The organism is Adlercreutzia equolifaciens DSM 19450 (assembly GCF_000478885.1).
Classification (GTDB): domain Bacteria; phylum Actinomycetota; class Coriobacteriia; order Coriobacteriales; family Eggerthellaceae; genus Adlercreutzia; species Adlercreutzia equolifaciens.
In genome coordinates, this window is record NC_022567.1 from 403700 (window position 1) to 461370 (window position 57671).

At 63.8% G+C, this 57671-nt stretch carries 43 protein-coding genes, 1 tRNA gene and 3 rRNA genes (2 of these 47 running past the window's edge); 43 read left to right on the forward strand and 4 right to left on the reverse strand.

Translation table 11 applies throughout. The features are described from left to right. The 4 genes from AEQU_RS01295 to AEQU_RS01310 all read left to right on the forward strand — a co-directional run. Positions 1-759, forward strand: the 3' portion of a protein-coding gene (locus tag AEQU_RS01295) for a lysylphosphatidylglycerol synthase transmembrane domain-containing protein (RefSeq protein ID WP_022738827.1). 441 nt of this gene lie to the left of the window's left edge; 759 of the gene's 1200 nt are visible here — the last part of the coding sequence; its start codon lies beyond the left edge, outside the window; it ends in the stop codon at positions 757-759. A 43-nt stretch (positions 760-802) separates the two neighbouring features. Beyond that, positions 803-1285 carry a PaaI family thioesterase gene (locus AEQU_RS01300; RefSeq protein ID WP_022738832.1) on the forward strand — a complete coding sequence of 161 codons (483 nt, stop codon included), beginning with the start codon at positions 803-805 and terminating at the stop codon, positions 1283-1285. Between the two features lie 76 nt (positions 1286-1361). Continuing rightward, positions 1362-1438, forward strand: a tRNA-Pro gene (locus AEQU_RS01305). Between the two features lie 217 nt (positions 1439-1655). Beyond that, positions 1656-2870, forward strand: a complete 1215-nt coding sequence (locus AEQU_RS01310) for an acetate/propionate family kinase (RefSeq protein ID WP_022738839.1) — start codon at positions 1656-1658, stop codon at positions 2868-2870. 302 nt (positions 2871-3172) lie between these two features. Here the strand turns inward: AEQU_RS01310 and AEQU_RS01315 are convergent, their stop codons facing one another. Next, the gene (locus tag AEQU_RS01315) at positions 3173-4972 is read right to left on the reverse strand and encodes an FAD-binding protein (protein ID WP_051353359.1); all 1800 of its coding nucleotides are present in this window, start codon (positions 4970-4972) and stop codon (positions 3173-3175) included. Between the two features lie 340 nt (positions 4973-5312). Between AEQU_RS01315 and AEQU_RS01320 the strand changes: the two genes are divergently transcribed. Continuing rightward, entirely contained in the window at positions 5313-6983 is a 1671-nt protein-coding gene (locus AEQU_RS01320) for a helix-turn-helix transcriptional regulator (protein WP_022738847.1), read from the forward strand. Continuing rightward, complete coding sequence (locus AEQU_RS01325) at positions 6910-8433, forward strand: vWA domain-containing protein (RefSeq protein WP_280508369.1); 1524 nt, start codon at positions 6910-6912, stop codon at positions 8431-8433. The genes AEQU_RS01320 and AEQU_RS01325 overlap by 74 nt, the downstream gene beginning before the upstream one ends. A gap of 75 nt (positions 8434-8508) precedes the next feature. Here the strand turns inward: AEQU_RS01325 and AEQU_RS01330 are convergent, their stop codons facing one another. Beyond that, entirely contained in the window at positions 8509-8919 is a 411-nt protein-coding gene (locus AEQU_RS01330; protein WP_022738857.1) for a metallopeptidase family protein, read from the reverse strand. Between the two features lie 649 nt (positions 8920-9568). On the opposite strand from AEQU_RS01330, the gene tatA reads away from it, so the two are divergent. The 14 genes from tatA (at position 9569) to cysS (ending at position 23273) form a co-directional block, all read left to right on the forward strand. Further along, entirely contained in the window at positions 9569-9838 is a 270-nt protein-coding gene (gene tatA / locus AEQU_RS01335; protein ID WP_022738862.1) for a twin-arginine translocase TatA/TatE family subunit, read from the forward strand. A gap of 96 nt (positions 9839-9934) precedes the next feature. Then, positions 9935-10405 (forward strand): transcription elongation factor GreA, encoded by a 471-nt coding sequence (greA, locus tag AEQU_RS01340; protein WP_022738867.1) that lies wholly within the window; start codon positions 9935-9937, stop codon positions 10403-10405. A 9-nt stretch (positions 10406-10414) separates the two neighbouring features. After that, complete coding sequence (gene lysS, locus AEQU_RS01345) at positions 10415-12424, forward strand: lysine--tRNA ligase (RefSeq protein WP_022738872.1); 2010 nt, start codon at positions 10415-10417, stop codon at positions 12422-12424. Positions 12425-12571: 147 nt separating this feature from the next. Further along, entirely contained in the window at positions 12572-13591 is a 1020-nt protein-coding gene (locus AEQU_RS01350) for an ion transporter (RefSeq protein WP_022738876.1), read from the forward strand. A gap of 140 nt (positions 13592-13731) precedes the next feature. Continuing rightward, positions 13732-16317 carry an ATP-dependent Clp protease ATP-binding subunit gene (locus AEQU_RS01355; protein ID WP_022738881.1) on the forward strand — a complete coding sequence of 862 codons (2586 nt, stop codon included), beginning with the start codon at positions 13732-13734 and terminating at the stop codon, positions 16315-16317. 497 nt (positions 16318-16814) lie between these two features. Beyond that, complete coding sequence (gene ispD, locus AEQU_RS01360) at positions 16815-17657, forward strand: 2-C-methyl-D-erythritol 4-phosphate cytidylyltransferase (protein ID WP_022738886.1); 843 nt, start codon at positions 16815-16817, stop codon at positions 17655-17657. Between the two features lie 261 nt (positions 17658-17918). Continuing rightward, positions 17919-18410, forward strand: coding sequence for a 2-C-methyl-D-erythritol 2,4-cyclodiphosphate synthase (gene ispF / locus AEQU_RS01365; protein WP_022738891.1), 492 nt, complete (start codon positions 17919-17921; stop codon positions 18408-18410). A 76-nt stretch (positions 18411-18486) separates the two neighbouring features. Next, entirely contained in the window at positions 18487-18771 is a 285-nt protein-coding gene (locus AEQU_RS01370; protein ID WP_022738896.1) for a helix-turn-helix domain-containing protein, read from the forward strand. Positions 18772-18928: 157 nt separating this feature from the next. Next, complete coding sequence (locus AEQU_RS01375; RefSeq protein WP_022738900.1) at positions 18929-19537, forward strand: RNA polymerase sigma factor; 609 nt, start codon at positions 18929-18931, stop codon at positions 19535-19537. A gap of 28 nt (positions 19538-19565) precedes the next feature. Next, on the forward strand, positions 19566-20153 hold the full coding sequence (locus tag AEQU_RS01380; RefSeq protein WP_022738905.1) for a hypothetical protein: 588 nt from the start codon (positions 19566-19568) through the stop codon (positions 20151-20153). A gap of 109 nt (positions 20154-20262) precedes the next feature. Next, positions 20263-21048 (forward strand): GTP pyrophosphokinase, encoded by a 786-nt coding sequence (locus AEQU_RS01385; RefSeq protein ID WP_022738909.1) that lies wholly within the window; start codon positions 20263-20265, stop codon positions 21046-21048. A gap of 157 nt (positions 21049-21205) precedes the next feature. Next, the gene (locus AEQU_RS01390) at positions 21206-21427 is read left to right on the forward strand and encodes a helix-turn-helix transcriptional regulator (RefSeq protein ID WP_022738915.1); all 222 of its coding nucleotides are present in this window, start codon (positions 21206-21208) and stop codon (positions 21425-21427) included. A 49-nt stretch (positions 21428-21476) separates the two neighbouring features. Further along, positions 21477-21620, forward strand: a complete 144-nt coding sequence (locus AEQU_RS12570) for a hypothetical protein (protein ID WP_022738917.1) — start codon at positions 21477-21479, stop codon at positions 21618-21620. A 93-nt stretch (positions 21621-21713) separates the two neighbouring features. Beyond that, the gene (gene cysS / locus AEQU_RS01395) at positions 21714-23273 is read left to right on the forward strand and encodes a cysteine--tRNA ligase (RefSeq protein ID WP_022738918.1); all 1560 of its coding nucleotides are present in this window, start codon (positions 21714-21716) and stop codon (positions 23271-23273) included. A 175-nt stretch (positions 23274-23448) separates the two neighbouring features. Here cysS and AEQU_RS01400 read toward each other — a convergent pair whose 3' ends face one another. Continuing rightward, positions 23449-25191 carry an FAD-binding protein gene (locus tag AEQU_RS01400; protein WP_022738921.1) on the reverse strand — a complete coding sequence of 581 codons (1743 nt, stop codon included), beginning with the start codon at positions 25189-25191 and terminating at the stop codon, positions 23449-23451. A gap of 235 nt (positions 25192-25426) precedes the next feature. Between AEQU_RS01400 and AEQU_RS01405 the strand changes: the two genes are divergently transcribed. From AEQU_RS01405 to AEQU_RS01420, 4 genes are all read left to right on the forward strand, one after another. Next, a complete protein-coding gene (locus AEQU_RS01405; protein WP_022738925.1) occupies positions 25427-26992 on the forward strand; it encodes a helix-turn-helix transcriptional regulator in 1566 nt (521 codons plus the stop codon). A 78-nt stretch (positions 26993-27070) separates the two neighbouring features. After that, positions 27071-28432: a U32 family peptidase gene (locus AEQU_RS01410; RefSeq protein WP_084280304.1), complete on the forward strand. Its 1362-nt coding sequence runs from the start codon at positions 27071-27073 to the stop codon at positions 28430-28432. Positions 28433-28441: 9 nt separating this feature from the next. Continuing rightward, positions 28442-29590, forward strand: a complete 1149-nt coding sequence (locus AEQU_RS01415; protein ID WP_022738930.1) for a helix-turn-helix domain-containing protein — start codon at positions 28442-28444, stop codon at positions 29588-29590. Positions 29591-29782: 192 nt separating this feature from the next. After that, the gene (locus AEQU_RS01420; RefSeq protein WP_022738933.1) at positions 29783-30064 is read left to right on the forward strand and encodes a hypothetical protein; all 282 of its coding nucleotides are present in this window, start codon (positions 29783-29785) and stop codon (positions 30062-30064) included. Positions 30065-30442: 378 nt separating this feature from the next. Here the strand turns inward: AEQU_RS01420 and AEQU_RS01425 are convergent, their stop codons facing one another. Further along, positions 30443-30871 (reverse strand): FKBP-type peptidyl-prolyl cis-trans isomerase, encoded by a 429-nt coding sequence (locus AEQU_RS01425; RefSeq protein ID WP_022738937.1) that lies wholly within the window; start codon positions 30869-30871, stop codon positions 30443-30445. A gap of 221 nt (positions 30872-31092) precedes the next feature. Here AEQU_RS01425 and argC point away from each other — a divergent pair, with 221 nt between their 5' ends. The 19 genes from argC to aspS all read left to right on the forward strand — a co-directional run. Beyond that, on the forward strand, positions 31093-32151 hold the full coding sequence (argC, locus tag AEQU_RS01430) for an N-acetyl-gamma-glutamyl-phosphate reductase (RefSeq protein WP_022738940.1): 1059 nt from the start codon (positions 31093-31095) through the stop codon (positions 32149-32151). Between the two features lie 54 nt (positions 32152-32205). Then, positions 32206-33504 carry a bifunctional glutamate N-acetyltransferase/amino-acid acetyltransferase ArgJ gene (gene argJ, locus AEQU_RS01435; protein ID WP_041714313.1) on the forward strand — a complete coding sequence of 433 codons (1299 nt, stop codon included), beginning with the start codon at positions 32206-32208 and terminating at the stop codon, positions 33502-33504. Further along, positions 33501-34448 (forward strand): acetylglutamate kinase, encoded by a 948-nt coding sequence (gene argB / locus AEQU_RS01440; protein ID WP_022738946.1) that lies wholly within the window; start codon positions 33501-33503, stop codon positions 34446-34448. The genes argJ and argB overlap by 4 nt, the downstream gene beginning before the upstream one ends. A gap of 9 nt (positions 34449-34457) precedes the next feature. Then, positions 34458-35693, forward strand: a complete 1236-nt coding sequence (locus tag AEQU_RS01445; protein ID WP_022738949.1) for an aminotransferase class III-fold pyridoxal phosphate-dependent enzyme — start codon at positions 34458-34460, stop codon at positions 35691-35693. Between the two features lie 639 nt (positions 35694-36332). Next, complete coding sequence (locus tag AEQU_RS01450; protein WP_022738953.1) at positions 36333-37715, forward strand: argininosuccinate synthase; 1383 nt, start codon at positions 36333-36335, stop codon at positions 37713-37715. Between the two features lie 84 nt (positions 37716-37799). Further along, entirely contained in the window at positions 37800-39170 is a 1371-nt protein-coding gene (gene argH, locus AEQU_RS01455) for an argininosuccinate lyase (protein ID WP_022738957.1), read from the forward strand. Positions 39171-39385: 215 nt separating this feature from the next. Next, positions 39386-41578: a transglycosylase domain-containing protein gene (locus AEQU_RS01460; RefSeq protein WP_022738961.1), complete on the forward strand. Its 2193-nt coding sequence runs from the start codon at positions 39386-39388 to the stop codon at positions 41576-41578. 159 nt (positions 41579-41737) lie between these two features. Next, positions 41738-42247, forward strand: a complete 510-nt coding sequence (locus AEQU_RS01465) for a bacterioferritin-associated ferredoxin (RefSeq protein ID WP_051353360.1) — start codon at positions 41738-41740, stop codon at positions 42245-42247. Next, complete coding sequence (locus AEQU_RS01470) at positions 42237-44744, forward strand: U32 family peptidase (RefSeq protein ID WP_022738969.1); 2508 nt, start codon at positions 42237-42239, stop codon at positions 44742-44744. Before AEQU_RS01465 ends, AEQU_RS01470 begins: the two co-directional genes overlap by 11 nt. 66 nt (positions 44745-44810) lie before the next feature. Next, entirely contained in the window at positions 44811-46022 is a 1212-nt protein-coding gene (gene tyrS, locus AEQU_RS01475) for a tyrosine--tRNA ligase (RefSeq protein ID WP_022738973.1), read from the forward strand. A gap of 163 nt (positions 46023-46185) precedes the next feature. Beyond that, positions 46186-46614 (forward strand): hypothetical protein, encoded by a 429-nt coding sequence (locus tag AEQU_RS01480; protein ID WP_022738977.1) that lies wholly within the window; start codon positions 46186-46188, stop codon positions 46612-46614. 47 nt (positions 46615-46661) lie between these two features. Beyond that, on the forward strand, positions 46662-47120 hold the full coding sequence (locus AEQU_RS01485) for an RNA polymerase sigma factor (RefSeq protein WP_022738980.1): 459 nt from the start codon (positions 46662-46664) through the stop codon (positions 47118-47120). After that, positions 47117-47914, forward strand: coding sequence for an anti-sigma-I factor RsgI family protein (locus AEQU_RS01490; protein ID WP_022738983.1), 798 nt, complete (start codon positions 47117-47119; stop codon positions 47912-47914). Before AEQU_RS01485 ends, AEQU_RS01490 begins: the two co-directional genes overlap by 4 nt. A gap of 476 nt (positions 47915-48390) precedes the next feature. Beyond that, positions 48391-49898, forward strand: a 16S ribosomal RNA gene (locus AEQU_RS01495). 292 nt (positions 49899-50190) lie between these two features. Next, positions 50191-53155: ribosomal RNA gene (locus AEQU_RS01500) — 23S ribosomal RNA — on the forward strand. Positions 53156-53277: 122 nt separating this feature from the next. After that, positions 53278-53392 (forward strand): 5S ribosomal RNA (rrf, locus tag AEQU_RS01505). The 16S, 23S and 5S rRNA genes sit together here, the layout of an rRNA operon. A gap of 367 nt (positions 53393-53759) precedes the next feature. Continuing rightward, positions 53760-54362 (forward strand): HEAT repeat domain-containing protein, encoded by a 603-nt coding sequence (locus AEQU_RS01510; RefSeq protein WP_022738987.1) that lies wholly within the window; start codon positions 53760-53762, stop codon positions 54360-54362. An 18-nt stretch (positions 54363-54380) separates the two neighbouring features. Next, the gene (gene acnA, locus AEQU_RS01515; RefSeq protein ID WP_022738990.1) at positions 54381-57041 is read left to right on the forward strand and encodes an aconitate hydratase AcnA; all 2661 of its coding nucleotides are present in this window, start codon (positions 54381-54383) and stop codon (positions 57039-57041) included. A gap of 172 nt (positions 57042-57213) precedes the next feature. After that, positions 57214-57671, forward strand: the 5' end (the start) of a protein-coding gene (gene aspS / locus AEQU_RS01520; RefSeq protein WP_041714318.1) for an aspartate--tRNA ligase. Its footprint extends 1324 nt past the window's final position; 458 of the gene's 1782 nt are visible here — the first part of the coding sequence; it begins with the start codon at positions 57214-57216; its stop codon lies beyond the right edge, outside the window.

Below are 57671 nucleotides of genomic sequence, written 5' to 3' on the forward strand. Positions count from 1 at the left end.
CTGCAACCGGGCTGGCTGGCGCTCGGGCTGGTGGCCGTGGCGCTCGTGGGCGGCCTCGTGTTCGTCATCGCCGTGGGCGGTCTGAAGCCCCAGCTGGTGCTGAAGGTGCTGCGGCCCTTCGTGAAGCTGGCGGACAAGATCCTCGCGAAGTTCAAGAAGCCGGCCATCGACGAGTCCGTGGAGCGCACCATCCACAACTTCTCGAGCGCCGCGCACCTCATCACGAAGAATCCGCGCAAGACGGTGCAGTCGTTTTTGTGGACGACCCTTTCCAGCATCTGCGAGATGAGCTGCTTCGTGCTCGTCGGCTTCGCGTTCGGCGTGCACCACCCAGAAGCGCTCATTTGCGGGTATGTTGTGGCCACGCTGTTCGCTATGATTTCCTTTGTGCCCCAGGGCGTCGGCGTTGTGGAGGCGGCGGTGACCGTGGCCTTCGCGCTCTTCGGCATCGATTCGGCCACGGGCCTTGCGGTGGTCATCGTCTACCGCGGCATTGTGTTCTGGCTGCCGTTCCTCGTGGGCGCGGTGGTCATCCAGCGCATCAAGGCGTTTATGCCGCTGGGAAAGCGCGATCTGAAAGGCAAGGCCGAAGCCATGGAGAACGAGCTGCCCGACAAGGTGGAGGCCGTGAAGCAGGTTGAATCCAGCGGGGCCGCCAAGTGGGAGACTACCGAGGCGCGGCCTGAGCTTGAGAAGGTGCCGGCAGGGGCCTCGGGAACCGCGACCGGGCCAGGGACGGTCCCAAAGGAAACGAAGTAGGCGGGAGCCGGGAAGACGCCTGGCGCGAAAGGATGCAAACGCGATGACGGAGACGAATCTGACGGGCGCGGCCCTGGAAGTGGCGCAGAAGCGCGAGACGCAGGGGCTCAACCACACGCTGGGCGTTCACTTCACCAAGGTGGAGCCGGGCCTCGTCGAGGCGGAGATGCCCATCACTCCGGCGCTTTTGCAGCCTTTTGGTTTTCTGCACGGAGGCGCCACTATCGCGCTTCTGGAATCGGTCGCTTCGGCCGGCGGCGAGCTGGCGTGCGACTTGGAGACCGAGCAGCCCTTCGGCGTGGAGGTGACCATCCGTCACAAGAAGAGCGGTCGGGAAGGAGACGTGGCTCGCGGCGTGGCGAAACTCGCCGAGCGCAAACCGTCGTCGAAGGCCGGCTACAAGCTGTATTGGGAGGTGGCCGCCTACGACGGGGACGGCGACGTCATCAGCGACGGCGTCATCGTGGTGAAGGTGGTGCCGAAAGACTACCTCGCCCAAAAGCTCGCCGAACGCGGGCAGGCGTAAAATTCCGCCGACTTTTCTCTTGCGCTGGGCGGGCTCTGTGGTATCATAGCGTTCGCTGTCCGCAAGGACGCACTTTCGGGTTGTGGCTCAGTTTGGTAGAGCGCTGCGTTCGGGACGCAGAGGCCGCAGGTTCAAATCCTGTCAACCCGACCATCGAATTCAAGAGCCGGCCTCGCGCCGGCTCTTCTTGTGTCTGCCTGCGGGTGGGCTCCAAGGGTCGGTGAGGCTTTGGCTCGCGCCTTCGCGTGCCGTGTCTAAAACAGCTGTCTTAGGCCCTGCGGTCTAGCGGGGAAGACACGGTATAATGCCAGGTTGACGTTGTGCGCTCTCGGTGCCCCGAAGGGCCGTTTTAGTGCAAGGAGGAGATCTCATGCGCATACTGGTAGTGAATGCGGGCTCGTCGTCGCTGAAGAGCCAGCTCATCGAGACCGACGGCAAGGTGTCGCTCATGAAGTGCCTGGCCGAGAAGGTGGGCACGCCCGACGCCTATATGAACGTGTCCTTCGCGCCGGATTTCCAGAAGGCCACCTATCGCGTGGCGGACATGACTGTGGCCGAGTGCTTGAAGAAGCTTTTGGAAGTGCTCGTCGACGATCCGGAGAGCCCCATCAGCGATCTCTCGCAGATCGACGCCATCGGCAACCGCATCGTGGCCGGCGGCGAGTACTTCACCAAATCCGTGATCATTGACGAGCCGGCCCGCGAGAAGCTTGAGCTGTGCGAGGAGCTGGCACCGCTGCACAACCCGCCGGCCGACGCCTGCATCGACATGATGGCCGCGCTCATGCCGAACACGCCCCAAGTCGCCGTCTTCGACACCGCCTTCCACGCCACGATGCCGCCCAAGGCCTACATGTACCCGTTGCCGGCCCGCTACTACGACGACTACCGCATCCGCCGCTACGGCGCCCACGGCACGAGCCACCGCTACGCGGCTCAGCAGGCGGCGAACCTGCTCGGCCGTCCGCTGCGCGATCTGGGACTCATCACGTGCCATTTGGGCAACGGCGGCTCCATCACGGCGGTCAACCACGGGAAGTCCATCGACACCACCATGGGCTTCACGCCGCTGGAGGGCCTCATGATGGGCACGCGCTCCGGCTCCATCGATCCGGCCATCCTCACCTACATCATGCGCCGCGAGGGCATCTCCTTCGACGAGATGGATGCCGTGCTAAACCGCGAGAGCGGCGTGCTCGGCGTGTCGGGGCTGTCGGCCGACATGCGCGACGTGCTGGCGGCGGCCGATGCGGGCAACGAGCAGGCGCGGCTGGCCATCGACATGTACGTGTACCGGGTGCAGAAGGCCATCGGCGGCTTCTACGCGGCCATGACCCGCACCGACGCCGTGGTGATGACCGCCGGCATCGGCGAGAACTCCGCCGAGCTGCGCGAGCTCATCTTCGAGGGGCTGGCGCACATGGGTATGATCCTCGACCACGAGCGCAACCACGTGGTGGGCCAGATCGGCGTGAACCGCATCATCTCCATCGACGACAGTCCCATCAAGATCTGCGTGGTCACCACCGACGAGGAAATGCGTATCGCCCGCGAAACCGACAACCTGGTGAGCCAGCTGGGATAAAGCCCTGCTTGTCGGCAGGTGGCAAGCCGCCGACCCGTAGCCTGGAGCGGCATTTTGACGGATGCGGGAGCGCTGCGTGGCAAAATGGTGCCTCGGGCTGCGGTGTTTATGTGGGATAACTTTCTAGAAAGTAAAGAAATACCAGGTCATAAGCTTGGACGTATTTGTTATATTCAGCTTACACCGCAGCCCGAGGCGCGAAAATGTCGGAGACGACGACTGGTGCTGACAAAAAGACGGCCCGTGCTACGGGTGCCAGGCGGCGGCACTCGCGGCACGGGCCAGATGTTGCTTGGGGCTTCTTACTTCCCGGCGGCGGCGTTCTCGCCGGCGATCTTGCCGTACACCATGCACATGCCGCAGGAGAGACCCTTCAGCGAGATGGGGTACTGCACCGCGAAGCGGCCGCCCTGGGTGGCGCCGGCCGCGTACAGGCCGGGGATGAGCTCGCGGTCGGTGTTGTACACGTGGCACTCCTCGTCGGACTCCAGGCCGCCCAGGTTGCCCAGGGTGAGGGCGCATCCGCACTCGGCGGCGTAGAAGGGGCCGTTTTCCAGGGCGAACAGGCGCTGGGAGCTCTTGAAGAAATCGGTGTCCTCGCCGGCGCGGGCCAGCTCGTTGTAGCGCTCGATGGAGGCCTTGGCGGTCTCGACGTCCATGCCCTCGATCATGCCGAGCAGTTCGTCGATGGTGTCGGCCTTAAGGCAGCGGCCCTCTTCCACGGCCGCATCGATGTCGGCGGGGGTGCGCACGTTGATGCGCAGGCCGGAGGCGGTGTACTCGGGCAGAGGCTCGTCGCGGTAGATGCAGGCCACGCCGTGGGCGGCGGGGAAGTACGCCAGCTGCTCGGGCCAGGACGCGTCGAAGAACTGGTAGGCCTTGCGCTGAGGCTGCAGCTCCACCTGGTTCTCCAGCTGCTGGCCGGGCAGGTCCTCGTTCATGAAGCGCTTGCCGCGCAGGTTCAGCCAGAGGTAGCCGTTGTTGCCGATGACGCCGCGGCCGTCGGCGCCTGCGCCGCCGCCCATGTGGTGGATCATCGGGGCGTGCCACTGCTCGATGGCCGCGCCGGCCCAGGCTCCCATCTTGTGGCCCTCGCCGACGTTGGTGTAGTTGCCTTCGTCATCAAGGTCGATGCTCAGGATGTTGATGCCGTTTTCCACGCATTCCGGCGCGTAGAACTTCATCATGTCTTCGTTGCCCAGGTAATCGCCCGTGGCTAGAATGACGCTGGGCGCGGTGATCTTGAGGTAGCCGTCGGAGCCGGCGGCCTGGGCGTAGATGCCCGCGACGGCGCCGGTGTCGTCCAGGATCAGCTCGACGCCCTTGGTGGAGTAGCGCACCTCGGCGCCGGCGTCCACGGCGGCCTGCAGGTTGTCGGCCATGACGGTGGCCAGGCTGGAAAAGCCGACGGACGTGGGATAGCAGGGCAGATCCTCTTTGGTGTAGTCGTAGGTCTCCGGCATCGGGTACATGTAGGGGTACAGGTAGTTGGCCTGGGCGTCCGCCGGAATCTCGGCGTAGCTTTCAGGCGCCATGTACAGGTTCTTGCTGGCGCCGACGAACCAGTCGAGCGCAGCGCCGGACTCATCGTAGTAACGGCTGATGATGCTCTGGCTCACGTGGTGGCTGCACTCCTCCATGTGCATGTTCACGACCATCTTCTTATCGAGGAAGCCGTCGCCGCGGCCCCACTGGGCCTGGGTCTGGCCGCCAAAGATGGCCATGTCGCTGGCCACGCTGTTGAGGTGCGAGGAAGACTCCAGGCACACCACCTTCGCGCCAGCCTCGGCCGCGGCGCGGGCCGCCGGCACGCCGGCTGCGCCCAGGCCCACCACGACTACATCGGCCGTCAGCTCTTCTTCCACCTGATCGTCGCTGATTGCGGGCGCCTCGCCGAGCCAGGGCAGCGTGCCCGTGCCGTCGAAGCCGACGGTGGAATTGGCTGCGCCCGTGGCGCCAAGCGTCTCGTCCGCGCTGCTCGAAGAGGCGGCCGGCGCGGCCGATTGCGGCGCGCAGCCGGCGAGTCCGGCCCCCGCGATGGCGGCGCTGACGAGCGCGGCTCCGGAGAGGAAATTGCGGCGAGTGACGTTCATTTCAGACATGAGAACCTCCCTGTTTCCCGTGGGGCGCTTCCGCTGCCCCGTGGCGTCCCCGGCGGTTCCGGGGGCGTTTCTTCGTCGGCGCCGTGGCCGACCTGTTGGGGCTATCATGGCCCGTGCGGCGGCGGTGCGCATCAACCGCCGGGGTCGAATCGGGGTTGAATGCGAGCCGCAACGGCGCTTCTTCGACGGGTGGAAAAGGCGAAATCACGGTTGAATGAGCGGCAAAACCCCAGGTGGGGTATCGTCCGTTAGGGTTGAATGGCCGTTTGTGCCCGGTATTTCGACGGGGCCGCGCCCAGGCGGTCTTTCTTGTGCCATAATGCCCCTGGAAGGGAGGATCGTGACCAAACGCAACGCCATAGGGATACGTCCGGAGCATATCCGCTTTGCGGTGGGCTACGGAAGCGTCAGCGCCTGGGGCGTTATGATGCTCTATGTGCCGTGGGCCGCGTCGCCCGGCTTCTCGTTGCAGGCGCTTCTGTCCATGGTGCCCGGGCTCGTTGTGTGCCTGGCATGCCTGCTTCTCTTCCGGCAGCACCTGTCGCTTTCGGGACGCACGCCGCTTGTGGCCGGGGCGGCTCTTCTTACGAGCTTGGGGACCCTTGCGTGTACCTATCCGACCCTGGCCGCCATACCGGGCGCTTTTGTGACAGGCATGGCACTTTCGGGTGGGTTCGCCATCTTGCTCATCATGGCGTGGTTCGACGCCTTCGCGCATATTGGCCCGCGCGGCATCATCGTTCTCTCCGGCTGCAGCATCGTCGTGACGGCACCGGGAAGCTGGTTCTTCGTCCAATGCGACGACGCCTTGGCCAGTGTGCTCACCTCGCTTCTGCCCATGCTGTCCTTCGTGCTTCTGCCTTTGGCGTCTGCGAAGGCGCCAAATAGCGGGGAAGGGGAGGAGACGCCAGGGGCCTTGCAAGGTAGCGCGACGGCCGTTGATCGGGAAGAAGAGCGCGGGGAGCGTGCCCCCGAGCGCTTGCTGGTGCGAACGCCGGGACTTGCCGATGTGCTGTCGGCGGCGGTGCCCCTGCGCACGCTGGCCGGCTTCGCTATCACCTTCTTCGTGCTCAGCTCCATCACCACTATTGTTGTCGGTCGCGACGATCTCTCGCAACTCGGCGCGCCTTCGCTCGTCATTCCGCTGGCAGCGGCGCTCTTCTTCGTGGCCAGCGGCTTTTTCGCCCGCGGGAAGATCGATCCCTCCATTCTCTACAAAGTGCTGCTGTGCGCGTCTGCGGCCTTCGTTTTCTTTTCGTTCTACCTGGGGGATGTCAACGGCGCGCTCACGCTGCACGCCCACAACATCATCGAGGCCATGGCCTGGGTCGTGCTGGCCTTGGGTGCGAAGAAGACGCCGGTGGCGCCGCATCTGGTCTTTGCCGTGGGCTGGATTGCCGAATGCGTCGGCAAGACGCTGGGCCAGCTGGTGGCGCCTTTGCTCGCCGGCGACCCGCTCGTGCTTATGGCCGTTGTCGTCATGCTGGTGCTTTTGGGCGTCGGCTTCGCCTTCAGCGAGGGCTACAACCTGCTTGACATCGATGACGAAGAGGGGAAGGCCGAAGCCCTCGCAGCCGAGCGTGTCGAGGCTGCCGAAGGCGCGAGTGCGAACGCTCGCCGCGAGGCCCTTCCCGTCGCGGTCGGGGAGGACGGAGCTCCTGCGGCTGTATCCGAAACAGCAGCTTCTCTCCCGTGTCGTTCCGAGCGCAGCGTCGCAGGCGCGGAGTCGAAGGATCGTCCCGCTGACGGCGAGAGCACCGGCGAGCATTCTTGCGGTGAGCGCCCGGATCTCTACGCCGCCTTCTGCGCCGAGTACGACCTCTCGCCCCGCGAAAGCGAGGTCTTCCGCCTGTGGGTCACGGGCCACGGTCTGAAGTACATCCAGAACGCGCTGTTCGTCTCGGAGTCCACGGTGAAGTCGCATCTGCGCAGCATCTATCGCAAATGCGACACCCACAACCGCGACGAGATCATCGCCCTCTTCGAACGCGAGGCCCCGGAGCTCGGTTGACGCGTCCGGCGCGGCTGGTTGCGAGCCTGCGGCCGGCTTCTGCGGCGAGGGCTACACCGACGCCGGCGAGCCCGATTTCGTGAGCGCTGCCGAGCAGCCGCTTTCCACGCTTTCTGCCGATGCGGACACGGCCTCCTATGCCAACCTGCGCCGTCTCGTGAGATCGGGAGCGGGCTTGGGGACGATTGATCCGGGTGCCGTGCGCATCGAGGAGATGCTGAACTACTTCGACTACGACTACGCCACGCCCGCAGAGGGCGACGATTTCGCGCTGACCGCCCGCGCCGGGGCGTGCCCCTGGAACGCCGAAAGCGAGCTGGTCGTGCTCGGGCTTACGGTAGGGCAGACGGCCACGGAGGCACCGCCGACGAATCTCGTGCTGCTGGTGGATGTGTCGGGTTCCATGGGGGACGCCGAGAAGCTTCCGCTTCTGAAGGAGTCCATGGCGCGTATCGTGAAAGGGCTGCGGGCGGAGGATCGGGTCTCGATCGTCACCTACTCCGGCGTGGAAGAGGTGGTGCTCAAGGGGGCTTCCGGCGATGATGCCGAAGCCATCCTCGGCGCTATCAACGGTCTTGAGGCGGCTGGTTCCACCAACGGCGAGGCGGGGCTTTCCATGGCCTACCGCGTGGCCGAGGAGACGCACATCGAGGGGGGCGTGAACCGCATCGTCATGGCCTCGGACGGCGATTTGAACGTGGGTATCTCCTCCGAGGACGAGCTGAACGCCTTCGTCAGTGAGAAGCGCGGCCAGGGTACCTATCTCTCGGTGCTGGGCTTCGGCTCGGGTAACTACCAGGATGCCAAGATGGAAACGCTGGCCGATCACGGCAATGGCTCGTACCATTACATCGATTCCGCCGACGAGGCAGCCCGCGTCTACGAGCGTTTTCTGGCCGCCGGGGCGGTTCCTGTGGCCGACGATGTGAAGCTGCAAGTGGAATTCGATCCGCGGATGGTGGAGAGCTACCGGCTCATCGGCTACGCGAACCGCACCATGGCCGATGAGGACTTCCGCAACGACGGGGCCGACGCGGGAGAATTGTGCGCTGGTGCCGAGCTGACCGTCGCCTACGAGGTAGTGCTCACCGACGAGGGACGGCGTCGCGAAGGGGATGAGCCGTGGCTCACGTGCGCGGTGCGCTACCAGCCGGCCGGCGAGCGAGCGGGGGAGGCGCCGGCAGAGCAGCGGTTCGCTGTGGGCCGCGAGAGCTGGTTTGCCGAGCCCGGCGACGACTGGTCGTTGGCCGCGGCGGTCGTCGAGTTCGGCATGCTCGCCCGGGACTCCGAGTTCGTCGGCACGGCCACGGCCGATGACGCGGCCGCGCTAGCCGAAAGCTCCGCGAGCTCACTGGATACCACCGACCGCGCCGGCCGCCGCGAGCTGGCCGACCTCATCCGCCAAGCATCGCGCAATGCCGCCTTCGATGGCGTCGTTGCTGCTAGCTGAGGGCCCTCGTTGGAGGATTCCTGCTAAATTATGCTTCTGCCTCGAGGGAGCTACTTGTCCGCTGCCAAGGCGTACCTACTCGTAGCCCATGGCGGCCAGTTGATCCTCATTGAGGCCGAAGTAGTGGCCCAGCTCGTGGATGATGGTCTTGCCGACCTCCTCTACGATTTCCTCGCGGCTGTCGAAGCAGCGCTCGTGAGGACCTTTGAAGACGGTAATGACGTCGGGGATATCGTCGTCGTAGCCGTTGGCCCGCTCCACGATGGAAAGCCCGTCGAACAGCCCGAGGAGGTCGTCGAATTCATCTTCGCCTTCCGCATTCCGCATCTCCGCGCCCCATTCTTCGTCGTGTCCCAAATGGTAGGCGCTCGGCTCCTCTTCCCATACGATGGCCACGTTCCGCAATGCTTCCATGAACTGCTCGGGCATCGCATCGAGCGCCTCGGCGATGGCGACTTCGAATTCCTCATCGGTCATGCGATACATGGGAACCTCCACGTGGTTGGACACTGTTCGCGTCAAATGGTGACAGTGTGCGCGATTGCAATTATTGTAGTGTAGCAGCTGTCACTTCCTTGGCTTACGCTGCGTCTTAGCTCTATGGGGAATTCGGCATATCTCGGCACTCCTATGCCAGGATCACAGGTTTGGTATTGCGCGGGGCGCAGCGCTGGCGAGATCGGAGGTTTGGTACCGCGCTGCGGGAAAATACTGGCGAAATCGTGCGTTTGGTATCTTTTCGTGGCAAAATCTTAAGTTTGGTACCCGCTCTTGGGCGAATCTCGAGGTTTGGTACCTGCGAAAGCCGCGCGAGAGAATCGCGACCAGGCATTTCTTCGGGTGCAGGGAACCAAATCGCCGAAGTCGGCAGAAATCAGGGAACCAAACTTCGATTTCTGCCAGGGCCACGCCTCCAGAGGAGCCAAACGGCCTGATTTGCCAAAGTTGCCGTCATCGTCGGGCGTCGTTGAAGTATTTGTGCGAAACACGGCGCGGTGAGGGGGTTTGTGTTACCATTGCCCGCGCATTCAAAGGCGCGCGGAGGGTCCGGGCGCACTGCTCGTCGGAAGTGACGCGCCGACGGCAATTATCGACAGGCAAGGCGACCCCTTGCCCGACCTTATGGAGGAATTGCATGAAGATTCTGGGCATGGGAGTTCCCGAGCTCCTCATCATCCTGGTCGTTATCCTGCTCATCTTCGGCCCGAAGAACCTGCCCAAACTCGGCAGCGCGCTCGGCAAGACGGTGAAGAACCTGCGCGAGGGCATGGGCGCCGGCGAAAAGGACATCGAGGAGGCCGCCGACGACGAGGAAGTCGTCGAAGTGGTGGAAGAGGTCGTGGAAGAGCCTGCTGCCGCTCCGAAGAAGACGGTGAAGAAGGTCGTCAAGAAGAAGGCCGAGTAACCTCGCTCCTTCGACAACATCAGGTAAGAACGGTGGTGCGCCCGCTGCGTTAGGCGGGCGCACCACCGATGTATAAGAGAGAAAACAGGAATCATCATGGCTAACGACAACTACGTGCTGACCGAAGAAGGCAAGAAGAAGCTCGAGGAGGAGCTGCACTACCTCGAGAACGAGAAGCGCGCCGAAATCGGCGAGCGCATCAAGGTCGCTCGCGAGTTCGGCGACATCTCCGAGAACTCCGAGTACGACGACGCCAAAAACGAGCAGGGCATGATGGAGGCGCGCATCGCCGAGATCAGCCGCATCCTCTCCGAGGCCACCGTCGTGAACGCGCCGAAGCGCTCGAGCAAGGTGAACATCGGCTCCACGGTGACCGTGGACATGAACGGCCGCGAGCGCGTGTTCACCATCGTGGGCGGCGCCGAGTCCGACGCCCACGAGGGCAAGATCTCCAACGAATCGCCGGTGGGTCAGGCGCTGCTCGGCTGCAAGAAGGGCGACGAAGTGACGACGACCGGCCCCACCGGCCGCGACATCAAGCTGACCGTTATCAAGATCGAGCACTAGGAGACCGGAATGGCCGAAGCGGTAGAAATCATCGAAGACGATCCCATCGAGGTGCGCCGCGCCAAGCGCGAGGCGCTGATTGCCGCGGGCATCGATCCCTATGGGCACTCGGTCAAGCGCAGCCATTCGGTAGGCGAGCTGAACGAGAAGTACGCGCACTTGGAGGACGGCGAGTCCACCGAGGATGAGGTGCTCATCGCCGGCCGCGTCATGGCCAAGCGCGTCCAGGGCAAGATCGCGTTTCTGGAGCTGCGCGAGTCCGGCTGCGACATTCAGCTGTTCTGCCGCATCAATGCGCTTGGCGAGGAGGCCTTCGCGGCGCTGTGCGATTTGGACGTGGGCGACTGGATTGCCGTGCATGGCACCATGATGCGCACGAAGCGCGGGCAGCTGTCCGTGGCGGTGGATTCCTTCGAGCTGATGAGCAAGTCGCTGCGACCTCTGCCTGAGAAGTTCCACGGCCTGACGGATAAGGAGACCCGCTATCGCCAGCGCTACGTGGATCTCGTCATGAACCCCGAGGTGCGCACCACCTTCGAGCGCCGCTTCAAGATCGTCTCGGCTATCCGCCGCTATATGGAGAGCCAGGGCTACTACGAGGTGGAAACGCCGTTTCTGCATGCCATCATCGGCGGCGCGAACGCGAAGCCCTTTATCACGCACTTCAACGCGCTCGACCGCGACTACTATCTGCGCATCGCCACGGAGCTGCCGCTGAAGCGTCTGCTCGTGGGCGGTTTCGAGAAGGTGTTCGAGATCGGCCGTCAGTTCCGCAACGAGGGCATGGATCCGTACCACAACCCCGAGTTCACCACCATGGAGGCCTACGAGGCCTTCGGCGACCTCGACTCCATGATGGATCTCACCGAGGGCTGCATCAAGGCCGCGGCCGAGGCGGCCTGCGGCACCCTTAAGATCGAGTACCAGGGAACGCCGGTAGACTTGTCCGGCGACTGGCGCCGCGCCTCCATGATGGAGCTGGCCAGCGAGCACGCCGGCGAGGAGGTGTCCTTCGACCGCACTCGCGACGAGCTGGTGGCCATTCTGGAAAAAAACGGCGGCCATGCCGAGGCGGCCTGGGGCAAGGGCAAGCTCATCTCCGAGATCTTCGAGGCCGTGGCGGAGGAGAAGCTCATCCAGCCCACCTTCGTCGTCGACCACCCGCTGGAGATCTCGCCTCTGGCGAAGAAGCATCCGGAGAACCCCGAACTCACCCAGCGCTTCGAGCTGTTCATCCTGGGCCACGAGTACGGCAACGCCTTCACCGAGCTGAACGACCCGGTGGATCAGGCCGAGCGTTTCCGCGCCCAGGTGGCGGCCAAGGACATGGGCGACGACGAGGCCATGGGCTTCGACGCCGACTACATCCGCGCGCTGGAGTACGGCATGCCGCCGGCCGGTGGCGTGGGCATCGGCATCGACCGCTTGGTCATGCTGCTCACCGATGCGCCGTCCATTCGCGACGTGCTGCTGTTCCCCCACATGAAGGACGAGGTGCTCGGGGACGGGAAGCCGGTGGGTGCGACTGAGAAGGCGCCCGCCGAGGGTGCGCCGGCCGAGGGTGCGCCGGCTGCAACTTGCGCGGCTGAGGCCGCCATTGCTGAGACGGCCGAGCCCTCCAAGCCCATCGACTTCTCCAGCGTCGTCATCGAGCCCCTCTTCGAGGACGAGGTGGACTTCGACACCTTCAGCAAGTCGGACTTCCGCGCCGTGAAGGTGAAGGAGTGCATCGCGGTGCCGAAGTCGAAGAAGCTGCTGCAGTTCACCCTGGACGACGGCACGGGTACCGACCGCACCATCCTGTCGGGCATCCACGCCTACTACGAGCCCGAAGAGCTCGTGGGTAAGACGCTCATCGCCATCACCAACTTGCCGCCGCGCAAGATGATGGGCGTGGCCTCCGAGGGCATGCTCATGTCCGCGATTCACGAGGTGCCCGGCGACGACGGCGAGCCCGAGGAGCGCCTGAACCTCCTCATGGTAGACGACCGCATCCCCGCCGGCGCCAAGCTGTACTAGGCGCTCGCGCTGACGACTCCAGGACGGCCCCCTTCGCAACTGCGGCGAAGGGGGCCGTCCTTTGTATCCAGCTTCTTGACGGCTGGTGAATGACGACGCGTTGTGGGGCGCCCTCTGCTTAGAATGGGAGGGGAGAGGAGGTGCCCCATGAGCGCCACAGATGACGAACAGCAACGCGACGAAGACGACGAGCGCGCCGCCCGCGAGCGGCGAGAGCGCCGCGAGGAGCGCCGGCGGCGCAAGGAGCGCACGCGCCGCGAGGGCCTGCGTCGGCGCTTGGGCGACTCCTCCGCGTTCAAACGCGAGACCTTCTACGCTCTGGAGAACCTGAATCGGGCGAACTGGCCGGCGAAGATCGTCGGAGGTGCGCTGTTCGCGCTCATCCTCCTGAATGCTGTGGTGGTGTTCGTCTCCGCTCAGCCGGGGCTCGATCCCGTGGCGGCCAATATCATCCAGGGCTTCTACCGGTTCTCGACTGTGTGCTTCTTCGTGGAGTATATCGCTCGCATCTGGATTGCCGATTTGGCCTACGGCAACTGCACGCCGGCTCGCGCGCGGCTGCGCTATATCTTCTCGCCGTGGGGCATCATCGACTTCTTGTCCTTCGGGCCGAATATGGCGGCGTGGTTCCTGCCTGTCACGCCCGCGCTGCAGAACATCATCAGCGTGGTGCGGTTGGTGCGCCTGATAAAGATCTCCCGCTACATGCGGGGTCTGCGCACCATCGGCCGCGTCATTTCGAAACACTATCACGAGATCGTAGCATCGTTTCTGGTCATCGCCATGCTCGTGGTAGTGGCCAGTGTCGTGATGTACGAGATCGAGCACCCGGCCCAGCCCGACAAGTTCAACAACCTTTTGTCCGGCATCTATTGGGCCGTGACCACGGTGACCGGCACCGGCTACGGCGATTTGGTGCCCATTACACCGGCCGGCCGCATCGTGGGCTCGGTCATCATGTTCCTCTCGGTGGCACTCGTGGCCATTCCCGGCGGCATCTTCTCGGCCGGTTTCGTGGCCGAGTTCCAAAACGCCAATCTGCGCAAGATCGAGCGCGACGTCCGCCGCGAGGACGCCCGTCAAGACAACCGCGACGAGGAGGAGCGCGCCGCCGACGAAGAAACCGAGCATGACACGCCTCCTCCCTCACAACGTGCCCACAAATGACGGCTTCTCGGGGTGGAGGTTTAGCAATTCAAGATAGAGAGTGCTAAACTGCACGGGAACTATTTACCGTGCCCGACGTGCCAGTTTCACCAGAGAGAAAGCATTCGCAGAAGGGCACCAACCCAAGGAACGAGGCAACCATGTCATTCGAGAAATTCACGGACAAGGCGCGTAAAGTGCTTGTCCTGGCTCAGGATGAGGCGCGCTCGCTTCACCAGCCCTACGTGGGCACCGAGCATATCCTGCTCGGCCTCATCCAGGAGAAGGACGGTCTTGCCGCCCAGGCGCTCGACCGCTTGAACGTCAGCTACGACGGCGTCGTTCAGGCCATCCGCCAGGTGGTCACCATCGACGAGGACACCGACGTCTCCGGACATCTCTCCTTCACGCCGCGCGTCAAGCGCGTGCTGGAGAACTCGCTGCGCGAGGCCATGCAGATGGGGCAGTCCTACATCTCCACGGAGCACTTGCTGCTCGGCATCGTGCGCGAGGGCGAGGGCACGGCGCTCGAGGTGCTGGGCCGCCTGAACGTCTCCGGCGACGACGTGCGCGGGGCGCTGAACGATCTCGTGGGCCAATCGCCGGTCTACGCCGGGCGCGCGGGCTTCGATGGCCCGGCGAGCTCGTCGGATTCCATGCTCACCGAGTTCGGCACCGATCTCACCAAGAAGGCCCGCGAGGGCAAGCTGGATCCGGTCATCGGCCGCGCGTCGGAAATCGAGCGCGTCATGCAGATCCTCTCGCGCCGCCAGAAGAACAACCCGCTCATTCTGGGCGAGCCCGGCGTGGGCAAAACCGCCATCGCCGAGGGCTTAGCCCAGCTCATCGTGGCCAACCAGGTGCCCGACATCCTGCGCAACAAGCGCCTTATCACGCTGGACGTGTCCGCGCTCGTGGCCGGCTCGAAGTACCGCGGCGAGTTCGAGGAGCGTCTGAAGAAGGTCATCAAGGAGGTCATGGACGCCGGCGACGTGCTGCTGTTCATCGACGAGATCCATACCATCATCGGTGCCGGTTCTGCGGAAGGCTCCATCGATGCGGCCGCTATTCTGAAGCCCCCGCTGTCCCGCGGCGAGATTCAGATCATCGGCGCCACCACCCTGGAGGAGTTCCGCAAGCACCTGGAGAAGGACTCCGCGCTGGAGCGCCGTTTCCAGCCGCTCACCATCAACGAGCCCAACGAGGAGCAGGCCGTGCGCATCATGGAGGGCCTGCGCGACAAGTACGAGGCGCACCACGGCGTGCACTTCACCGACGAGGCGCTGACCGCTGCCGTGCAGCTGGCCAACCGCTACATCCAGGATCGCTACCTGCCCGACAAGGCCATCGACGTCATGGACGAGGCCGGCGCCCGCATGCGCATCCGCAACATGACGCTGCCCAAGGAGCTGCGCGATTTGGACGAGAAGCTGCGGAAGGTGCGCGCCGACAAGGATCGCGCCATCGGCGAGCAGCAGTTCGAGCGCGCCGCCGAGCTGCGCGACGAGGAAGAGGCCCTGAAGCAGGAGCGCGAAGAGGCCGAGAAGAAGTGGGAGGAGGACACCTCCAAGACCGTGCAGAACGTCACGGTCGAGGACATCGCCGACGTGGTGTCCATGTCCACTGGCGTGCCCGTGAGCAACCTCACCGAGGCCGAGACCGAAAAGCTGCTGCGCATGGAAGGCGTCCTGCACGAGCGCATCATCGGCCAGGACGAGGCCGTCACGGCGCTTTCCAAGGCCATCCGCCGCTCCCGCTCGGGCTTGAAGGATCCGAAGCGCCCCGCTGGTTCGTTCATCTTCCTGGGCCCGTCGGGCGTGGGCAAGACCGAGCTTTCCAAGGCGCTGGCCGAGTTCCTGTTCAACTCCGAGGACGCGCTTCTGTCCTTCGACATGTCCGAGTACATGGAGAAGCACACGGTGAGCCGCCTGGTGGGTTCGCCTCCGGGCTACGTGGGCTTCGACGAGGGCGGCCAGCTCACCAAGGCCGTGCGCCAGCGCCCGTACTCGGTGGTGCTCTTCGACGAGATTGAGAAGGCGCATCCGGATGTGTTCAACATCCTGCTGCAAATTCTGGAGGAGGGGCGCCTGACCGACGCCCAGGGGCGCACTGTGGACTTCCGCAACACCGTCATCATCATGACCTCGAACGTGGGCGCCCGCGACATCACCACCACGACCACGCTGGGCTTCTCGAACTCGGGGCAGAACGGGCTTTCCGACAAGGAAATCAAGAGCCGCGTCATGCACGAGCTGAAGAACGCCTTCAGGCCGGAGTTTTTGAACCGCATCGACGAGATCATCGTGTTCAAGAGCCTGACCGAGGACGAGATCGTGCAGATCGTCGACCTCATGGTGGCCGAGCTGCGCGAGCGCATGATCGCCCAGAACATGACCATCAACCTGGACGACGCCGCCAAACGCCTCGTGGCCAAAGAGGGCACTGACACCGCCTTCGGTGCGCGCCCCTTGCGTCGCGCCATCCAGCGCATGCTGGAGGATCCGCTGTCCGAGCAGATTCTCGAGGGCCGCTGGACGAGCGGTTCGGTGGTGGACGTCACCGTGTCCGAGGACGGCGAGGAGCTGGTGTTCTCCGAGGGAACCGGTTCCATCCCGGCGCCCCGCAAGCGCGACTCCATCGCCCGTGACGCCGAGCTTTTGCTGACGAACTACGACCTGGGCCACGCCGGCGTGGGAAGTGGCCGCGGCGCCGGCACCCCCGCCGGTTCCCTGGCGGGAGGGGAATAGGGTCGTTTTCGGCTACCGGCGCTTGCCCGAGCGTATTGCCGGGCGGCCGCGATTTGCTCGGTGCACTTGTGGCTCGCCTCGCAGGCTGGGTCTTGACGAGCGCACTGCGCTCCGGTTGCGCAGCATGTGCGGATTTTGCTGTATGGCAGGAGGCTCTCCGGAGCCTCCTTTTTACGTGCTGGCGTTGCCGTCCCAGCGTTGCCGTCCCAGCATTGCCGCCTCGGCGTTGTCTCGGCGCGCTGTTTCCGGAAACGCTGCGGTAAATGCCAGTTCGACCCCGAAATGGCCGACACTTCGCTTCAGAAAAGGGCCCCAATTCGGCCATTTCGCCCTTCAACTGGCATTTTTGCTCATGGTTGAAGGCCATTTCGCCCTTCAACTGGCATTCAGGTGAGAAAATTCGAAAATCCCTCTGATGGCTTATACTATAAGCAAGTATCAGAGCGTGCCCTCGTGGTCTTGCGCTCGAACGCCACGCTATCGCCATGGGAGGATTTATGCCGAACATCATCGATCCCGTCACCGAGCCCTCGGTTCTTCGCGAGCCGTCCTTTTGCATGGATGAGCTCGATTTCGATGCCCTGAGCTCGCCGCTTCTGCAGCTGCAGGGCAAAGTGGACAAAAAGCCCCAGACGGCGGCCATCATTCTGGCCGGTGGCACAGGGGAGCGCTTCGGCAAAGAAGGTGGCAAGCAGCTGGTGGAGATTGCCGGCAAGCCCATCCTCACGTGGTCGGCCGAGGCCTTCGACGCGGTAGGCGATGTGGGGCTCATCGTCATCGTGTGCCCCGAGGAGCGCATGCACGAGTACTTGTCCCGCGCCATCGACCCGTTTCCCTTCGTCACGCCCGTGGTGCTCGCGCCCTCGGGGGCCATTCGTCAGGAGTCGGCGTTCTCGGGGCTCGAGATGGTGGGCGACGAGTACGAGTACGTGGTGCTGCACGACGGTGCCCGGCCGCTCGTGTCGCCAGACCTCATCGAGCACACCATCAACATGGTCAAGGGCAACTTCGATGCCGACGGCGCCATTGTGGCGCATCCGGCGGTGGATACGCTGAAGGTCGTGGAAGACGGCGTGGTGGTGGGCACCCCCGACCGGTCGGTGTTCTGGAATGCTCAGACGCCCCAGGTCTTCCGTGCGGGCATCTACCGTCGCGCCCATGCAAGTGCGCTGTCTGACGGGTTCGTGGGAACTGACGACTCTTCGCTCATCGAGCGGCTTGGCGGTAAAGTGCTGATCGTGGAAGGGAAGCGCGACAACATTAAGCTTACGGTGCCCGAGGACTATGTGCTTCTCGCCAGTGCCGTCCGCACTATGCTTTTGAACTCCGAGCATAGGTAACGGTCGACGAAGACGGCATTTTCTGCAGCAAATCGCGAGTTATAAGCGTCTGGAGCTTGCTTCGTTCGAGACATTCAAAAGCTGCGAATTTCTGACCTGGGGTTTTGCTGGGCGGAAAACCTGGAATGCGGCGAAGCGCATCGCGCAGACGCTTATAACTCGCGATTTGCTGCAAAATCGGACCCTTCCAATGACCGAGAGGGAAATGAGAAGGGTTCTCAACGGCGACATACATGATGGAGGAAGGCGGAAGGAGCCGGTATGAACGACCTGCGAAATCTTCGGACGGGGCTGGGGATGGATGTGCATGCCTTTGCTCCGGGCCGCAAGCTCATCTTGGGCGGGGTGGACATCCCGCACCATCAGGGGCTCGACGGGCACTCCGATGCCGACGTGCTGGCCCATGCCATCTCCGACGCGCTGCTCGGTGCTGTGCGCGGGGGCGACATCGGGAAGCTGTTCCCCGACACCGACCCGGCCTACAAGGATGCCGATTCGCTCAAGCTGCTCGCCGAGGTGGCTCGCTTTGTGCGCGAGCGTGGTTTCGAGATCATCGACGTGGACAGCGTCATCGCCGCCCAGGCCCCGAAGCTCTCGCCCTACCGCGAGGCTATGCGCGAGAACCTGGCAGCGGCCATGGGAGTGCCCGTGGAAAACGTCGGCGTAAAGGCCACCACCACCGAGCACTTGGGCCACGAGGGTCGCGAAGAAGGCATCACCGCCTATGCCACCTGCCTCGTGTGCCGCATTTAACGACCATCAGAACCTAACCTGAACCTTCGACTACGCACCGGAGAAGGCGGCCTTCTACGTCCTGCGCGTCCGCTGGGTGAGCGACGTCGGCGAGGTGAGCCCCGCGAGCGTCTTCGCTGAGCTGCAGGCGGGCGAGTGGGAAGACGCTCGCTCGGCCGCCTCGTTGCCGACACGACTGAAGCGCCAGCGCGAGCTGTGCAGCTTGACCCAGGAGGAGTTGGCTGAGCGATCGGGGATAAGCTTGCGCTCCATCCAAATGTACGAGCAGCGGCAGAAGAACACCAATCGCGCCTCCGCTGAGGCGGTCTACCGCCTCGCCTGCGCCTTGCGCTGCTCCATGGAAGGGCTGCTGCAGTTTTAGGTTGATTCTCGCAATCCCAAAATCTCTCCCAAGCGTCGCACATTTCTCCGCTCTCAAGCGTATTGTCTGTGAAAGGCCTTTTGTGGAAGGCGGTGACGGGGCGGCAAGCTAGCGGCTGCGGCGTTGGCGCCTTCCCTTTCGGACGAGAAGGAAACCTGTGGACAACCGCCAGTACCGACAGATCGTCGATGCCCACGCCGACATGGTGTACCGCATCGCGCTCAATCAGACGCGACGGGTACCCGATGCTGAGGACGTGGTGCAGGTGGTGTTCCTGAAGCTCTACGAGAAGCCGCCGATGTGGCTTGATGACGGGGCCGAGCGTGGCGGTCGAGCCATGGCGGCCGGAACCGAGCGCGAACCCGCCCGCGACGAGCGTCTGCGCGCCTGGCTCATCCGCGTCACGGTGAACGAGTGCAAAAGCCTCTGGCGCAGCCTGTGGCGCCAGCGAGTGGAGCTGCGGGAGATCCGCGACGGCGACGCGCCTCCCTTCGAGGAGCCCGCGTTCGCCGAGCCGGCTCACGAGGCGCTGTACGCGGCTTTGGGCACGCTGCCCGAAAAGTGCCGCATTGTCGTGCACCTGTTCTACTTCGAGGACATGGGCACCCGCGAGATCGCCGAGGTGCTGGGCATTAAGGAGCCCACGGTTCGCACCCGGCTCGTCCGAGCAAGGAAACTACTGAAACAGTCACTGAAGGAGGCGTGGGAAGATGAGCAACCAGAGCCAATACAAAGCCATGATGGGCGAGGTCCATGCCTCTGCTGACCTGATAGGAAAGGTTAAGGGCATTCCCATGGAGAAGACGAAGAAGCGTACGACGGCCCTGAAATTCGCGACCGCCACCTGCGCGGCATTGCTCGGGGTATTCGTGGTTACCAACGGCGTCTGCTATGCTGCCACGGGCGAGACCTGGGTGGAGAAGGCCACGGTCTACATCAACGGCGAGCCAGTGGAGATGGACGTGCAGATGAGCCAGAACGGCGACACTACCGTCGGCGAGATCAACTACACGGTGGAAGGCGCCGATGGCGAAGGCGGCGAGGTGCAGATGACCATGATCTCGGAGGGCGGCGACTTCGACGACACCACCTACGAGATTCACGACTACACGGTGGAAGGCGCCGAAGACGGATCGCCGAACGCCGACGACATGGTGCTCGAGTCCACTGATGGCCACGTGGTTTTAGCCCCCGAGGGCGTCGAGCCCATCGACCTGACCGACCAGCTGGCCACTAACGGCGCCGCCATGGGCACTTATGACAAAGACGGTGCCACCTACGTGTACCAGGTAAGCGGCGAGCCCGGCAACTGGCACGCCTCCGTGCATCTTGAGGGCGTCGATGCCGAAGCTTCCCCGTCCGCCGCTGCCGAGGCGCGATAGAGTTCCGATAGAACGGTTGTAGAATTCCGCCGCGCATCGTGCGCGTCCCCTATAATCTCCCGCGCGGGCGCAGTCCCTGCGGGAGATTTTTGTGTGGAAGGAAGCGGTTATGGCGAGGTTGACGGAGCGGGCCTTCGAGAACGCAGTGGTGCGACTGCGCGACGGTCAGGGCGCGCTGGGTCAAAGCGCGTTGGATGTGTTGCACGAGCAGCGGGAGGAACTGGCGAACCAGATGCTGGCGCGACTGGCCGGCAGCGATGAGTTCGCCGCTATGCTGGAACGCAACTTCGGACCTTACCGACGCCTCATGACCTATTACGAGTGCGCCATGATGGAGGTGGAGACGAAATTCCGCGTACTGGACGCCGAGTTCGGGCTGCAGCACGATCGCAACCCCATCGAGTCCATCAAATCGCGCTTGAAAAGCACCGACAGCCTGGCGAAGAAGCTCGCCCGCAAAGGCTTCCCCATGTCGGTGGATTCCATCGAGGAGAACATCTTCGATGTGGCGGGCGTGCGCGTGGTCTGCACCTTTCCCGAAGATATGTTCTCTCTGGCCGAGTCGCTGCTTTCCCAGGATGACGTGATCCTTATCGAACGGCGCGACTACGTGGCTTCCCCGAAGCCGAGCGGGTACCGCAGCCTGCACCTTATCATCGAGGTGCCCATTTTCCTCGAACGTGAGAAGCGCTCGGTGAAAGTGGAAGTGCAGCTGCGCACCATCTCCATGAACTTCTGGGCCTCGTTGGAGCACCAGCTGCGCTACAAGAAGAACCTTCCCGACGAAGAGGCCGCGGCGGTGGCCGCCGAGCTGGCCGATCTGGCCGAGACCGCCGCCGATCTAGATCGCCGCATGCAGGCGCTGCGCAACTACTTGGACGACGGGGAAGAGTAGGGGCAGACAGTGCTCGTGCTCACCTTGTAGCCTGAAAGTCTCGCACTCCATATCATTCCCGATCGGTAATAGAACCGCCCAAATTTCCTTTTCATTCCCGATCGGTAATGATATAGTTCTCGATCGGCAGATATTCCCGATAGGTAATGAGAGCGTCATGCGCATTAACTCGATGAAAGTCCTGGGGCAAGCCATTCGTGCGCGTCGCAAAGAGCTCGGCTATTCGCAGCAAGAGATGGCCGAGTATTGTGGGTGCGGCACGCGCTTCATTTCCGATTTGGAGAACGGCAAGGAGACCATTCAGTTTGGCAAGGCCCTCGACGTAGCTTCTATGCTCGGGCTCGACCTGAGCATAGACGTGAGAGGGGCCGCGCGGTGAGTGACCTGCTCGAGTAGCTGCGACGATTCTTGAGGAATTGGCCGGCTCGATGGAAGCGGCATTTGAGACGGCTGCTATCGAATTGGCAAAGGTTGGCGCGGGCGACGACGCCTACGCCATGGCGCAACGCATCGTAGCGGGCGCAGCCAAGCGTAAAGACGTCATGCTAAAAGCCGTTGGCTTGTTGAGCTGATGTTCGTGCTTTAATCGCCTGTGTCGCAAAGGTGAGGGTGCTTTCTTGCGCTACAATGGCTCTCATTCTGAATGAACGCCCGAAGGAGCTTTTATGATCAAGCTGTACGATACGCGCCGCCGCCAGAAGGTGGATTTCGAACCCGTCGAGCCCGGGAAGGTGTCCATGTACGTGTGCGGTCCCACGGTGTACAACCGCATCCACATCGGCAACGCGCGCACGTTCATCTCCTTCGATATGATTCGCCGTTACCTCAGCTGGCGCGGCTTCGATGTCACCTTTGTGCAGAACGTGACCGACGTGGACGACAAGATCATCCGCCGGGCCGCCGAGGAAGGGCGCACCGCTGCCGAAGTGGCCGAGGAGTACACGCGCCTGTTCATCGAGGACATGCGTGCAGCCGGCGTGCAGGATCCCGATATCCGCCCGAAGGCCACCGAAGAGATCGACACCATGATCGCCCTCATCGAGCGCCTCATCGAGCGCGGCCACGCCTACGTGTCGGAGGGCGACGTGTACTTCGACGTGCGTTCCTATCCGGGTTACGGCCAGCTGTCCGGACGCGATATCGACGAGGCGGAAAGCGGCCACCGCGAGCTTCGCGCCGACGGCCAGGGCCTGGAGGAGCGCAAGCGCGACGAGCTGGACTTCGCCCTGTGGAAGGCCGCCAAGCCCGGCGAGCCGGCGTGGGCGTCGCCCTGGGGCGAGGGCCGTCCGGGGTGGCACATCGAGTGCTCGGCCATGTCCGAGAAGTACCTGGGGCTGCCCTTCGACATTCACGGCGGCGGGGCCGACTTGGTGTTCCCGCACCACGAGAACGAGCGCGCCCAATCCGAGTGCGCCTGCGACAGCACGTTTGCCAACTACTGGATGCACTCCGGCATGCTGCAGATCGCCAATGCCGAGACGGGCGAGACCGAGAAGATGTCGAAGTCGCTGAACAACTTTTTGCTTCTGCACGAGGTACTCGAGCAGGTGCGGCCGGCCGCCCTGCGCATGCTCATGCTGCAGAGCCATTACCGCAGCCCGCTCGTATTCGGCGAGCAGCGCGTGGCAGAGGCCGACGCGGCCTTGACACGCATCGAGAACGCCGTGAGGGCCCTGGACTGGCTGCTGGAGACCGGCGCGCCCCGCGGCGAGGCGGCCCTCGAGCCGGAGACGGCGGCGGAGGCGCTCGCGGCCACGTTGGATGCCGCGGCCCTTTCCGATCGCGTGGCCGTTCTGCGCGACGGTTTCACCGAGGCCATGGACGACGACTTCAATGCGCCGGCGGCCCTGGGCGAGATCTTCTCCTTCGTGAGCGACGTGAACGCGCTCGTGGCCGATGCGAAGACCCTTGCGGCCGAAGAGGCCGCCGCCGTGCGCGCGGCGCGCGACGCCATTGTCGAGCTCATGGACGTGCTCGGCATCGACGTGGCGGCCGCCGAGGTAGGGGAGGCCTATCCGGTGGAAGTGGTTGCGCTGGCCGCCGATCTGGCCGGCTATGACGGCAACGATCCGGAGATCGCCGTGGCGCGCCTTCTGGAGGCTCGTGCGACGGCCCGCAAGGAGAAGAGGTGGGCCGTGGCCGACGGCGTCCGCGACGGCCTGGCCGGCTTGGGCTTCATCATCGAGGACACCCCGCAAGGCGCCCGCGTTACCTACGAGGGGTAGCGCTCCCTCGCCGTCCGGCGGGAGTCGCCCGGCGTTTTGGCTTGCGGGCCGCCGTCGCAGCCTCTCGCCTTTCAGGAGGAATTGCAAAGAAACGCCCCGGCGCAGGGAGGGAAGGCGCCGGGGCGTTTTGAATTGGTCGGCGCTTGCGAGGGCGCCGTCGGAGTAGGCGGTAAGGTTAGGCCATCTGCTTCACGACATGCATGGCCTCGGTCATGGTGCGACCGCAGGCGAAGCCGTGGAGCTGGTCGGGGTAGCAGCCGGAGAACACCGAGCCGGAGCAGTCGCCCGCCGCGTACAGACCCTCGATGGGGTTGCCGTCGGCATCGAGCGCCTGGCAGTCCTTGTTGATGCGGATGCCGTCGATGGTGGTCAGCAGCGTGCCGCCCAGGGTCGCGCCGTAGAACGGGGGCGTGCGCAGCTCGGAGAGGCGATAGGCCTCCTTGCCGAAGTCCGGATCCTCCTGAGCGTCGAACAGCTCGTTGTAGCGCTCGCACTCGGCAAGGAAGTTCTCCTTGGCCTGACCGGCGAATCCGAGCTTGTCGGCCAGCTCGTCCAAAGTGTCGGCTTTCTGCAAACGACCGTCCTCAATCTCCTTCTCGAAGAACTTGTCCAGGTCGTAGGAGCCGTCCTCCCGCTTTACGCCCAAAACGCGGTTGCGGGTTCCAGCCGAGCATCCGAGGGTGTGGAAGCGCTGCACGTCATCGCCGAAGTTGCTGTCCCAAATCGACACGTACACACCTCCGGGCTGCTGAGCCGCTGCATGGGGCAGGTAGTCGTAGTCGGCAGACTCATTGGCGAAGCGCTCGCCGTTCATGTTCACTTTCAGGAAGGGCTGGGTTCCCGGCCCGAATTGCCCGTTGCCGGGAAACTGGGGCATGCCCGCCTCGATGGACTCCTCGGTGTAGCCGGCTACGGTGCCGGGAGCCACCAGGCCGCGGTCGAAGATCATGGTGGCGGAGGTGAGGTCCTTGACCGCGCCGGCCCACAAGGCGGCCTTGATGCCGCCGCCGGTGTTGTTCTGGTTGTAGCCGAGGGCGGTCACCGAGGCGGTCGTGATGGGGGAAAGCGCCGTGAGCATGTCGGGATTGGCGGCATATCCGCCCGTGGTGAGCAGCACTCCCTTTGCGGCGTTGATCTGCACATAGCCGTCTTTGGTGTTGAAGATGGCGCCAGTCACGCGGCCGCCGTCCTCGCGAACGAGCTTGGCAAGCTCGTGGCCGAACGTCACTTCCTTGCCGGCCTCATGAAGGTGCTTTTCGAACAGCACGTTTCTCTCGTCGAAATCACGGCCGCCGTTGTCATCTTCGTAGTGGTGCTCGAACGGGGGAGTGTAGAAGGGAGTGCCGCCCATGCCGTCGGGCATTTCGAACTCGTCTGCGACGACGTGCGCCCCGGCGCCCTCCATGATGCCGTTGACGAACTCGAACATGTCGTTGGATTCGTCCATCCACATACGGATGAGACGCTGGTCGCAGTTGCCCTGGGAGTAGCGGATGATTTCGCCAAGCAGGCGCTGGCGGTCGACTTCGATGCCCTGCTCCTTGAAGGGGCGGGTGCCCAGAGCGGCGAACCAGTGGCGCGTGGCGCCCACGGTCTCGCCCTTCTCGCAGATGATGAAGTTGACGTCCTGGTCGGTGGCGTAGGCGGCCGCGGCCATGCCGCCGTTGCCCGCGCCCACGATGAGCAGGTCGCATTCGCGGGTCTCTGCGATATCGCCCTCGGCGATTTCTGGAGCGCTTCCCAGCCAGTCGCCTGCGGGCTGCGCGTTCGCCTCCTCGGTGCCGGTGGCGGCCATTGCCTCGGTCTCCGAGACGCTTTTGGGCGCACAGCCGGCGAGTCCCATCGCCGCAAGGGCGCTGACGGCAGCGGCGCCGCCAAGGAAGTTGCGTCGCGAGATGGTCGATGAACTTTTCTGCATGGTTCCCTCCTGAACGTAAGTTGGGTCGCGGCGTGTTTCGTCTGCTGTAAGCGCCGCATTGACGATGGGCATCTTAGGAGGCCCCGCCAGCGAACGCACCACCCCAACAGGGGGCTTGAGGCCGGTAGAAGCCGTTTTGCTGGGCGAATCACCCCATTGGGGGGAGCGCTCACCCCTGCAGGACAACGGCTGAGGCGCTACAATGGAGCCCGCATGAGCGAAGGAGGGCGCAGGGATGAGTTGGTCGGCGAAGAATGCGAAGTCCATGTTGGTGGTTTGCGTGGCAGCGGCGCTGTTTCCCTTTGGCGCCCACTTTCAAATGGCGGGGGTGTATGCCGCCGTGGCAGACTACGGAGCGGGATTGCGCGAGGCGAGCACGGGGCTTCGCGTCATACTGTTTCTCCTGCTGGTCCTCGTGGCCTCGTGGCGGCCTCGGATTCTCGATCAACGTACGCTGGGCGTGGCCTCCATCGGGTGTGCGCTGACGTCGTTCGTCGCGCTGGAATTGGCCATTCCTTCGGTCAACGTGGGCTTCAGCGCCGTGGGTCTGGCCTGCTCCGGCGTGGCGACCGTGTGGGCTGGTGCGCAGCTGGCTCTAGCATTTATCAGGCTCGACTCATTAAGAGAGGCCGTTGTGGCGGTGAGCGTCGGTTCCCTTGCGGGTCGGGCGGCGGCCGGCGTGATACCGGCTTTCGACCCCCACGTGGCTGTGGCACTCTGTCCGATTATCCAAGTTGTCATCATCGCTCTGCTGTACAAGGGCAATAGCGGCACGCTGACCGCCATTGCGCATCAGGATGCGCCGGTGGATGTGGAGCTGGCGAACCCCGCCTCATTTCTGCCTCCCGTCAGCGGCCTTTTCCTATGCGCGCTTCTGTTCCATATCGCCTCGGGTTACGGGCTTGCCCTTGGGGAAGGCATCGCCTTGGAAGGGCCGCAGGTGTTTCCCGTATTCGTCCTGGCGGGCATAACCGTATGGCTGCTCTTCGGCCGGGCCGACGAGAAGGCCGACTCTTTGTTCTCGATTTCTTTCTTGCTGGTCACGGCAGGTTACCTGAGTGCCCCTTTTGCGGTGTTGGTGGGCGCGAATACAGCCCACGCCCTCATCAACGCGGGTACGTTCTGCTTCGATGTGCTGGCATGGATCGCCGTGATTGCCATAGGCCGACGCAACGTGCTCGCGCTGCTGCCGACGTTCGGGCTTTTGCGCTGCATGATGAGCCTCGGCACCTTGCTTGGCGCTACGATCGGCCATATGTCGAGCAGTCTGGTGGGCACGAGTCCTATGCTGATGCAGGCGATTGCCGCAGGGATGCTGTTCTTGTTCGTTGCGGTTACCTGGGTATGGCTCAGGGACTTTAGTTTTTCCCAGACGATTCGGGGAATTGAGCTGCTGCCGGAAGGCGGAAGGCTTCAGGTGGCCCCCTCGGGCGATTTCGCTGATGGCGCGGCAGGGGCGGTTGTGTGCCGTGGCTTGGCGGGGAATCCCGAGATGCCTGAGGGACGTGACGGCGTTGCGGCGGATACTCGCGACGAGAGTCTCTCGAAGGATTCCGTTATCCCCGATGAGAGGGAGAGCCGTTTCGATGCCCGCTGCGCGGAGCTTGCCTGCGCGGCCGGTCTCACCGAGCGGGAAAGCGAGATCCTGGCTTTTTTGGCCCGCGGTCGCAACGGCCGTTACCTCATGGACCACTACGTAGTGTCCCGCAACACGGTGAAGAGCCACATCAAGCACATTTATGCCAAGCTTGGCGTTCATTCCCAGCAGGAACTCATCGACCGCGTGGAACATGGGGAGTAGGACGGGTCGTGCCGTGCGTTCGTCGGGATGACGGAAGGATGGGTGCACGGGATAGGGCCTATCGCGTAGAATGGCGGCATGACTAATTCTTCGAAGATAACCATGGAGCTTCTCGCGCCGGCTGGCGGGATGGAGCAGCTGCGGGCCGCGGTGCTGTTCGGGGCCGATGCGGTGTACCTGGCGGCCGACAAGTTCGGCATGCGCGCCCGGGCGGCGAACTTCCGCATGGAAGAGATTCCCGCGGCAGTGGCCTTCGCCCATGCCCATGGCGTGAAGGTGCACGTCACCTGCAACATTCTCATGCACCCCGACGATATTGACGGGCTGCCGGAGTACTTTCGCGCGCTCGATGCGGCCGGGGTCGACGCTCTCATCATCGGCGACTTGGGCGCCTTCGCTGTGGCCGGCGAGGTTGCGCCGCGCATCGAGCGCCATGTGAGCACCCAGGCTTCCGTGGCCAATGCCGCGGCGGCGCGGGTGTGGCATTCCCTGGGCGCCAAGCGCGTGGTATGCGCTCGCGAGATGTCGCTTGCCGACATTGCCCGCCTGCGCCAGGACGCGCCACCTGATCTGGAGATCGAGGCCTTCGTTCACGGCGCCATGTGCATGGCCGTCTCGGGTCGCTGCCTTATCAGCAGCTACCTCACGGGCCGCTCCGGCAACAAGGGTCACTGCACCCAGCCCTGCCGCTGGAGCTACCAGCTGGGTGCTGCCGCGCCTACGGAGTTCGCAGCGGAAAAGCGCCCCACAGAATTCCTCCTAGAAGAGGAGAAGCGCCCCGGCGAGTTCTTCCCCATCGAACAGGACGATCGCGGCACCTTCATCATGAACGCCAAGGACATGAACATGCTCGCCCACCTGCGCGAGCTGGCCGATGCGGGCGTCGATTCCATCAAAATCGAGGGCCGCAACAAGAAGGCCTTCTACGTGGCGAGCGTCGTGGGTGCCTATCGCCGCGTGCTTGATGGCGAGTTGCCCGATGGGGTAGCCGACGAGCTTCTGGCCGTGTCGCACCGCCCCTATGGCACCGGCTTCTACTTCGAAGAAGCCGAGCAGGCCCCAGCCTACGACGGCTACGAGCAAGAGACCATGCACATGGCCGACATCGTCGCCTGCGAGGGCGGCTACCTGTACCTGTTGTGCCGCAACCGTTTCGCGGAAGGCGATGAGCTGGAAACCCTCGCGCCTTACGAGCCGGCCCGCACGATCACCGTGCGCGACCTGCACTGGCTCAACACCTTCGGGCCCGATGTTCACGATGAGGACGCTCCCACCACGGTGGAAGAGGCCCTGGCTCGTGCTACCGCCGTCGACTGGGAGGCTGCCGCGGCGGCCAACCGCTCCTGCAACCTGTACCGTATGCGCGCAGATGCCCCTGTGGTTCCGGGCGCGTTCCTGCGCAAGCGCACCTTCCGCCGCTCCGCCCGCCATGGCAGTTAGGGGAACGCTATGATCATCGTCGGCGATGTCATGAATATGAGGGCCTTCGACAGCATTTGGCTTGCGGCGCCCTGCGAGGGCGCGGCCGCGCGTGAGGTTACGGGCGTGGGCACGCTCGACCACGAGCCGTTCACGGGCGGCTACGAGGTGTTCACCCAGGGCGAATTCGTGTTCACCACGCTGGGTTTCGCCGACGTGCACCCCGATTTGGCCGAGGAGGCGCTGCTTGCCCTCGTCGAGCGCGAGGTGGCGGCGGTGGCCGTGAAGCCCGTGGTCTTAAAGGAACTGCCGCCGTCGGTGGCAGCGGCCTCGGCAGAGCGTGGCGTGCCCGTGTTCTTCTACGAGGGGCGCTACATGGAGCGGGTCATCGCTGACCTGATGAACCTGCTCGACGACGACGCCGCCGAATGGGAGCGCAATCACCTGATCGATCTTATCTTGGCGCCCTCCGACGAGCATGCCGTGCGCTCCACGTTCTTCACGATTGCAGGAGTGACCGGTGCCACGATCCAGTGCATGGCCATACGCGCCGTCACCGACGACGGTGCGTCGCTGCGCGCGTTGCAGAAGGTGGTGGAGGGCGTGCTTGCCGGTTATGGTGAGCGTTGGGACGATGTCGAGCGCACCTTCGTATGCCGCTACCGGGGGATGCTTCTGGGGTTCGTCTCCTTCAAGAGGCCCCCGCTCAAGGCTATTGCCATATCCGATGCCGACCTGGCAAAGTGCATCGCCACGGCGGGTCCTTTGGTGTGCGGCATCAGCCAGGAAGTGAGCCTGGGGGAGGGCGATCTGGCGGTGCGGCAGGCCATGGCGGCCCTGCGCACCGCCGAGCGGGAGGACGCCGGCATCGTGCGGTGGACGACCCTGCGCTTCGACGCCTTCCGCGCGGCGGCCCGAAGCGACCGCTTGTACGCGCGTGCTGCCGACCTTCTGCGCTCGCTTCTGTTCGATTACGATGCTGAGCACGATGCCGACTTGGGTGCGACGGCCGAGGCGTTCGCTGCCGCCTATGGCGAGGTGAGCCGCACGGCCGAGGCGCTGTTCCAGCACCCGAACACCGTGCGCTACCGCCTGAAGAAGATAAAGGAGGTCCTCTCCGTGCAGGACGCGACCGACCGCGAACTGGCGGCGTTGCTCGCGCTGGCGTACCTGACATAGCTCGGCTCCCGCATCATTGGGGCTATCGGCGCGAGGGAGGGGGCATGCTGTTTCTTTCATCGTCGCGAAGCCGATCTTGCAGACGATAATCTTGTGCAACTGCACAAATAGAAGCGCATGGGTTCATCCGATCGACCAAACGATGACCTTTATCGTGGGCCTAAACTAGGCGCCGTCGAAAGGAGAACCATCATGAAACTGTTCAACGACCAGGCCGTAGCCGCCGTTGCTTCCCTTGATTCCGCCGACGCCGCCTACTGCGCCAAGCTGGAGCAGCGCTTTGCCCATATGGGCATCAGCTCAAAGGCAGCCTCCAGCGCTGTGCAGTCGCTCGTCGAGGCCGATGCCGTGCCCCAGGTTGGCGTCTGGGCCGCCCTGCCCTCCGCGTTCAAGGGCCTTTTCCAGAAGAAAACCGAGGTGAAGCCTGTCGCCTCCGAGGCGTTCGAGGCTTCTCTGTCCGAAGCGCTCGCCTAGGTTCGTCGCAGCAGACGCCTCCGCTTCGCCGCATGGTGCCACCTCTTCGTCGGCCCCGTGCTGCCGCGCTTGCATCTGCTGCGTGCCCCTTGGCGTGTCGAGTCACCGACTCTCAAGCCTTGCCGGCTGCCAATTTCCCATCCAGGGCAGCCTCGGTTTTCCCAAACGCAAAGCGACCCCGCCAAAGTCGGCGGGGTCGCTTCAGGTAAGTTCAAGTAAGTTCAGGTAAGTAAGAGTAGGTCGGGAGTTGGCGGAGGGGGTGCCGCGCGCAGTTCATTGAAGTGCATTAGGAAATGCCGGAACCCCCGACGAGCCCTGCACTTCAATGCTGTTTGAGCACGGCACCCCCTCCGCCAACTCCCGACCGGACAACCAGGGTTAGTCCTCAACCTCCACGAGCTCGATGTCGAAGTTCAGGTCTTTTCCCGCCAGCTCATGGTTCATGTCGAAGGTGACAATGCCGTCTTCGATGGACTGCACGAACACGGGGAAGGGCTGGCCGCCCGGGCCCATCATGTAGACGGTCTGGCCGACGGGCAGCTGGTCGGCGTTGGGGATCTGATCCACGGGCACCTTCTGCACCATGGCGTCATCGCGCTCGCCATAGGCCTCGGCGGCGGGGATGTGCACGGTCTTCTTCTCGCCCACGGCCATGTCCTCCACGGCGGCGTCGAAGCCGGGGATCATCTGGCCGGCCATGCAGACAAACTCGATGGGCTCGCCGCGGTCCACGGACGAATCGAACTTGGTGCCGTCGTCCAGCGTGCCGGTGTAGTGAACCTTGACCTTCTTACCTTTGTTGCTCATGAGAGCTCCTTTCCAAAAGATGTGCGCCTAAGTCTAGCGGAAGGGGGCGTGCGGGGCGGGGAAGGGGCGCAACCTGCTCCAAGTTGTCATAAACGGAGCTTTTTGCCTTTGGGATGGCCCCAGTGGGGGTATGATGAAAACAATAACGAAAACGCTCATCTTTGTGCGCATGCTCAAGAAAGAGCTGATTATATAAACGGGCAGAGAGGAAGGAAGATTCTATGGGCTATCGAGCGGGAGTTGTGGGAGCGGCCGGTTTCGCCGGCATCGAGCTGGTGCGCCTGCTGTCGCGCCATCCTGAGTTCGATCTGGCGGCGGCAACCTCCGACGCGCTGGCGGGAACTCCTATCGCGAAGGCCTATCCCGCCTTCACCGGGGTAACCGATCTCGCGTTCTCCACCCACGAGGATACTGATTTCTCTGCCTTCGACGTGGTGTTTCTGGCGGTGCCCCACAAGGCGGCCATGGGCATGGCGCCCGACCTTATGGCCGCCGGCGTCACGGTCGTCGACCTGTCGGCCGATTTCCGCCTGAAGGATCCGGCCATTTACGAGAAGTGGTACGCGCCTCATACGGCCACCGATCTTCTGGCCCAAGCCGCCTTCGGACTGCCCGAGCTTACGGGCGATGAGTTGGCCGCCGCGGCCGAGCGCCGCGCTGCCGGCGAGGCCGTGCTCGTGGGCTGCGCCGGCTGCTATCCGACGGCCACCTCGCTCGCTGCGGCGCCCGCTATCCGCGCGGGGCTCGTGGACGCGGTGGCGCCGGTGGTGGCCGATGCCGTCTCGGGCGTGACCGGCGCGGGCAAGAAGGCCACGGAGCGCACCCATTACTGCTTCGCCAACGAGAACCTGGAGGCCTACGGCGTGGGCACCCATCGCCACACTCCCGAGATCGAGCAGATCTTAGGGCTGGAGGGCCGGCTCGTGTTCACGCCGCATCTCGCCCCGCTCAACCGCGGACTGCTGTCCACGGTGACGCTGCCGCTGGCTTCGGGGGCTGCCCCCACCACCGAGGAGCTCGTGGAGTTGTATCGCGACTTCTACGCGGCAAGCCCGCTCGTCTCCGTCATGGACGCCGGCGTGCAGCCCCGCACGGCGTCGGTGGCGGGAACCTGCCGCGCCCAAGTGGGCGTGGCGGTACACCCCGCCGGCATGATTGTGGCCACCGGCGCCATCGACAACCTGGGGAAGGGTGCGGCCGGCCAGGGCGTGCAGTGCGCCAACATCGTGTTCGGCCTGCCCGAGACCTGCGGTTTGGAAGAGATCGCCAACCCCGTGTAAAGCTGGAAGGGGACGAGAGTCGCAAGGCGCCGTCCCGTGGGAAAGAGAGGACCTATGACCGAGAACGACACTTTCGCTTTCGATCCTGAGGGCAATGCGGCCAGCGCGCTCGGCTTTTCCGCCGTGGGCGTGCACGCGGGCTTTAGGGCCGACCCGGAGCGTCTCGACATGGCGCTCGTCGTTGCCGACGAGCCCTGTGCGGCGGCGGCCACCTTCACGACCAATGTGTTCTGCGCGGCGCCCGTGCGCGTGTCCCGCGAGCATTTGGACGAGGGGGGCGCCGGATCTCCCGCCTACGGGTGCGCCCGGGCCGTCGTCGTCAACTCTGGCATCGCGAACGCCGCCACGGGCGAGATCGGTTTGGAAAACGCCCGCAAGACCGCCGAGCTCGTCGGTGAGGCCGTGGGCTGCCCGGCCGACGAGGTGCTCGTGGCCTCTACGGGCGTCATCGGCCAGCACCTGCGTCTTGAGCCCTTCGCGGAGGGCGTGCCGGCGGCGCTTGCGGCCATGGCGAAAGTGGCCGACGATCTCGTCGGCCGCACATCCCAGGGCCTGACGGCGGCCCGCGCCATCATGACCACCGACACCTGCCCCAAGCACGGCTCGGTCAGCTTCTCCGGCGACGGCATCGGATACCCGGGCGTCACCTTCACGGTGGGCGGTATGTGCAAGGGCGCGGGCATGATCATGCCGAATATGGCCACCATGATCGCCGTCATCACCACCGACGCGCCTCTCGCCGCGCCCGATCTGTCGCAGGCCCTCACGGCGGCGGTGAGCAAGAGCTTCAACAAAGTCACGGTGGACTCCGACACCTCCACCAACGACACCTGCTTCGCCCTGGCATCCGGCGCTGCCGCGCCCGACGGCCCCGCTTTCACGCCCGGCACGCCGGCCTTCGACGCCTTCCAGCGCGCCCTCGACCAGCTTGCGACGACGCTCGCCCGCAAGATGGCCGCCGACGGCGAGGGGGCCACGCGCCTCATCACCGTCACCGTGCGTGGGGCCGCTACGGCTGACGACGCCGATGCGGCTGCTCGTACGGTGGCCAATTCGCCGCTCGTGAAGACCGCCGTCTACGGACACGATGCCAACTGGGGCCGTGTTGCCGCCGCCCTCGGACGGTCCGGTGCTCGTTTCAATCAGGAGGACGTGGATATCGATATACTGGGCCTGCCCGTGTGCCGTGCCGGTCTGGTGGTCGATTTCGACGAAGAAGAGGCCCTGCGTCGCTTCGAAGAACCCGAAGTGGCCATCGAGGTGGATCTGCACGCGGGGGAGGAGTCGGCCACGATGTGGACCTGCGACTTCTCGCACGAGTACGTGACGATCAATGGAGACTACCGCTCATGAAATACGCTAACGAAGCCCGTGCCGAGGGCGTGCCCGTACGCACCGGCGAGATCCTCTACGAGGCCATGCCATGGCTCAAGCAGGTGACGGGCAAGACCATCGTCATCAAGTACGGCGGCTCGGCCATGGAGAACCCCCAGCTGGCTGCCGAGGTCATGGCCGACATCGTGCTTTTGAAGATCTTGGGCGTGAACCCGGTGCTCGTCCATGGGGGCGGCAAGGCCATCAACCGCGCCTTCGCCAAGTTCGATCTGCCGGTGGAGTTTGTCGACGGCCAGCGCGTCACCACCGACGACGCCATGGATCTTGTGCGCATGGTGCTCACGGGCGAAGTGAACCAGCAGCTGGTGGAGGCCATGAACGCCCATGGCAACATGGGAGTGGGCGTGTCGGGCACCGACGCGGGCATCATCGTGGCCGAGCAGGCCGATCCGCGGCTGGGGCGTGTGGGCAAGATCACGCGCATCAACACGCCGCTCATCGAGGACTTGGTGGCCGACGACTACATTCCCATCATCGCCTCCATCGCCATTGGCGAGGACGGTGGCTGCTACAACGTGAACGCCGACGTTGCTGCCGGCTACATCGCCGCGGCCATCGGCGCCCACAAGATCATCTTCCTCACCGATGTGGACGGCCTCTACGAGAACTACCCCGACCCCGACTCGCTTATCGCCGAGATGTCGCTGGGGGAGGCCGAGGCCATGGTGCGCGGCGACAAGCTGGCCTCGGGCATGATTCCGAAGCTGGCGAGCTGCGTGCGCGCCCTCGATTCCGGCGTCAGCGCGGCCCATATCATCAACGGCACGGTGCCCCATGCGCTTCTGCTGGAAATGCTCACCGACTCCGGCATGGGAACCATGGTGGGCGGCCTCGCTTCCGCCCAGTTCCTGAACGTCTCGCCGGTGAGCAAATTCGCCGCCAAACTCATTGAAAACCGTTAGGAGCATCCCATGACTCTCGCCCGCGAAATGGCTTTGGAATCCGAATACGTGATGGGCACCTTCGCCCGCAAGCCCGTGGAATTCGTCGAAGGCCACGGCATGACGCTCATCGACGATGCCGGCAACGAGTACCTCGATTTCCTCTCCGGCATCGGTGTCTGCAGCCTCGGCCACTGCCACCCCTCCATCGTGCAGGCCGTGAGCGATCAGGCGGCCAAGCTCATCCACGTGAGCAACTACTACTACATCGAGCACCGCGGGGAAGTGGCCCAGCTGCTGTCGAACATGCTGAACGCCTACGTCGATGAGCCGAGCCCCGAGACGTGGAAGACCTTCTTCGCGAACTCCGGCGCCGAGGCCAACGAGTGCGCCATCAAGCTGGCGCGCCTGTACGCCCGTCGCCGCACGGAAGCCGCCGGCAAAGATGCCGAGCTGGCCCCGCGCCTCATCGTCACGCTGGCCAAGAGCTTTCACGGCCGCACCTTGGCGACGCTTGCGGCCACGGCCCAGCCGGCCAAGCAGGAGGCCTTCCAGCCGCTGCCGGCCGGGTTCACGGCCACGCCCATCAACGATGTGGAAGCGCTCGAGCGCCTGTTCGAGACCCAGGGCGACCGCATCTGCGCCGTCATGATCGAGTGCATCCAGGGCGAGAGCGGCGTACATCCCTGCACCGAGGAGTTCGTCGGCGCCATCCGCCGCCTCACCGAAGAGCACGGTGCGCTCATGATCTGCGACGAGGTGCAGAGCGGCATCTTCCGCACGGGGCTGCCCTACGGGTTCCAGAACTTCGGGGTGCTGCCCGACATCGTCACCATGGCCAAGGGCATCGCCTCTGGTGTGGTGGCCGGCGCCTGCGCGGCCAAAAGCTCCATCGCGGCGGCGTTCGCGCCGGGCGATCACGGCACCACCTTCGGCGGCTCGAACATCGCCATGGCCGCGGCCCACGTGACGCTGTCCACGCTGCTCGCCCCGGGTATGGGGGCGCAGATCGAGTCGGTCGGCGCCTACATGCGCGAGCGGCTGGCCCGACTGCCCCACGTGCAGGAGGTGCGCGGCTTCGGTCTCATGAACGGTATCGACCTCACCCATGAGGCGCCGTCGGCTCCCGATGTGGTGGCCGCCGGCCTGGAAGCGGGCCTCGTCCTGAACGCCACCGGCCCCCATACGCTGCGTTTCCTGCCCCCGCTCATCTGCACGGAAGCCGACGTGGACGTGCTGGTTCAGAAGCTGGAGCAGTTGCTGTAAAACGCCATCACATCGAGCCATCATCGAGCGACCCTTGCACAAAAAGCTTGGGTCGCTCTTGTATATAAGTGCACAATTTCCCAGGTAAAATAAGCAAATTTTTGTGCAACTGCACAGCACAGTGCACAATTAAATTGCGCCGTTTCCGCAAAAATTTTGAAATTCGGGGTTGACGACTCATAAATTAGGGCATAATGCCGTCAACCGCACAGCCGAGGGCTTACGGCGCAAGGCGCCAGGGCCCCATAACTCGGACGGCTGCGCGTACTTGAAAGGAATTGTCACGATGCAGGCAGCAGCTCTCATAGCTTCCAAGCACAGCGGAATCGCTGCTGCTGCCCCGTGCCCCCAGTTCCTCGCCACGGCTTACGTCGACCGACGCCGACGTACCTCTTCTCTGCGACGCCGACGCGCGTAGCAGATCTTTTCGCGCGCTCAGCGCACCGCCGCGCGGCCCCGCCCGGGTCCGCCAAAGGCCGTGGCCTCCCGAAGTTCCTCTTCGAAACCTCAAGCACCATCGCGCAGGAACCCTGCGCATCGTCCCAGACGCGACTTCACGCCACGCCTTTCCATCGCAAAGCGAGCCGGGCACCCCATAAGGAAACCCAAAAGCAGCTCCCGACACGAAAGGCAACTCCCATGACCACGACGAACTCATCCCTTCACGACGCCCCGCAGATCTCCGCCAAGCCGGCCCCCGGGGAGAAGGAACGGTGCGTGCTCGCCTACTCCGGCGGCCTCGACACCTCCGTGTGCATCAAATGGCTGCAAGAGGAATACGATCTCGACGTCATCGCCGTCGTGGGCGACCTCGGCCAGGAGCACGAGGGCCTCGAGGCCATCAAGGCCAAGGCGCTCGCCACCGGTGCCATCGGCTGCGCGGTCATCGACATGCGGGAGACCTTCGCCAACGAGTACCTCGCCTGTGCCATGGCCGCCAACGCCATGTACGAAAACAAGTACCCGCTCGTGAGCGCGCTCTCGCGGCCGCTCATCGCCAAGCACCTCGTGGCGGTGGCCCACCAGTTCGGCGCCAAGTACGTGGCCCACGGCTGCACGGGCAAGGGCAACGACCAGGTGCGCTTCGAGTCCTCGGTGCTCATGCTGGATCCGGCGCTCACCATCATCGCGCCGGTGCGCAACTGGGATCTCGGCTGCCGGGCCGACGAGATCGAATGGGCGGCGGCCCACGGCGTGCCGGTTAAGGCCACCACCGACAAGCCCTACTCCATCGACGACAACCTGTGGGGCCGGGCCATCGAGTGCGGCGTGCTGGAGGATCCCTGGTGCGAGCCGCCGGCGGATATTTGGACCATGACGTGCGATCCGGCCTGCGCGCCCGACGAGCCCACCTACGTGGAAATCGAGTTCGATCAGGGCGTTCCCTGTGCGCTTGACGGCACTCCGATGAGCTTCCTCGACATCATCTACGCCATGAACGATATCGCCGGCACCAACGGCTACGGCCGCATCGATATGGTGGAGAACCGGCTCGTGGGCGTGAAGAGCCGCGAGTGCTACGAGGTGCCGGGCGGTCTGGCCCTCATCCAGGCTCACAAGGCCCTGGAGGATCTGTGCCTGGAGCGGGGCGTGCTGCACCACAAACTCGCCATCGAGCAGACCTGGGCCGAGCAGGTGTACAACGGCCTGTGGTTCTCGCCGCTGAAGGAGGCCTTCGACGCCTTCCTCGCCCACACCCAGCAATGCGTGTCCGGCACGGTGAAGCTGAAGTTCTTCAAGGGTTCCTGCACCGTGGTGGGACGCAAGAGCACCTACTCGCTGTATGATTTCGGCCTGGCCACCTACGATGCCGACGACGCTTTCGACCATCAGGCCGCCAAGGGCTTCATCGACATCCACGGCCTGTCCTGCAAGGTGTGGGCGAAAAACCGGCTCGCCACGGGCGCGCGCATGCCCTCCTACGACGACGTGAACCTCGCGAACACTGCTTACGGCAAGATGAGCGCCGTGGTGGAGGAAGCCGAGGAGATTCTGGAAGGCGCCGACGCCGTCACGGCCTAGGGACGCTCAACGAGCACGACAACGAGGGGAGCGGGCGGTCTTGAGGGGCGCCCGCCTGGCTTACCGATTTACCGAGGAGACACTATGGCACTGTGGTCTGGAAGATTCACCGAAGGCGCCGATGCCTTTACCCAGCGCTTCGGGGCGTCGCTGCCCGTGGATCAGCGACTCTACGTCGAGGACATCGCCGGCTCTATCGCCCATGCTAACATGCTGGCCGCCCAGGGCATCATCGCGACCGCCGATGCCGAAGCCATTGCAGAAGGGCTCCAGGGCATTCTGGCTGACATCGAGTCCGGCGCGCTCACGTTCGACGTGATGGAAAGCGAGGACATCCACATGGCCATTGAGGCGGAGCTGACCCGCCGCGTGGGGGATGCCGGGGCTCGGCTGCACACGGGCCGCTCGCGCAACGACCAGGTGGCCACGGACACGCGCCTGTACGCCAAGCGTCGCGCCGGCGAGCTCATGGCCGCCAACGTCGCCCTGCGCGAGGCGCTCATCGCCCAGGCCGAAGCGAACTTCGACGTCATCCTGCCGGGCTACACGCACCTGCAGCATGCCCAGCCGGTGCTGTTCTCGCACCATATGCTTGCCTACGTGCAGATGCTCGCGCGCGATTACGAGCGCCTCGCCGCCGCCCGCGACGCCGCCGACGCGTGCCCCTTGGGAGCCGCGGCCTTGGCCGGAACCACCTACCCGCTCGACCGCTTCGCCACCGCAGAGGCGCTCGGCTTCGACCATCCCATCCCGAACTCGCTCGATGCTGTGTCCGACCGCGACTTTCTGCTCGACCTCATCTACGCCTGTAGCGTGTCGTGTTTGCACCTGTCGCGTTTGTGCGAGGAGATCGTGCTGTGGTCGTCGGCGGAGTTCGGGTTCATCACGCTGTCGGATGCCTACTCCACCGGCTCCTCCATCATGCCCCAGAAGAAGAATCCCGATTTCGCGGAGCTCATCCGCGGCAAGTCGGGCCGGGTCGTGGGCGATCTGGTGGCCCTCATGATGACGTTGAAGTCGCTGCCGCTTGCCTACAACAAGGATCTGCAGGAGGACAAGGAAGGCGCCATGGACGCCGCCGACACCTTGGAGGACTGCTACACCTGCGCTGCCGGCATGATCGCCACCATGACGGTGAACGCCGACGCCATGGCCGCCCAGGCGAAGAAGGGATATCTGGCCGCGACGGATGTGGCCGACTACCTGGCCAAGAAGGGCCTGCCCTTCCGCCGGGCCCACGAGATCGTGGGGCATCTGGTGCTTCTGTGCGACCAGCGCGGCTGCGATTTGGAAGACCTCACGCTGGACGATTTCAAGGCGGAGAGCGATCTCTTCGAATCCGATATCGTGGAGTGCCTGAACCTGCCCGCCATCGTTGCCGCCCGCACCACCTTCGGCGGCACGGCCCCCGAAGCGGTGCGCGTGCAGCTGGCGGCCGCCAAGGCGCAGCTGTAAGGTGCTTGCGCATAGCTCGCTTTCAAAGGGCTGAGGCTCAGTCTGTTCCCTAGCTGGAAATAAGATACTCGTGATTATAATAATCACGAGTATCTTACGTTCCGGGCAGACTGCTGCGCTGTCCTCTGTGCATTTCCTGGTGGCGGCTCCATCTTATGAACCCTCCATAACTCATTGGTAAAATGGCCAGACCTATAACTGATGGAGGTTAATTCGTGGGTTCTCGCGCAATGAAGGGCCGTAAGGGCACGAAAGTAAAGAATAAGAAGGTCATCGTTTTGTCGGTGCTGGGCGTGTTCGTCGCCTTTCTCGCGGCGGGCGTGTTCGGCGTGGTGACGCTGTGCAACTCCTGGCTGGAGGATCTGCCCGACTACCAGAACGCCGACGCTTACAACACGGCGCAGCCAACCATGGTTTACGCATCGGACGGCACGACGCTGCTCGCCGAGTTCCAGCTGGAGAATCGCGACCCGGTGGCTCTCGACCAGATTAGCGAGTACGTGCTGAAGGGCACCGTCGCCACCGAGGACGAGCGCTTCTACACCCACTCCGGCGTCGATTACCTCGGTGTGGCCCGCGCGCTCGTGAACAACCTCATGGGCGGCGAGCTGGAGGGCGCCTCCACCATCACTCAGCAGTTCGTGCGCAACACGATTCTTTCCGACGAGATGCGCGACATCTCCTTCAAGCGCAAGATCCGCGAGATGTACATTTCCCAGAAGCTGGAAGAGCAGTACTCCAAAGACGAGATCCTGCTCATGTACCTGAACACTATCAACTACGGTTCCGGTGCCTACGGTATCGAGGCCGCCGCCGAGCGCTACTTCTCCAAGGACGCGAAGGACCTCACGTTGAACGAGGCGGCCACGCTCGTGGGCATTCCCCAGTCGCCCACCTACAATAACCCCATCGATTATCCGGACAACTGCCTGAAGCGCCGCAACACCGTGCTCGACCGCATGGTGTCCAACGGGGTTATCACGGCGGAGGAGGCCGACGCGGTGAAGGCCGAGCCCATCGAGCTGAACCCCTCCGAGCCCTCCATGACGGGCATTCTGGCCTACCCCTACTTCACGAGCTACGTGCGCAACCAGCTGACCAACCCCGAGGGCAAGTACGCCTATTCCACCTCCGAGCTGTTCAAGGGCGGGTTGAAGGTGATCACGACGCTGGATATCGAGGCCCAGACCGCCGCCGAAGAGGCTGCGGCCGAAAAGGAAGAGGAGGCCGGCGATCCCTTCGAGGTGGCCATGGCCGTTGTGAACCCCGAGAACGGCTACATCGACGCGCTGGTGGGCGGTCGCGATTACGAGAGCTCCCAGGTGAACATGGCCACGGGCGAGGGCGGCGCGGGCCGTCAGGCCGGATCGTCGTTCAAGCTGTTCACGCTTTTGGCGGCTATCAACGAGGGCATCGACCCGGAAACGCTCATCGATGCTGGCTACAAGGTTGATTTGGAGGGCGGCGAGCCTGTCTACAACAACGATAAGGCCGATTACGGCACGCGCACCATCAAGAGCGCTTTCGGCGTGTCGTCGAACACGGCGTTTATTCGCTTGCTTCTCTCCGTGGGCGTCGATAAGGTGATCGAGATGGCCCACGCCATGGGTATCACCTCCGATTTGCCGGCGGTGGCGGGCCTTACCCTGGGCATCGGTTCGGTCACGCCGCTCGAAATGGCTGACGCCTATGCCACGGTGGCCAACGGCGGCGTCCACTACGATCCGGAGTGCATCATCTCCATCGAGGACAAGAACGGCAACGTCATCGTGGACAACACCGACCCCACGGGCGAGCGGGTGTTCTCTCGCGAAGTGGCTCGGGCGGCGCTCGACTGCATGGAAGTGGTCATCGACAACGGCACTGGCAAGGCGGCTCGTCCCGATAACGGCCAGGAGGCCGGAGGCAAGACCGGTACCACCGACGACAAGAAGGACAGCTGGTTCTGCGGTGTGACCCCGCAGTACGCCGTGGCCATCTGGCTGGGTGACCGCTCCGACTATTCCGAGGCCCAGGCGACGACTACGACGGCGGCCAGCGTCTTCGGCGATTTCATCGACAAGATGATCTCCCCGACGCAGACGGTGAAGTTCTTCGAGGCAGATAAGCCCGAGTACAAGAAGGATTACCGCGACGAGGACAACCATATCGGCGGCTACTACTCTTCCAAGAAAAAGAAAGACGACACCGAGGTGACCACGAAGCAGGATGATGGGGAGACGCCCGAGGGCGACGGCGACGAGAACGGCGGCAACGAAGGCGGAGAGGGCAACGAGGGCGGCGGCAACGCCGAGCCGACACCGACACCGACGCCGGAGCCTACCCCGGAGCCCGAGCCAACGCCGGAGCCGACGCCGGAGCCGACGCCCGACCCAGCCCCGGACGACGGTGGCGGCGAGGGTGCCTAAAGCAGCGTAGCCGCGACATAATTGTTGCGATACCGTGACGGCGGTACGGGCCCGGGGGTGCGGACTGCTATCATAGCGAATGAGAAACCAAAGCCTCGCTCGACGAGGCTGCCCTGAGCAAGCAACCGGTGCCTCAAGGCACCGAAGACGGGAGAAATCATGAGGAAACGTACCATCGTGCGGGTTTTGGCTGTGGCCCTTGGCGCGGCTTTGGCCCTCGGCGCTCTTGCCGGTTGCCAGTCGCCGGCCACCGGAGCCACCGACCAGCAGCAGGCCAATCGCACCTACATGACTAAGGTCAACCAGGCGGTGGAGGAGCTGAACACGCGCCTCGGCGAATTCGACGAGGCGGTGGCTCAGGAGAGCGTCGTCAATATGCGCAACAAGGCCAACAGCGCCTTCGAGGCCATTGACGCTCTGGCGGCCATCGATACGCCGGACGCCATGAAAGATCTGCAGACGAACTACGTCGACGGCTGCAACAAGCTGAAGGATGCCCTGAACAGCTACATCGATTTGTACACGGAGATCAGCAGCGCAACCGAGGAGGCGCCCTTCGACTTCAGCGCCTACGACGGGCGCGTGAAGGAAATCCAAGACGCCTACAACGAGGGCATCGACAAACTGAAGGCCGCCGACGAAGAGGCTTTGAAGCTGAATGAAGACTAATCAAGTAGAACTGCTGGCGCCGGCCGGCAATATGGCGGCGCTGCATGCGGCGGTGGCTGGCGGGGCCGATGCGGTGTATCTGGGGCTTGAGACCTTCAATGCACGGCGCGGGGCCGACAACTTCACCCTGGAGACGCTGCGGGAGGCCTGCGACTTCGCGCATCTGCGCGGGGTTTCCGTCTACGTCACCATGAACACCATCATCTTGCCCGACGAGGTAGGGGAGGCCTTGGAATGCGTGCGCCAGGCTTACCGCGCCGGAGCCGACGGCTTCATCGTACAGGACATCGGCCTGGCTGCGGAGATCTCCCGCACGCTCCCCGAAGCGTCGCTGCACCTTTCCACGCAGATGAACACCCACAACCTCGCCGGCGTGCGCGTGGCGGCCCGCTTAGGGGCCGAGCGCATTACGCTCGCCCGCGAGGTGTCGCTGGACGAGATCGCCCTTCTGTGCGCGGCGGCGGCCGAAGAGGGGATGGAAGTGGAGGTGTTCGCCCACGGCGCATTGTGCGTGTGCTACTCGGGCCAGTGCTTCATGTCCTCCATGATCGGCGGCCGCTCGGCCAACCGGGGGATGTGCGCTCAAGCGTGCCGGCTTCCCTATGAGCTGCAGAACAAGGCTCTGCAGAAGAGCCTTCCCTCGCCGGGCGATCACTTGCTTTCGCCCCAGGATCTGTGCACGGTGGATCGCGTGGATGACCTCGTGGCCGCCGGCGTGGCGTCGCTTAAAATCGAGGGCCGCATGAAGTCGCCCGAGTACGTCTTCGCCGTGACCTCCGTCTATCGTAAAGCTCTCGATGCTGCTTTGGCGAAGGAGAACGCGGCTATCACCGATGCCGATCGCGACCGCCTCACCGATGCCTTCTCCCGCGGTTTCACCACGGCCTATCTGGACGGCAAACGCGGCAACGATATCATGAGTTACCAGCGTCCCAACAACCGCGGCCTGTTCCTCGGCCGCGTCGACGAGGTGCGCGATGGCGCCGCCTATTTGAAGAGCGCCCATGCTCTGACAGAAGGCGACGTCCTGGAGTTCTGGACGCGCAAGGGCAACGGCACGCTGACGCTGGGGCCGGTGCGCACCGACAAGAAGGGCCGCTACCATTTGCCGCTGGAAGGCAAGACGCGCACGGTGAAGGCCGGCGACCGCGTTTTCCGCGTCCGCAGTGCCGAGGCCGCCTTCGAAGACGACGCCCGTGAGCCCCGCGTGCCCCTCGTCGGCACCGCCACCCTCCACATCGGCGAGCCTCTTCGCATGGAATTCCGCCCCGCATCCGAGGCCGATATCGAAGGCGCTCCCCGCACTTCTCTTGCCGTTGCCCGTCGCCTGCAAGCTGCCTTCCCCGATGGGGTTTCCGGTGTCGCCGAAGGCGCGCCCGTAGAGGCGGCTCGCACCCGCGCCGTCTCCTTCGACGACGTTGCCGCCCACATCGACCGCCTTGGCAACACGCCCTACCAGCTGGTGAACCTTACTATCGATATGGACGACGGCGTCGGCATCGGCTTCTCGGCCCTGCATGGCGTGCGCGCGGCGGCGCTGGACGTCCTCACCGAAGCGCTTACCGCCGAGGGCCACGGGCGCACCCTGCCCCGCACTACTCCGCGCGAGCCTCTGCCCGCAGCGCGTCCCACCGGCTGCCGCGTGGCCGTCACGGTCACGAACCCCGCTTGCGCTCGCGCCGCCAAGCGCGCCGGCGCGCACATCATCTATGTGCCGGCTCTGAACTACCGGCGCGGCGAGGCGGTTATCGCCGGCCAGAAGAACGCCGCTGCCGAGCAGGCCGGTTACCCCAAGGGCTGCATTCCCATCATGCCTGTGGCCGATCACGAGGCCGTTGGCGGCGCGCGCGAAGCGGTCGTCGATGCCGACGTGTGGAAGTATGCTGCTGAGGGCAAGCCGCTTTTGGCCGAAAGCCTCGGTGCTATGGAACGGGCTTCCGAAGAGGGGGCGCTGCTCGATGTCGGCTCCCATGTGCCCATTACCAACCAGCTCTCCCTGGCCGTCGCCAGCGAGTTCGGTGCCGCGCGCGTGTGGCTCTCGCCGGAGCTCACGCTGCGGCAAATCGAAGAGGTTGCCAAAGATGCCCCGGTGGAACTGGGCGTGCTGCTCATCGGCGCCCAGGAACTCATGGTCACCGAGCACTGCATGCTCATGAGCCAGGGCCCCTGCGACGAGAACTGCGCCGAATGCCCGCGTCGCAAGAGCCCCCATGTGCTGAAGGATCGCAAGGGCTACGAGTTCCCGGTCGTCACCGACGCCATGGGCCGCAGCCACCTCTACAACGCGGTGGAGCTGGATATCGCCTCGTCGATGCCCGAGTTGCTCGCGGCTGGTATCTCCTCCTATATGGTGGACGCCACCCTCATGAACGCCGAGGAGACGGCCCACGCCGTGGGACGCGCCATTCGTGCCCTGCATGTGGCCCAAAACGACGGCAACGCCATCGCGAAGATGCCCAACACCACCTCCGGCCACCTCTACCGCGGCGTCTCGTAGCGGCTGTGCTAGAATTTCCAGCACTTGTATAAAGGTATCGCGATATTAAAGAAAAGCGGAGGCATCATGCTTACTCCTGAGGAACAACTGCACATTATCAAATCCGGTACGGCGCAGATCGTGCCCGAATCGGCGCTCCTGGAGAAGCTCAAGCGCGGCGTGCCGCTGAACGTGAAGCTCGGCGTCGATCCGACAGCCCCCGATATCCATCTGGGCCATGCGGTGCCCCTGCGCAAGCTGCGCCAGTTCCAGGATCTGGGGCATCAGGTGACACTCATCATCGGCGACGGCACGGCGCTCATCGGGGACCCGTCCGGGCGCAACACCACGCGCCCGCAGCTCTCGCGCGAGAAGATTCAGGAGAACGCGCAGACCTACGTTGACCAGGCGTTCAAGATCCTCGATCCCGAGAAGACCGTGCTGCGCTACAACTCCGAGTGGATTCTCGATTTGAACATGGAGTCGCTGCTGAAGCTTCTCGCGAACTTCACGGTGGCCCGCATCTTGGAGCGCGACGACTTCCACAACCGTTACACGTCGGGCCAGTCCATCAGCTTGCACGAGTTCCTCTACCCGGTCATGCAGGCCTACGACTCCGTGGTCATCAAGGCCGATGTGGAGCTCGGCGGCACCGACCAGCTGTTCAACCTGCTCGCCGGTCGCGAGCTCATGGAGAAGATGGGCATGGAGCCCCAGGTCTGCCTCACGCTGCCCTTGCTCGAGGGCACCGATGGCGTGAAGAAGATGTCGAAGAGCTACGGCAACTACATCGGGCTCACTGACGAGGCGGCCGACATGTTCGGTAAGGTCATGTCCATTCCCGACGAGCTCATGGTGAAGTACTACCGCCTCGCCTCCACCGAGGCTGTGGACGAAATCGACCGTATCGAGGCAGGGCTGGCTGCTGACGAGCTGCATCCCAACAAGGTGAAGCGCGCGCTCGCCCGCAACATCGTGGCCGCCTACTACGACGACGTGGCCGCCGAGGCCGCCGAGGCCGACTTCGACCTCAAGTTCAAGGAGCACGGCTTCCCGGCCGACGCCCCCATCTTCGCGCCCGATCTGACGCCGGATGAGAACGGCCTGGTATATGTGGCGAAGATTCTGGTAGATGCCGGCGTGGCTGGCACCGCCTCCGAGGCGCGTCGCCTTATCGACGGCGGCGGCGTGAAGGTCAACGGCGAGGCGCTTGCCCCCAAAGCCTACAATGTGGCTCCCGAGGTTCTCGCCGGCGCCGAGGTGCAGGTGGGGAAGAAGAAGTTCGTGCGCTTCGAGTAGCTTTTGAGGCCGGCGTAAGTGTGCTGAGGTTTGCCGGCTGAGTGCCAGCGGCGTTTTCCGCTTAGAGGAGTTTTTTCCAGAAATGAAAAAAGTTGCAAGGATTCGCATGGCTGAATCGTGTTACTTGCAGAGACGGAAGAAAACTCAAGGAGGAACCTGAATTATGAAGAAGTCTACCTTCGTTGTTGTCGTGGTGCTCGCGTTGGCGCTTTGCGTGCCGGCGGTGGCTTTCGCCGCCCTTTCCCCGTCGTCGCCGATGGCGATCGGCTCCCGTTCGGCTGCGGCGACGTGTCCGAATTACGCCGACCGCAATGCCAACGGTGCGTGCGACCGGCATGAGAATGGTGCGTGCCCCGGCTACACTGATGCCGACGGCGATGGCGTCTGCGACAACTACCAAGACGGTGCGTGCTCTGGGTATGTGGATGCCGACGGCGACGGCATATGCGACAACTGCGCCGGTGCTGGAGCGAACTGCCCGGGCTACGTGGATGCCGACGGTGATGGCGTCTGCGACAACTACGGCAGCGGGAACGGCCAGGGTCATGGCCATGGCCGTCACCATGGCGGCGGTCACGGCTGCGCTCGCTAAACAAACCCTGCGAGTGCGTGAGATCTGCCCCTGACATAGAAGAGACTATGGCGCGTCATGGCGATACCGTGTGGCGCGTTTGCCTTACGGCGCTTTGTCGCCATGCGGATGCCGAGGACGCGTTCCAGAATTCATTTCTAAAATACGCACTCGCAGATGATGTTCAGTTTCGTGAAGAGGAACATCGCAAGGCGTGGTTGATTCGCGTTGCTTCGAACACGTGCCGCGATATGCGGCGGGCGGCTGCGAGTAAGAATGTGCCGCTTGATGAGACCTCATTCGAATCGCTCGCGTCCCGCGATGAGGAGGCTCAGCCCGATTCGCGTGTGAAAGAAGTGCTCGATGCCATGAGCGACCTCGATGACCCTCCCCGCACTCCCGTGTATCTTGCCCTGTACGAGGGCTACACGGCTCCGGAGATCGCCTCGATGCTCGACGTCCCCGTGAATACCGTGTATTCCTGGATTGCCCGCGGCAAAAAGACGCTGAAGGAGGCCCTCTCATGACCGATCTTGAGCAGCGTATCCGTGAGGCCTACGATGCTCAGCATGCTTCCGAGGCGCTCCGCGGACGCACGCTGGCCCTTCTCGAGGAAGAGCGGAAGAGGCGGCCGGATGCTCCTTCTGTTGAGGTGCATCGCGCCTCCCTGCGGCGTCGCCCGCGAGCACGTGTCGTCACTGCTTGGGCCGCATGCCTTTTGCTCGCGCTTGCCCTCGTCGGTGCCTATGGCGTGTATCGTGCGCCGTCTGCTTTCGTGGACATTGAGGTGAATCCCTCTCTTGAGCTTACGGTTAATACGTTCGGTATCGTGATTGAAGCCGAAGCGCTCAATGATGATGGCGCTGTCGTGCTCGGCGCTGTTGATATGCTGAATCGCCCTTACGGCGACGTCATCGGCGCGCTGCTGTCGAGTGACGCATTCGGCTCTTATGCTGAGAAAGATGCGTTTATTGATGTCAACGTGGTTTCTGAGAACAATCGCTTGGGGGAGAGCCTTGTTGCTCAAAGCGACGAGGCGCTGTCCTCTGCATCCTGTGAACATGCTTGTCGCCGTGCCGATAGCGCCACTCGCGATGCGGCAGCTGCGGCGGGTTTGGGCGTTGGTCGCTATCAGGCTGCCCAAGAGCTGATGAGCCTCGATCCCTCATACACGCTCGAGGAGTGTGCTTCTATGACTATGCGTCAGCTGCGTGATCGCATCGACGCATGCCACAGCGGCCAGGAGGGCGATTCCTACGAGGGCCACGGACATGGCCAAGGGGCTGGTAAGGGATATGGTCACGGCCGCCATGGCAATTAAACGAGGCGACGCATAACGTATTGCGACGGAGTTTCGGCCGTCTCAGGGGCCATTCGTGCGGATGAAAGATTTTTCAAATTCCCCCCTTGCGCGAAATCCCGGGAGCTGTATCATATGCGAGCTGCCTTTTTCGGAAGTGCGGAAGGCGGCGCCCCCGGCGGTCCGGGCGGCCCGTCGGGCGAGAGAGCGAAGTTGTCGAGATTTCGTGAACCGCTTGACGGGGGATGCGAGTCCCTGTAAAGTATTTCCTTGCGCCGCTCGCGAGGGCGGCGGGGCGGGAAGCCTCCCGCGGAACCTTGACAACCGGATACTGAGGATGGAATTCGAGAGACGGAACAAACGTCTTCTCGGATGTCAGACGGACATTCGAGAGAGCAAGCTTAACTTTTTCCCTGTCAGGGGCCCTAAGGCCCCGACGGAGAGTTTTCAAACAGAATCACACTCACATGATCTGTCGGCGGCGGAGACGCCGCCTTCGAACGGAGAGTTTGATCCTGGCTCAGGATGAACGCTGGCGGCGTGCTTAACACATGCAAGTCGAACGATTAAGACGGCTTCGGCCGTGTATAGAGTGGCGAACGGGTGAGTAACACGTGACCAACCTGCCCCGCGCTCCGGGACAACCGCTGGAAACGGCGGCTAATACCGGATGCTCCGGGGAGGCCCCATGGCCTCCCCGGGAAAGCCCCGACGGCGCGGGATGGGGTCGCGGCCCATTAGGTAGACGGCGGGGTAACGGCCCACCGTGCCCGCGATGGGTAGCCGGACTGAGAGGTCGACCGGCCACATTGGGACTGAGATACGGCCCAGACTCCTACGGGAGGCAGCAGTGGGGAATTTTGCGCAATGGGGGCAACCCTGACGCAGCAACGCCGCGTGCGGGACGAAGGCCTTCGGGTTGTAAACCGCTTTCAGCAGGGAAGACATAGACGGTACCTGCAGAAGAAGCTCCGGCTAACTACGTGCCAGCAGCCGCGGTAATACGTAGGGGGCGAGCGTTATCCGGATTCATTGGGCGTAAAGCGCGCGTAGGCGGCCGCCTAAGCGGAACCTCTAATCCCGGGGCTCAACCTCGGGCCGGGTTCCGGACTGGGCGGCTCGAGTGCGGTAGAGGCAGGCGGAATTCCCGGTGTAGCGGTGGAATGCGCAGATATCGGGAAGAACACCGATGGCGAAGGCAGCCTGCTGGGCCGCCACTGACGCTGAGGCGCGAAAGCTGGGGGAGCGAACAGGATTAGATACCCTGGTAGTCCCAGCCGTAAACGATGGACGCTAGGTGTGGGGGGACCATCCCCCCGTGCCGCAGCCAACGCATTAAGCGTCCCGCCTGGGGAGTACGGCCGCAAGGCTAAAACTCAAAGGAATTGACGGGGGCCCGCACAAGCAGCGGAGCATGTGGCTTAATTCGAAGCAACGCGAAGAACCTTACCAGGGCTTGACATGCGAGTGAAGCCGCGGAGACGCGGTGGCCGAGAGGAGCTCGCGCAGGTGGTGCATGGCTGTCGTCAGCTCGTGTCGTGAGATGTTGGGTTAAGTCCCGCAACGAGCGCAACCCCCGTCCCGTGTTGCCAGCATTCAGTTGGGGACTCGCGGGAGACTGCCGGCGTCAAGCCGGAGGAAGGTGGGGACGACGTCAAGTCATCATGCCCCTTATGCCCTGGGCTGCACACGTGCTACAATGGCCGGTACAGAGGGTTGCCACCCCGCGAGGGGGAGCGGATCCCGGAAAGCCGGTCCCAGTTCGGATCGCAGGCTGCAACCCGCCTGCGTGAAGTCGGAGTTGCTAGTAATCGCGGATCAGCATGCCGCGGTGAATACGTTCCCGGGCCTTGTACACACCGCCCGTCACACCACCCGAGTCGTCTGCACCCGAAGCCGCCGGCCGAACCCTTCTGGGGCGGAGGCGTCGAAGGTGTGGAGGGTAAGGGGGGTGAAGTCGTAACAAGGTAGCCGTACCGGAAGGTGCGGCTGGATCACCTCCTTTCTAGGGAGACAACCTAGAGCCGCTCTCATCCTCCCCAGCATCCGGCTGCGAGGGCTCCGAGCGAGAGTCCCCGCGCACCTTGACAGTTGCATAGCGCGTGACATGAAAATGTCAACATGATCAACACCAACATCAATTTCCTAAGCTGATTAGGTTCTCGATGGGTGCTCGCATCATGGAATAGACGATTCATCACGATCGCGAACGTATGTTATACGACGGAATAAATTCTCATTTATATCCAACGGACGAAACCATTAGAAGTAATTACTTCTTTGGCGACCTAGGTAATGGACAAGATATCTAGGGCGCACGGCGGATGCCTTGGCACAGGAAGTCGACGAAGGACGCGGCAAGCTGCGATAAGCCCCGGGGAGTGGCAAACACACCTTGATCCGGGGATCTCCGAATGGGGGAACCCAGCAGGGGTCATGCCCTGCTACCCGCGCCTGAATAAAATAGGGCGCAGGGAGGCAACCGGGGGAACTGAAACATCTAAGTACCCCGAGGAAGAGAAATCAACCGAGATTGCGCGAGTAGCGGCGAGCGAAAGCGCACCAGCCCAAACCCGGGCGCGTGTAAGCGGCAGGCGTTGCCGCCCGGGGGTTGCGGGACTCGCGTCCAGGTGCTGCCCACCTGGGAGCGGTTACAAATCCACATGGTAGCGGAACGGCATGGAAGGGCCGGCCGCAGCGGGTGAGAGCCCCGTACGCGAAACCATGCGGACCGCTGACGAGTATCCCGAGTAGGGCCGGGCACGTGAAACCCGGTCCGAAGCCGGGGGGACCACCCTCCAAGGCTGAACACTCTCCTGTGACCGATAGCGAACCAGTACCGTGAGGGAAAGGTGAAAAGCACCCCGAGAGGGGAGTGAAACAGTACCTGAAACCGTGCGCCCACAAGCAGTCGGAGCAGCCTTTGCGCTGTGACGGCGTGCCTTTTGTAGAATGAGCCAGCGAGTTGCGGTGTGCGGCGAGGTTAAGTTTGGAAACGAGCCGCAGCGAAAGCGAGCCTTTAAGATGGCGAGTGAGTCGCACGCTGCAGACGCGAAGCCGGGTGAGCTATCCTGGGGCAGGCTGAAGCGGGGGTAAGACCCCGTGGAGGGCCGAACCCACTTCGGTTGAAAACGGAGGGGATGACCCCAGGATAGGGGTGAAAGGCCAATCAAACCCGGAGATATCTCGTTCTCCCCGAAATAGCTTTAGGGCTAGCCTCGGCCGTTAACCCGCGGTGGTAGAGCCACCGGATCGACGAGGGGGCTTCACCGCCTACCGACTCGAACCGAACTCCGAATGCCGCGGGTCGAGAGGCCGGGAGTCAGAGGGCGTGGGCTAAGCTGCGCGCTCGAGAGGGAAACAGCCCAGACCGCCCGCTAAGGTCCCCAAGTCATCGCTGAGTGGCAAAGGATGTGCGTCTGCCCAGACAACCAGGATGTTGGCTTAGAAGCAGCCATGCATTTAAAGAGTGCGTAACAGCTCACTGGTCGAGTGGACATGCGCCGACAATTCACGGGGCTAAGCGATGCACCGAAGCGGCGGACTGAGAATTCAGTGGTAGGGGAGCTCTCCGCGGGGGGCGAAGCAGCAGGGCGACCTGCTGTGGACCGCGCGGAGGTGAGAATGCTGGCATGAGTAACGAGACCAGGGCGAGAAACCCTGGCGCCGTGAGCCTAAGGGTTCCTGGGCGAGGCTAATCCCCCCAGGGTCAGTCGGGAGCTAAGGCGAGGCCGAGAGGCGTAGCCGATGCGCAGCGGGCAGACATTCCCGCACCGCCGACGGCGCGGCATTACCGATGGGGCGACGGAGAAGGGTAGCCGGGCGGGGTTCTGGACGTCCCCGTGAAAGCGCGTAGGGCGCGCAGCGTGGAAATCAGCTGCGCATGGGGCCTGAGACGCGAGACGAAGCGACTGAGCGAAGCCGGTGAGCCCATGCTTCCGAGAAAAACCTCTAGGGAGTGCCGTCGGCGCCCGTACCAAAACCGACACAGGTGGGCGGGTAGAACATACCGAGGCGATCGGGAGAACCACGGTTAAGGAACTCGGCATACTGGCCCCGTAACTTCGGGAGAAGGGGCGCCGCCGGCTGTGAACGCCCTCGCGGCGGGAGCGGCTGGCGGCCGCAGCGAAACGGCCCAAGCGACTGTTTATCAAAAACACAGGACTCTGCAAAGCGGTAACGCGACGTATAGGGTCTGACGCCTGCCCGGTGCCGGAAGGTTACGCGGATGCGTCAGCCGAAAGGCGAAGCGCTGAAGCCAAGCCCCGGTAAACGGCGGCCGTAACTATAACGGTCCTAAGGTAGCGAAATTCCTTGTCGGGTAAGTTCCGACCTGCACGAATGGCGTAACGATTTGGGCGCTGTCTCAACCGTGGACCCGGTGAAATTGTACTGTTCGTGAAGATGCGAACTACCCGCGGAAGGACGGAAAGACCCCGTGAACCTTTACTGCAGCTTGGCATTGGCATCTGGTACGGCGCGTAGAGGATAGGCGGGAGCCTTTGAAGCGGGGGCGCAAGCCCCCGTGGAGGCGACCTTGGAATACCGCCCTCGTCGTGCCGGCTGCCTAACGCGCGGCCGTGATCCGGCGCGCGGACCGTGCCAGGCGGGTAGTTTGACTGGGGCGGTCGCCTCCCAAAACGTAACGGAGGCGCGCGAAAGGTCCGCTCAGGACGGTCGGCAACCGTCCCGAGAGCGCAAGAGTGCAAGCGGGCTTGACTGCGAGAGAGACACCTCGAGCAGGGACGAAAGTCGGTTCTAGTGATCCGGCGGCACAGAGTGGAATGGCCGTCGCTCAACGGATAAAAGGTACTCCGGGGATAACAGGCTGATCTTGCCCAAGAGTCCACATCGACGGCAAGGTTTGGCACCTCGATGTCGGCTCATCGCATCCTGGGGCTGAAGTCGGTCCCAAGGGTATGGCTGTTCGCCATTTAAAGCGGTACGCGAGCTGGGTTCAGAACGTCGTGAGACAGTTCGGTCCCTATCCTCCGCGGGCGCAAGGGAGTTGAGGAGATCTGCCCCTAGTACGAGAGGACCGGGGTGGACGGACCTCTGGTGACGCGGTTGTCGACCAACGGCACCGCCGCCTAGCTACGTCCGGCACGGATAACCGCTGAAGGCATCTAAGTGGGAAGCCGCCTCCGAGATGAGCTCCCTTTCCGGTAAGGGCCCAGATAGACTATCTGGTCGATAGGGCGCAGCTGCAAGCAGGGCGACCTGCTCAGGCGAGCGCTACTAATAGCCCGAGCTCTTCTTCATTGCCAAGACTACGATCGAGATCGAGAGATGGACGTGTCGCGCGCATGCAACCGCCAGGGTGGCGCGGGGGATCCCCGGGCCCCCTCGGACGGCAAGACGATTGCCGCGGGAGCGCCTCCCGCGAGCGGAACCATGGAGTGGGGGATCACCCGATCCCATTCCGAACTCGGCAGTTAAGCCCCACCTCGCCGAAAGTACTGCGGCGCCAGGCCGCGGGAGGACAGGTCGTTCCGCTCGCAGGGGGCGCTTTTCTGCGTTCCGGCCGCCCTGACGGGACGGCCGGACCTGCCGACGCCGCGGCTCCGACGGGCGCCCGGCCTCGCCCCTTGTTCGGGGCTCGGCGCGGCGCGGAGGCCGCTTGGCCCCGAGGCGGGGCGATTCCGGGCGCCCGTCGGACCCTCGCCGACTTCCTCGGGCGAGCCTGTGCGACAAAACTATATTATTATTTGGACGCCCATGCGGGCGTCTTTTTGTTTTTGTGCGCCCTTAACCGTGAAATGGGAACGGCTTCTTTCTTTGAAAATATAAGGACGCGTATAATGTTTTCTGGAAAACTGGCGTCGATGACAGAGCCGAAGGGCTCGTCAGGAAAGGGAGGTTTCCCTTGAGTTCAGAGACCCCTGAAGATAAGAAGCGCGTTGAGGAGGCGCTGAAGGATTCGGCGAAGCTGAAGGAGTTGGTGGAGGCTCTTTCCGATGGGAGCCGCCGCGGCCGCCAGCAGGCAGCGAAGGTCATTGCGGGCGTGGCTGCTGAGAATCCTGAAATACTCGTGCCTTTCGCGTCCGATCTCGTCGACGCATTGGAGCGCCCCGAGGCTCAGACGCGTTGGGAATGTCTTGATGCGCTGACTTACGTCGTGCCCTTCGACTCTCGGCCCTGCGACAAGGCCATCCCCGGCGCCGAGGCGGCCCTGTTCGACGAGGACAGCGGCCCTTTGCGTTTGGCCGCCATGCGCTTTCTGTGCAAGCTGGGTGCGACGACCGAGAAGCGCTCGGAAAAGGTATGGCCTCTCATTGACGAGGGCATCCAGTGCTATCACGGCGATTTGGAATTCCAGGATATGCTTCTGGCGGTCATCGACTTCTCCCAGGGGAAGCTGGACGGGTCTGTGAAAAGCGCCCTGGCCGATCGTATGCGCTTCGATGCCGAGAACGGCAAGGGCATGCTCAAGCGCCGTGCCGCTCAGATCATCGAAAATGTAGCTTAGTTCCAAGGAGATTGACACATGAGCTTTGAAGCTTCTTTGAAGGTGGGCGATGGGGCCTACACCTATTACCCGGTGAGCGAGATAGAAGGGGCGGCGCAGCTGCCTTACTCCCTTACCGTGCTTTTGGAGAATGCGCTGCGCTGCGGGCGCACGCCCGAAGAGGCCCAGGCCATGGCCGAGCGCATCGTAACTGCCGGCTTGGCGGGCCAGACGGGCGAGGAAGTGGAGTTCTCGCCGGCGCGCGTGTTGTTCCAGGACTTCACGGGTGTGCCGGTGTTCGTCGATTTCGCCGTCATGCGCGAGGCGTGCGCCGATCTGGGCGGCGATCCGAAGAAGATCAACCCGCAGGTACCGTGCGATTTGGTCATCGACCATTCGGTCATCGCGGATGTGGCCGGGTGCGACGGCTGCATGGATGAGAACATGAAGCTGGAGTTCAAGCGCAATGGCGAGCGCTACGACTTTTTGAAGTGGGCCCAGGAGTCCTTCGAGAACGTGCGCATCGTGCCGCCGGGACAGGGCATCTGCCACCAGCTGAACATCGAGAAGTTCGCCAGCGTGGTCATGGAGTCTCCCGCCGGCCTTACCGGCGCCGATGGCACGCCCGTGGTGTACTTCGACACGCTTGTGGGTACCGACTCCCATACGCCCACGGCCAACGGCATCGGTGTGCTCGGCTGGGGCGTGGGCGGCATCGAGGCGGAGGCGGCCGCGCTGGGCCAACCCATCACGACGCTTGTGCCCCGCGTCATCGGCGTGAAGCTGACGGGCGACTTGTCCGAAGGCGTGTCGGCCATGGATGTGTCGCTGACGTTCGCGCAGATGCTGCGCGAACGCGGTGTGGTGGGCTGCTTTGTGGAATGCTTCGGCCCCGGCGTGGCGGCGCTTTCCGCCACCCAGCGCGCCTGCATCTCGAATATGACCCCGGAGTACGGCTGCACCTGCACGCTGTTCCCGGTGGACGACCGCACCCTGGACTACCTGCGCCTCACGGGCCGCAGCGCCGAGCAGGTGGCTCTGGTTGAAGCCTACGCGAAGGCCCAGGGCTACTGGAATGATCCCGAGGCGGCGCCGCGCACCTATGCCGAGGTGATCGAGCTCGATCTTTCCACGGTTCAACCTTCTCTGGCGGGCCCCTCGCGCCCCCACGATCGCATTCCGCTCGCCAAGGCCGGCGAGCGCTTCCGCGCCATCTGCGCCGAGCGCGGCCTCGACGATGCGACGGTGCATGTGGAAGTTGACGGCGAGGACTACGAGCTGACCCACGGAGCCATTGCCATCGCCGCCGTGACGAGCTGCACCACGGCTACCGACCAGGCCATGATGCTGGCCACGGGCCTCATGGCGCGCAACGCCGCCGAGCGCGGGCTTGCGCCGGCACCCTGGGTGAAGACCATCTTGGCTCCCGGTAGCCGCGCCACCGAGCTTCTGCTCGAGCGGGCGGGGCTTACTGAGCCCTTGCGCCAGCTGGGCTTCTATACCTGCGGTTTCGGCTGCATGAGCTGCATTGGCAACTCGGGCCCTCTGTCCGAGGCCATGCATGCCGTGGCCGACGACATCGAGCTGGCCAGCGTTCTGTCGGGCAACCGCAACTTCGAGGGCCGCATTTCACCGGACGTGTCGCAGAACTACCTGATGCAGCCGGCCAACGTCATCGCCTACGCCATCGCCGGCACCATGGACATCGATCTGGAGAAGGATCCCCTTGGCACGGACGCTGAGGGCAATCCCGTGTTCTACGCCGACATCGTGCCCGCCGCCGACGAGGTGGCCGCTCTTGTGGACGAGTTCGTGACGGCCGACTTGTACGAGCAGGGCGCCGCAAACATGTTTGAGGGCGACGCCGCGTGGCAGGCCCTGGGGGCCGAGCCGAGCGATACCTTCGCTTGGGACGACGACTCTACCTACGTGCGCCGCCCGCCCTATTTCGACGGCATGACCCGCGAGGTTGCGGGCCAGGATGCCATCGAGGGCGCCCGCGTGCTCGGCAACTTCGGCGACTTCATCACGACCGATCATATCTCGCCGGCCGGTGCCATCGCGCCGGACATGCCGGCGGCCGAGTACCTGGAGGCCCATGGCGTGGCCCCGGCCGACTTCAACACCTACGGCAGCCGCCGCGGCAACCACGAGGTGATGATGCGCGGCACCTTCGCTAACGTGAAGCTGCAGAACAAGTTGGCCGATGGACGCAAGGGCGGCTGGACCCGCGACTTCACTACCGGTGAGATAACGCCTCTGTACTACGCCGCCGAAAACTACGCCGCCTCCGACACGCCGGCGGCAGTCCTTGCGGGCAAGATGTACGGAAGTGGCTCGTCCCGAGACTGGGCGGCCAAGGGCCCGATGCTGCTCGGCGTGCGCGTGGCCATCGCCGAGAGCTTCGAGCGCATCCATCGTTCCAACCTCATCGGCATGGGCATCCTGCCGCTGCAGTTCATCGAGGGGCAAAACGCGGAGACGCTGGGCCTCGACGGCTCCGAGACCATCACGGTGGCGCCCATCGACTTCTCGGCGGGGCTGCCGAGTCCGGCTGTCGTGAAGGTGACGGCCGAGAAGCCCGATGGAAGCGCCGTGACCTTCGATGCCACCGTGCGCATCGACACGCCCACGGAGGGCCGCTACTACGAAAACGGCGGCATCCTCCAGTACGTGCTGCGCGATCTGATTGAAGGATAAGAGCCGATCGCGCATTGTCCAGCCCCCGTCGCTGCTTGTGAGCGACGGGGGCTTTTTGCTGCCGTCTGTGCGCTTTTCCGTTGCCGAACGCGCCGAAAGCTAGCTTGCGCGCCTGCAATGCGGTACGATTACGGGCACGTGATTTTTGACCCCTAGGAGCAACGAAACGACTATGGAAGACTTCCGCAACGAATATTGCATGCACACCGCCACCTGCGGGCAGCTGCGTGCGACTGATGTGAACCAAGAGGTGACTTTGTGCGGTTGGGCGTGGCACACCCGCGACCACGGCGGCCTCATCTTCATCGACCTGCGCGACCGTGATGGCTATACCCAGGTGGTGGTCGATCCCGATTGCGTGAGCGAGGAGGACTTCCATGCGGCCGAGCACTTGGGTCGCGAGTACGTGCTGAAGGTGTCCGGGCGCGTGCGCGAGCGTGCACCGGAGGCGATCAACCCGAACATGATCACGGGCGAGATCGAAGTTTTGGCCAATGCGGTAGAGGTGCTGAACACGTCGGTGACGCCGCCCTTCTCCATTGAGGATGGCATCGAGACCGATGAGATCACGCGCATGAAGTGGCGCTATCTGGACATCCGCCGTCCCGAGATGCTCGCCAACCTGAAGCT

Excerpts from the sequence above, each read along its gene's own strand:
- AEQU_RS01300 (WP_022738832.1), top strand. The coding sequence starts at position 803 with ATGACGGAGACGAATCTGACGGGCGCGGCCCTGGAAGTGGCGCAGAAG.
- AEQU_RS01310 (WP_022738839.1), top strand. The coding sequence starts at position 1,656 with ATGCGCATACTGGTAGTGAATGCGGGCTCGTCGTCGCTGAAGAGCCAG.
- AEQU_RS01315 (WP_051353359.1), bottom strand. The coding sequence starts at position 4,972 with ATGTCTGAAATGAACGTCACTCGCCGCAATTTCCTCTCCGGAGCCGCG.
- AEQU_RS01330 (WP_022738857.1), bottom strand. The coding sequence starts at position 8,919 with ATGTATCGCATGACCGATGAGGAATTCGAAGTCGCCATCGCCGAGGCG.
- tatA (WP_022738862.1), top strand. The coding sequence starts at position 9,569 with ATGAAGATTCTGGGCATGGGAGTTCCCGAGCTCCTCATCATCCTGGTC.
- greA (WP_022738867.1), top strand. The coding sequence starts at position 9,935 with ATGGCTAACGACAACTACGTGCTGACCGAAGAAGGCAAGAAGAAGCTC.
- lysS (WP_022738872.1), top strand. The coding sequence starts at position 10,415 with ATGGCCGAAGCGGTAGAAATCATCGAAGACGATCCCATCGAGGTGCGC.
- AEQU_RS01350 (WP_022738876.1), top strand. The coding sequence starts at position 12,572 with ATGAGCGCCACAGATGACGAACAGCAACGCGACGAAGACGACGAGCGC.
- AEQU_RS01355 (WP_022738881.1), top strand. The coding sequence starts at position 13,732 with ATGTCATTCGAGAAATTCACGGACAAGGCGCGTAAAGTGCTTGTCCTG.
- ispD (WP_022738886.1), top strand. The coding sequence starts at position 16,815 with ATGCCGAACATCATCGATCCCGTCACCGAGCCCTCGGTTCTTCGCGAG.
- ispF (WP_022738891.1), top strand. The coding sequence starts at position 17,919 with ATGAACGACCTGCGAAATCTTCGGACGGGGCTGGGGATGGATGTGCAT.
- AEQU_RS01380 (WP_022738905.1), top strand. The coding sequence starts at position 19,566 with ATGGAGAAGACGAAGAAGCGTACGACGGCCCTGAAATTCGCGACCGCC.
- AEQU_RS01385 (WP_022738909.1), top strand. The coding sequence starts at position 20,263 with ATGGCGAGGTTGACGGAGCGGGCCTTCGAGAACGCAGTGGTGCGACTG.
- AEQU_RS01390 (WP_022738915.1), top strand. The coding sequence starts at position 21,206 with ATGCGCATTAACTCGATGAAAGTCCTGGGGCAAGCCATTCGTGCGCGT.
- AEQU_RS12570 (WP_022738917.1), top strand. The coding sequence starts at position 21,477 with ATGGAAGCGGCATTTGAGACGGCTGCTATCGAATTGGCAAAGGTTGGC.
- cysS (WP_022738918.1), top strand. The coding sequence starts at position 21,714 with ATGATCAAGCTGTACGATACGCGCCGCCGCCAGAAGGTGGATTTCGAA.
- AEQU_RS01400 (WP_022738921.1), bottom strand. The coding sequence starts at position 25,191 with ATGCAGAAAAGTTCATCGACCATCTCGCGACGCAACTTCCTTGGCGGC.
- AEQU_RS01405 (WP_022738925.1), top strand. The coding sequence starts at position 25,427 with ATGAGTTGGTCGGCGAAGAATGCGAAGTCCATGTTGGTGGTTTGCGTG.
- AEQU_RS01410 (WP_084280304.1), top strand. The coding sequence starts at position 27,071 with ATGACTAATTCTTCGAAGATAACCATGGAGCTTCTCGCGCCGGCTGGC.
- AEQU_RS01415 (WP_022738930.1), top strand. The coding sequence starts at position 28,442 with ATGATCATCGTCGGCGATGTCATGAATATGAGGGCCTTCGACAGCATT.
- AEQU_RS01420 (WP_022738933.1), top strand. The coding sequence starts at position 29,783 with ATGAAACTGTTCAACGACCAGGCCGTAGCCGCCGTTGCTTCCCTTGAT.
- AEQU_RS01425 (WP_022738937.1), bottom strand. The coding sequence starts at position 30,871 with ATGAGCAACAAAGGTAAGAAGGTCAAGGTTCACTACACCGGCACGCTG.
- argC (WP_022738940.1), top strand. The coding sequence starts at position 31,093 with ATGGGCTATCGAGCGGGAGTTGTGGGAGCGGCCGGTTTCGCCGGCATC.
- argJ (WP_041714313.1), top strand. The coding sequence starts at position 32,206 with ATGACCGAGAACGACACTTTCGCTTTCGATCCTGAGGGCAATGCGGCC.
- argB (WP_022738946.1), top strand. The coding sequence starts at position 33,501 with ATGAAATACGCTAACGAAGCCCGTGCCGAGGGCGTGCCCGTACGCACC.
- AEQU_RS01445 (WP_022738949.1), top strand. The coding sequence starts at position 34,458 with ATGACTCTCGCCCGCGAAATGGCTTTGGAATCCGAATACGTGATGGGC.
- AEQU_RS01450 (WP_022738953.1), top strand. The coding sequence starts at position 36,333 with ATGACCACGACGAACTCATCCCTTCACGACGCCCCGCAGATCTCCGCC.
- argH (WP_022738957.1), top strand. The coding sequence starts at position 37,800 with ATGGCACTGTGGTCTGGAAGATTCACCGAAGGCGCCGATGCCTTTACC.
- AEQU_RS01465 (WP_051353360.1), top strand. The coding sequence starts at position 41,738 with ATGAGGAAACGTACCATCGTGCGGGTTTTGGCTGTGGCCCTTGGCGCG.
- AEQU_RS01470 (WP_022738969.1), top strand. The coding sequence starts at position 42,237 with ATGAAGACTAATCAAGTAGAACTGCTGGCGCCGGCCGGCAATATGGCG.
- tyrS (WP_022738973.1), top strand. The coding sequence starts at position 44,811 with ATGCTTACTCCTGAGGAACAACTGCACATTATCAAATCCGGTACGGCG.
- AEQU_RS01480 (WP_022738977.1), top strand. The coding sequence starts at position 46,186 with ATGAAGAAGTCTACCTTCGTTGTTGTCGTGGTGCTCGCGTTGGCGCTT.
- AEQU_RS01485 (WP_022738980.1), top strand. The coding sequence starts at position 46,662 with ATGGCGCGTCATGGCGATACCGTGTGGCGCGTTTGCCTTACGGCGCTT.
- AEQU_RS01490 (WP_022738983.1), top strand. The coding sequence starts at position 47,117 with ATGACCGATCTTGAGCAGCGTATCCGTGAGGCCTACGATGCTCAGCAT.
- acnA (WP_022738990.1), top strand. The coding sequence starts at position 54,381 with ATGAGCTTTGAAGCTTCTTTGAAGGTGGGCGATGGGGCCTACACCTAT.